The 57,671-nt window shown below is 64.7% G+C and carries 49 protein-coding genes (1 of these 49 running past the window's edge); 33 read left to right on the top strand and 16 right to left on the bottom strand.

From position 1 onward, the window contains the following. The 5 genes from UP09_RS18580 to UP09_RS18560 form a co-directional block, all read left to right on the top strand. Positions 1 to 828, top strand: the 3' portion of a protein-coding gene (locus UP09_RS18580; protein WP_044539710.1) for a Gfo/Idh/MocA family protein. 189 nt of this gene lie to the left of the window's left edge; 828 of the gene's 1,017 nt are visible here — the last part of the coding sequence; the start codon falls outside the window, past its left edge; it ends in the stop codon at positions 826 to 828. A 30-nt stretch (positions 829 to 858) separates the two neighbouring features. Further along, positions 859 to 2,007 carry a DegT/DnrJ/EryC1/StrS family aminotransferase gene (locus UP09_RS18575; protein WP_044539709.1) on the top strand — a complete coding sequence of 383 codons (1,149 nt, stop codon included), beginning with the start codon at positions 859 to 861 and terminating at the stop codon, positions 2,005 to 2,007. Positions 2,008 to 2,048: 41 nt separating this feature from the next. Next, the gene (gene murJ, locus UP09_RS18570) at positions 2,049 to 3,578 is read left to right on the top strand and encodes a murein biosynthesis integral membrane protein MurJ (protein WP_044539708.1); all 1,530 of its coding nucleotides are present in this window, start codon (positions 2,049 to 2,051) and stop codon (positions 3,576 to 3,578) included. Between the two features lie 128 nt (positions 3,579 to 3,706). After that, positions 3,707 to 6,016, top strand: coding sequence for a xanthine dehydrogenase family protein molybdopterin-binding subunit (locus UP09_RS18565; RefSeq protein ID WP_044539707.1), 2,310 nt, complete (start codon positions 3,707 to 3,709; stop codon positions 6,014 to 6,016). 102 nt (positions 6,017 to 6,118) lie between these two features. After that, on the top strand, positions 6,119 to 6,565 hold the full coding sequence (locus UP09_RS18560; protein ID WP_044539706.1) for a c-type cytochrome: 447 nt from the start codon (positions 6,119 to 6,121) through the stop codon (positions 6,563 to 6,565). Between the two features lie 87 nt (positions 6,566 to 6,652). Here the strand turns inward: UP09_RS18560 and UP09_RS18555 are convergent, their stop codons facing one another. After that, complete coding sequence (locus tag UP09_RS18555; protein WP_044539705.1) at positions 6,653 to 7,075, bottom strand: CHRD domain-containing protein; 423 nt, start codon at positions 7,073 to 7,075, stop codon at positions 6,653 to 6,655. A gap of 165 nt (positions 7,076 to 7,240) precedes the next feature. On the opposite strand from UP09_RS18555, the gene UP09_RS18550 reads away from it, so the two are divergent. Further along, positions 7,241 to 8,170 carry a c-type cytochrome gene (locus UP09_RS18550; protein WP_044539704.1) on the top strand — a complete coding sequence of 310 codons (930 nt, stop codon included), beginning with the start codon at positions 7,241 to 7,243 and terminating at the stop codon, positions 8,168 to 8,170. Between the two features lie 34 nt (positions 8,171 to 8,204). On the opposite strand, the gene UP09_RS18545 is transcribed toward UP09_RS18550, so the two are convergent. Both UP09_RS18545 and UP09_RS18540 read right to left on the bottom strand, forming a co-directional pair. Further along, positions 8,205 to 8,558, bottom strand: coding sequence for a DoxX family membrane protein (locus tag UP09_RS18545; protein ID WP_044539703.1), 354 nt, complete (start codon positions 8,556 to 8,558; stop codon positions 8,205 to 8,207). 19 nt (positions 8,559 to 8,577) lie between these two features. Then, positions 8,578 to 9,252 carry a hypothetical protein gene (locus tag UP09_RS18540; protein WP_156164664.1) on the bottom strand — a complete coding sequence of 225 codons (675 nt, stop codon included), beginning with the start codon at positions 9,250 to 9,252 and terminating at the stop codon, positions 8,578 to 8,580. Positions 9,253 to 9,377: 125 nt separating this feature from the next. On the opposite strand from UP09_RS18540, the gene UP09_RS18535 reads away from it, so the two are divergent. Next, complete coding sequence (locus tag UP09_RS18535) at positions 9,378 to 9,983, top strand: TetR/AcrR family transcriptional regulator (RefSeq protein ID WP_063840149.1); 606 nt, start codon at positions 9,378 to 9,380, stop codon at positions 9,981 to 9,983. A gap of 43 nt (positions 9,984 to 10,026) precedes the next feature. Here the strand turns inward: UP09_RS18535 and UP09_RS18530 are convergent, their stop codons facing one another. After that, positions 10,027 to 10,272 carry an Lrp/AsnC ligand binding domain-containing protein gene (locus tag UP09_RS18530; RefSeq protein WP_044539700.1) on the bottom strand — a complete coding sequence of 82 codons (246 nt, stop codon included), beginning with the start codon at positions 10,270 to 10,272 and terminating at the stop codon, positions 10,027 to 10,029. 130 nt (positions 10,273 to 10,402) lie between these two features. On the opposite strand from UP09_RS18530, the gene thiD reads away from it, so the two are divergent. From thiD to UP09_RS18510, 4 genes are all read left to right on the top strand, one after another. Continuing rightward, a complete protein-coding gene (gene thiD, locus UP09_RS18525; protein WP_044539699.1) occupies positions 10,403 to 11,200 on the top strand; it encodes a bifunctional hydroxymethylpyrimidine kinase/phosphomethylpyrimidine kinase in 798 nt (265 codons plus the stop codon). Positions 11,201 to 11,508: 308 nt separating this feature from the next. Further along, entirely contained in the window at positions 11,509 to 12,321 is an 813-nt protein-coding gene (locus UP09_RS18520) for a UDP-2,3-diacylglucosamine diphosphatase (RefSeq protein ID WP_044539698.1), read from the top strand. After that, positions 12,318 to 13,412, top strand: a complete 1,095-nt coding sequence (locus tag UP09_RS18515; RefSeq protein ID WP_044539697.1) for a glycosyltransferase family 4 protein — start codon at positions 12,318 to 12,320, stop codon at positions 13,410 to 13,412. The genes UP09_RS18520 and UP09_RS18515 overlap by 4 nt, the downstream gene beginning before the upstream one ends. Positions 13,413 to 13,454: 42 nt before the next feature. Next, a complete protein-coding gene (locus UP09_RS18510) occupies positions 13,455 to 14,444 on the top strand; it encodes a threonine/serine dehydratase family protein (protein ID WP_044539720.1) in 990 nt (329 codons plus the stop codon). A gap of 590 nt (positions 14,445 to 15,034) precedes the next feature. On the opposite strand, the gene UP09_RS18505 is transcribed toward UP09_RS18510, so the two are convergent. Beyond that, positions 15,035 to 15,388 (bottom strand): hypothetical protein, encoded by a 354-nt coding sequence (locus UP09_RS18505; RefSeq protein ID WP_044539696.1) that lies wholly within the window; start codon positions 15,386 to 15,388, stop codon positions 15,035 to 15,037. Positions 15,389 to 15,399: 11 nt separating this feature from the next. Then, positions 15,400 to 16,581 (bottom strand): hypothetical protein, encoded by a 1,182-nt coding sequence (locus tag UP09_RS18500; protein ID WP_044539695.1) that lies wholly within the window; start codon positions 16,579 to 16,581, stop codon positions 15,400 to 15,402. Between the two features lie 75 nt (positions 16,582 to 16,656). On the opposite strand from UP09_RS18500, the gene UP09_RS18495 reads away from it, so the two are divergent. Further along, complete coding sequence (locus UP09_RS18495) at positions 16,657 to 17,856, top strand: MFS transporter (protein WP_044539718.1); 1,200 nt, start codon at positions 16,657 to 16,659, stop codon at positions 17,854 to 17,856. On the opposite strand, the gene dgcA is transcribed toward UP09_RS18495, so the two are convergent. Further along, entirely contained in the window at positions 17,826 to 18,821 is a 996-nt protein-coding gene (gene dgcA / locus UP09_RS18490) for an N-acetyl-D-Glu racemase DgcA (protein WP_044539694.1), read from the bottom strand. The two genes, UP09_RS18495 and dgcA, sit on opposite strands and share 31 nt — an antisense overlap. A gap of 158 nt (positions 18,822 to 18,979) precedes the next feature. On the opposite strand from dgcA, the gene UP09_RS18485 reads away from it, so the two are divergent. From UP09_RS18485 to UP09_RS18470, 4 genes are all read left to right on the top strand, one after another. Next, positions 18,980 to 20,113, top strand: coding sequence for an MlaE family ABC transporter permease (locus UP09_RS18485; protein ID WP_044539693.1), 1,134 nt, complete (start codon positions 18,980 to 18,982; stop codon positions 20,111 to 20,113). 2 nt (positions 20,114 to 20,115) lie between these two features. Then, positions 20,116 to 20,886 (top strand): ABC transporter ATP-binding protein, encoded by a 771-nt coding sequence (locus UP09_RS18480; RefSeq protein WP_044539692.1) that lies wholly within the window; start codon positions 20,116 to 20,118, stop codon positions 20,884 to 20,886. A 128-nt stretch (positions 20,887 to 21,014) separates the two neighbouring features. Next, positions 21,015 to 21,893 carry an MlaD family protein gene (locus UP09_RS18475; RefSeq protein WP_044539691.1) on the top strand — a complete coding sequence of 293 codons (879 nt, stop codon included), beginning with the start codon at positions 21,015 to 21,017 and terminating at the stop codon, positions 21,891 to 21,893. A gap of 147 nt (positions 21,894 to 22,040) precedes the next feature. After that, positions 22,041 to 22,613, top strand: a complete 573-nt coding sequence (locus UP09_RS18470) for a hypothetical protein (RefSeq protein ID WP_044539690.1) — start codon at positions 22,041 to 22,043, stop codon at positions 22,611 to 22,613. Positions 22,614 to 22,911: 298 nt separating this feature from the next. On the opposite strand, the gene UP09_RS18465 is transcribed toward UP09_RS18470, so the two are convergent. Continuing rightward, on the bottom strand, positions 22,912 to 28,851 hold the full coding sequence (locus UP09_RS18465; protein WP_044539689.1) for an apolipoprotein A-IV repeat region-like domain-containing protein: 5,940 nt from the start codon (positions 28,849 to 28,851) through the stop codon (positions 22,912 to 22,914). Positions 28,852 to 29,228: 377 nt separating this feature from the next. Between UP09_RS18465 and UP09_RS18460 the strand changes: the two genes are divergently transcribed. After that, positions 29,229 to 29,618, top strand: coding sequence for an Hpt domain-containing protein (locus UP09_RS18460; protein ID WP_044539688.1), 390 nt, complete (start codon positions 29,229 to 29,231; stop codon positions 29,616 to 29,618). A gap of 163 nt (positions 29,619 to 29,781) precedes the next feature. Further along, positions 29,782 to 30,102, top strand: coding sequence for a 2Fe-2S iron-sulfur cluster-binding protein (locus UP09_RS18455; RefSeq protein WP_044539687.1), 321 nt, complete (start codon positions 29,782 to 29,784; stop codon positions 30,100 to 30,102). 11 nt (positions 30,103 to 30,113) lie between these two features. On the opposite strand, the gene UP09_RS18450 is transcribed toward UP09_RS18455, so the two are convergent. After that, positions 30,114 to 30,575: an acyl-CoA thioesterase gene (locus UP09_RS18450; RefSeq protein ID WP_044539717.1), complete on the bottom strand. Its 462-nt coding sequence runs from the start codon at positions 30,573 to 30,575 to the stop codon at positions 30,114 to 30,116. Positions 30,576 to 30,737: 162 nt separating this feature from the next. Between UP09_RS18450 and UP09_RS18445 the strand changes: the two genes are divergently transcribed. Together UP09_RS18445 and UP09_RS18440 are read left to right on the top strand one after the other, a co-directional pair. Then, a complete protein-coding gene (locus tag UP09_RS18445) occupies positions 30,738 to 31,766 on the top strand; it encodes an NAD(P)/FAD-dependent oxidoreductase (protein WP_044539686.1) in 1,029 nt (342 codons plus the stop codon). A 126-nt stretch (positions 31,767 to 31,892) separates the two neighbouring features. Beyond that, positions 31,893 to 32,468: a DUF2147 domain-containing protein gene (locus UP09_RS18440; protein WP_044539716.1), complete on the top strand. Its 576-nt coding sequence runs from the start codon at positions 31,893 to 31,895 to the stop codon at positions 32,466 to 32,468. A gap of 120 nt (positions 32,469 to 32,588) precedes the next feature. Here the strand turns inward: UP09_RS18440 and UP09_RS18435 are convergent, their stop codons facing one another. Further along, a complete protein-coding gene (locus UP09_RS18435; protein ID WP_502689063.1) occupies positions 32,589 to 34,535 on the bottom strand; it encodes an SGNH/GDSL hydrolase family protein in 1,947 nt (648 codons plus the stop codon). Positions 34,536 to 34,632: 97 nt separating this feature from the next. Continuing rightward, positions 34,633 to 35,709, bottom strand: coding sequence for a lysylphosphatidylglycerol synthase transmembrane domain-containing protein (locus UP09_RS18430; RefSeq protein ID WP_044539684.1), 1,077 nt, complete (start codon positions 35,707 to 35,709; stop codon positions 34,633 to 34,635). 395 nt (positions 35,710 to 36,104) lie between these two features. On the opposite strand from UP09_RS18430, the gene UP09_RS18425 reads away from it, so the two are divergent. The 4 genes from UP09_RS18425 to UP09_RS18410 all read left to right on the top strand — a co-directional run bounded on the left by UP09_RS18425 (position 36,105) and on the right by UP09_RS18410 (position 42,848). Next, positions 36,105 to 36,611, top strand: a complete 507-nt coding sequence (locus tag UP09_RS18425) for a YciE/YciF ferroxidase family protein (RefSeq protein WP_044539683.1) — start codon at positions 36,105 to 36,107, stop codon at positions 36,609 to 36,611. Between the two features lie 180 nt (positions 36,612 to 36,791). Then, positions 36,792 to 38,222, top strand: a complete 1,431-nt coding sequence (locus UP09_RS18420; protein ID WP_082070186.1) for an MFS transporter — start codon at positions 36,792 to 36,794, stop codon at positions 38,220 to 38,222. A 69-nt stretch (positions 38,223 to 38,291) separates the two neighbouring features. After that, positions 38,292 to 40,298, top strand: coding sequence for a S9 family peptidase (locus UP09_RS18415; RefSeq protein WP_052833131.1), 2,007 nt, complete (start codon positions 38,292 to 38,294; stop codon positions 40,296 to 40,298). A gap of 147 nt (positions 40,299 to 40,445) precedes the next feature. Then, entirely contained in the window at positions 40,446 to 42,848 is a 2,403-nt protein-coding gene (locus UP09_RS18410) for a bifunctional diguanylate cyclase/phosphodiesterase (RefSeq protein WP_044539682.1), read from the top strand. 115 nt (positions 42,849 to 42,963) lie between these two features. Here the strand turns inward: UP09_RS18410 and UP09_RS18405 are convergent, their stop codons facing one another. Beyond that, entirely contained in the window at positions 42,964 to 43,398 is a 435-nt protein-coding gene (locus UP09_RS18405) for a hypothetical protein (RefSeq protein WP_044539681.1), read from the bottom strand. Between the two features lie 67 nt (positions 43,399 to 43,465). Here UP09_RS18405 and UP09_RS18400 point away from each other — a divergent pair, with 67 nt between their 5' ends. Next, entirely contained in the window at positions 43,466 to 44,098 is a 633-nt protein-coding gene (locus tag UP09_RS18400) for a hypothetical protein (protein ID WP_245302049.1), read from the top strand. A gap of 63 nt (positions 44,099 to 44,161) precedes the next feature. Beyond that, positions 44,162 to 44,755, top strand: coding sequence for a YdcF family protein (locus UP09_RS18395; protein ID WP_044539679.1), 594 nt, complete (start codon positions 44,162 to 44,164; stop codon positions 44,753 to 44,755). A 6-nt stretch (positions 44,756 to 44,761) separates the two neighbouring features. Here the strand turns inward: UP09_RS18395 and UP09_RS18390 are convergent, their stop codons facing one another. After that, the gene (locus UP09_RS18390; RefSeq protein ID WP_044539678.1) at positions 44,762 to 46,105 is read right to left on the bottom strand and encodes an aminotransferase-like domain-containing protein; all 1,344 of its coding nucleotides are present in this window, start codon (positions 46,103 to 46,105) and stop codon (positions 44,762 to 44,764) included. Positions 46,106 to 46,351: 246 nt separating this feature from the next. On the opposite strand from UP09_RS18390, the gene UP09_RS18385 reads away from it, so the two are divergent. Further along, positions 46,352 to 46,525 carry a DUF1127 domain-containing protein gene (locus UP09_RS18385; RefSeq protein WP_245302047.1) on the top strand — a complete coding sequence of 58 codons (174 nt, stop codon included), beginning with the start codon at positions 46,352 to 46,354 and terminating at the stop codon, positions 46,523 to 46,525. 26 nt (positions 46,526 to 46,551) lie between these two features. Here the strand turns inward: UP09_RS18385 and UP09_RS18380 are convergent, their stop codons facing one another. Together UP09_RS18380 and UP09_RS18375 are read right to left on the bottom strand one after the other, a co-directional pair. Further along, the gene (locus UP09_RS18380; RefSeq protein ID WP_044539676.1) at positions 46,552 to 46,977 is read right to left on the bottom strand and encodes a universal stress protein; all 426 of its coding nucleotides are present in this window, start codon (positions 46,975 to 46,977) and stop codon (positions 46,552 to 46,554) included. Between the two features lie 142 nt (positions 46,978 to 47,119). Further along, positions 47,120 to 47,662: a SixA phosphatase family protein gene (locus UP09_RS18375; protein ID WP_044539675.1), complete on the bottom strand. Its 543-nt coding sequence runs from the start codon at positions 47,660 to 47,662 to the stop codon at positions 47,120 to 47,122. Between the two features lie 95 nt (positions 47,663 to 47,757). On the opposite strand from UP09_RS18375, the gene UP09_RS18370 reads away from it, so the two are divergent. The 5 genes from UP09_RS18370 (at position 47,758) to UP09_RS18350 (ending at position 55,621) form a co-directional block, all read left to right on the top strand. Continuing rightward, positions 47,758 to 49,245, top strand: a complete 1,488-nt coding sequence (locus tag UP09_RS18370) for an NAD(P)/FAD-dependent oxidoreductase (protein WP_044539674.1) — start codon at positions 47,758 to 47,760, stop codon at positions 49,243 to 49,245. 63 nt (positions 49,246 to 49,308) lie between these two features. Next, complete coding sequence (gene msrB / locus UP09_RS18365) at positions 49,309 to 49,809, top strand: peptide-methionine (R)-S-oxide reductase MsrB (RefSeq protein WP_044539673.1); 501 nt, start codon at positions 49,309 to 49,311, stop codon at positions 49,807 to 49,809. Between the two features lie 183 nt (positions 49,810 to 49,992). Next, entirely contained in the window at positions 49,993 to 51,801 is a 1,809-nt protein-coding gene (locus tag UP09_RS18360) for a flagellar hook-basal body complex protein (protein ID WP_044539672.1), read from the top strand. 48 nt (positions 51,802 to 51,849) lie between these two features. Next, positions 51,850 to 53,733: a flagellar hook-associated protein FlgK gene (flgK, locus tag UP09_RS18355; protein ID WP_044539671.1), complete on the top strand. Its 1,884-nt coding sequence runs from the start codon at positions 51,850 to 51,852 to the stop codon at positions 53,731 to 53,733. Between the two features lie 7 nt (positions 53,734 to 53,740). After that, entirely contained in the window at positions 53,741 to 55,621 is a 1,881-nt protein-coding gene (locus tag UP09_RS18350) for a flagellin family protein (protein WP_044539670.1), read from the top strand. Between the two features lie 75 nt (positions 55,622 to 55,696). Here UP09_RS18350 and flbT read toward each other — a convergent pair whose 3' ends face one another. Then, the gene (gene flbT / locus UP09_RS18345) at positions 55,697 to 56,128 is read right to left on the bottom strand and encodes a flagellar biosynthesis repressor FlbT (protein ID WP_044539669.1); all 432 of its coding nucleotides are present in this window, start codon (positions 56,126 to 56,128) and stop codon (positions 55,697 to 55,699) included. A gap of 365 nt (positions 56,129 to 56,493) precedes the next feature. Here flbT and UP09_RS18340 point away from each other — a divergent pair. Next, positions 56,494 to 57,671, top strand: a 1,178-nt coding sequence (locus tag UP09_RS18340; RefSeq protein WP_052833130.1) for a flagellin N-terminal helical domain-containing protein, incomplete at its 3' end; no start/stop codon positions are given.

Raw genomic sequence — 57,671 nt, 5'->3', positions numbered from 1 at the left:
TGCCGCGCGTTCGAGAGCCTCGATGAACTGCTCGCCGAGGGTGTCGATGCCGTGACGATCGCGGCACCGACCCATCTGCATCACGAGGTCGCGCTGGCCTGTGTCGCGCGCAACATCCACATCATGGTCGAGAAGCCGGTCGCATCCACCGTCAAGGAGGGGCGTGAGATCGTCGCCGCCGCGGAGCAGGCCGGCGTGACGTTGATGGTCGGCCATGTCGAGCGCTTCAACCCGGCGGTCGCCGCGATCAAGCAGGCGATCTCGGGTGAGGACATCCTGTCGATCGGCATCACCCGCGTCGGGCCGTTCCCGCCGCGGATGTCCAATGTCGGCGTCGTGATCGACCTCGCCGTGCACGATATCGACCTGATCCGCTGGTTCACAGAGTCAGATATCATCGAGGTGCAGCCGCAGCTCTCGAGCGCGATCGCCGAGCGCGAAGACATCGCGCTGCTGCAGTTCCGCACCGCCTCCGGCGTGCTTGCTCATATCAACACCAACTGGCTGACGCCGTTCAAGGCGCGCAACGTCACGGTGGCGACGCGCGGCAAATATGTGATGGGCGATTTGCTCACGCGCCAGGTCACCGAATGCTTCGGCTTCAAGCCCGATGGGAGCTATTCGATGCGTCATCTGCCGGTCGGCCACGACGAGCCGCTGCGCGCGGAGCTGATCGCTTTCCTCGATGCTGTCAGAACCGGCAACGTGCCGGCGGTGTCTGGCGACGAGGGCGTCGCCAGCCTCGAGATCGCGATCCGCTGCCTGGAATCGCCGATCACGCCTGCCGCCTCGACGGCGCGCAAGGGACCGCGCCGCGTTGTCGGCTGATATCATCTCCAAATCACGCGCGAAGAGCTCATGAACCAGCATATGCGTCCAGAACCCGTTCCCTTCATCGATATCGCTGCGCAGCGTCAACGGCTCGGCAAGTCGATCGATGACGCGGTCGCCCGCGTGCTCAACCATTGCCAGTTCATCAACGGCCCGGAAGTGACCGCGCTGGAGACTGCGCTGGCGCAGTATTCCGGCGCCAAGCACGTGGTGACCTGCGCCAGTGGCACCGACGCGCTGCTGATGGTGCTGATGGCGAAGAATGTCGGGCCTGGCGATGCGGTGCTGTGCCCGTCCTTCACCTTCTGCGCGACCGGCGAGGCGGTCGCGCTGGCTGGTGCGACGCCCGTCTTTGTCGACGTCGACGAAGCGACCTTCAACATCGACGCCGGCTCGCTCAAGCGCGGCATCGCTACCGCGCGGGCGCGTGGTTTGAAGCCGGTCGGAATCATTCCGGTCGATCTGTTCGGCCAGAGTGCCGATCATGACGCGGTGGCCGCGGTCGCCGAGGCCGAGGGCCTGTTCGTGCTCGACGACGCCGCGCAAGGCTTTGGCGCCAGCTACAAGGGCCGCAAGCTCGGCACCTTCGGGCTCGCGACCGCGACGAGCTTCTTCCCCGCAAAACCGCTCGGCTGCTTCGGCGACGGCGGTGCGATCTTCACCGATGACGATGAACTCGCGAACACGCTGCGCAGCATCCGCGTGCACGGCCAGGGCTCGGACAAATACGACAATGTCCGCCTCGGCCTCACCGGCCGCCTCGACACCATGCAGGCCGCGATCCTGATCGAAAAGCTGAAGATATTTGACGACGAGATCGCCGCGCGCAATGTGGTCGCCGACCGCTATGCCCGCGGGCTCGGCAATCTCGTGACCGTGCCGCACCTCGCCTCCGGCTGCACTTCGGTGTGGGCGCAGTACACCATCCGGCTGCCCAAGGGGACCGATCGCGACGCCTTCGCCGCGGCCTTGAAGGCGCAGGGCGTCCCGACCGCGATCTACTACACCAAGTCGATGCACCAGCAGACCGCGTATCGCAACTTCCCGGTCGCCGATGGCGGCCTGCCGGTCAGCGAGAGCCTGTCGGACGACGTCATCAGCCTGCCGATGCACGCCTATCTCGACGAGGCGACCCAGGAGCGCGTCATCCAGGCTGTGCGCGCCGCGCTGTCTTAGGACCAATTTGTTCGTATGGTGATCATGCGCTAGAAGCACGCATGCTTGGGCGCATCTTCACCGTCGGCGGCTACACCCTGCTTTCGCGGCTCACCGGCCTCGCGCGCGACATCATGCTCGCGGCGATCCTCGGTGCGGGACCGATCGCCGATGCCTTCCTGGTCGCCTGGCGGCTGCCCAATAATTTTCGCGCGATCTTCGCCGAGGGCGCATTCAACACCGCCTTCATCCCAGCCTATGCCCATGTCCACGGCAAAGGCGGCGGCTCGTCGGCGCGGCTGTTCGCCGACCGGATCTTTACGCTTCTGTTCCTGACCCAGCTCGTGCTGCTGGCGCTGGCCTGGGTGTTCATGCCGCAGGCGTTGCGCGTGCTTGCGCCAGGGTTCACCGACGAGCCCGAGCAGCGCAGGCTTGCGATCGAGCTGACTCGGATCACCTTTCCCTATCTGCTTCTCATCACGATCGTGACGCTCTACGGCGGCATCCTCAACGTGATGCAGCGTTTTGCGACGGCGGCGGCCGCATCGATCTTCCTCAATCTGTCGATGATGGCGACGCTGGCGCTGGCGGCGCTCTTCCCGACCGCCGGTCACGCGGCGGCATGGGGTGTGCTGATCTCGGGTTTTCTGCAATATTTCCTGCTCGCCGGCGATCTCGCGCGTCACGGCGGACTTCCCCGGTTTGCGATGCCGCGCCTCGATGAGGACGTCCGCGCCTTCTTCCGTGCGATCGGCCCGGCCACGCTGGGCTCGATGGGCACCCAGGTCGCGGTCTTCGCCGACACGATCATCGCGACGTTCCTGCCTGCGGGCGCGCTGGCGGCGCTGTATTATGCCGAGCGTCTCTATCAGTTGCCGATCGGCGTGATCGGCATCGCGGTTGGAACCGTGTTGTTGCCGGAAATGTCGCGGCGGCTCGCGGCCGACGACGTCGCAGGTGCTGCGGCCTCGCAGCGGCGCGCCTTCGAGCTGACGTTGCTTGCGACCATCCCTTTCGTCGCGGCCTTTATCGCCGTGCCTGACGTCATCGTCCGTGCGGTTTTCGTGCGGGGCGCCTACACGACGGCCGACGCGGCGGCAGCTGCCGCCACCCTTGCAGCCTATGCGGTCGGCCTGATTCCGTTCGTAATGATCCGCAGTGCAATCGCCACCTTCTACGCCCGCAAGGACACCGCAACGCCGGTAAAGGCCTCGCTGACCGGGCTCGCCGTCAATGTCCTGCTCAAGGTGCTGTTGATGGGCACGCTGGCGCAGGTCGGGCTCGCGCTGGCGACCGCCGTCGGCGCCTGGATCAATCTGCTGCTGGTGCTGTTCTTTGCCGTCCGCCGCGGCTATCTCGATCTCGACCGGGCGCTGCTGCGCTCGTTCGGCACCTTCGCACTCTCCGGCGTCGTGCTGGCCATCGCGCTCTGGGCGACCGCGCATTATGCGGCCGTCTTGTTCGCGCCGATGCAGCTGTTTCGCGATGAACTGAGCCTGCTGCTGCTGATCGCGGTCGGCGCCTTCGTCTACGCCTTCTGTATCCTCACGCTGTTTGGCCGCGGCTGGCTGTTCGCGCTCCGGCGGGGATAGTTTTACCCTGTCAAGTCAAATGCATAGGAGTGGGCTGAGGGTTGCGCCACGCCGCGCGGAAAGCGGTTTGCGCTTCTGGAACAACCACGCCAATATGCGACGAACAAACCAAGGCAATTGGAGATGAGATGGCTGCTCCCATCAAATTCGGCGTCGGTCAAAGTGTACGGCGCAAAGAGGATGACGCGCTGATTCGCGGCAAGGGCCGCTATACCGACGACGTCGCTCCGTCTCCCGCACTGCACGCACTGGTGCTGCGCTCGCCGCATGCACATGCGACATTCACGATCGATGCCGGCAAGGCCCGCGCCATGCCCGGAGTGTCGCTGGTCCTGACCGCTGAAGATGTCGCCGATCTCGGCGGGCTGCCGTGCCTGTTCAACCTCGAGACCGATCCTTTCACCGCGCCGCCTTATGCGATCCTCGCCGGCGGCGTGGTGCGCCATGTCGGCGACGCCGTCGCCTTCGTGGTCGCCGACACGCTCGATCATGCCCGCGACGCGATCGAGGCTGTTGACGTCAAGTGGACGCCGAAGCCCGCCGTGGTCGGCCTCGTCAACGCGGTGAAGAAGGGCGCGCCGCAGGTCTGGCCCGACAAATCAGGCAATGTGCTGTTCGATGTCTCGATCGGCGACAAGAAGGCCGCGGAAGCAGCCTTCGCCAAGGCGCATTCAGTCGCCGAGATCACCATCGTCAACCCGCGCGTCATCACCAATTTCATGGAGACACGCGCAGCGGTTGCCGAATACGACGCCAAGAAAGATCATCTGACGCTGACGATCGGCAGCCAGGGCAGTCACCGCCTGCGCGAGATCCTCTGCGACATGATCCTGAAGATGCCGAAGGAGAAGATGCGGGTGATCTGCCCCGACGTCGGCGGCGGCTTCGGCACAAAGCTGTTTCCCTACCGCGAATATGCGCTGATCGCGGTGGCCGCGCGCAAGCTGAAGAAGACGATCAAGTGGACCGCCGAGCGCTCCGACCATTTCATGGGCGACGCGCAGGGCCGCGACAACCTCACGACCGCGAAGATGGCGCTCGCCGAGGACGGCAAGTTCCTCGGCATGGATGTCGACCTGATGGGCGACATGGGCGCCTATCTCTCGACCTTCGCGCCCTATATCCCGCATGGCGGCGCCGGCATGCTGCCGGGCCTCTACGACATCCAGGCCTTCCACTGCCGCGTCCGCACCGTCTTCACCAACACCGTGCCGGTCGATGCCTATCGCGGCGCCGGCCGCCCGGAAGCCGCCTATGTGATCGAGCGCCTGGTCGACGCTGCCGCGCGAAAGCTCGGCATGACGCCCGATGCCGTCAGGCGGAAGAATTTCATTCCGCCGAAATCGCTGCCCTACACGACCGCGACCGGCAAGGTCTACGATTCCGGCGACTTCGTCGCGCATATGAAGCGCGCGATGGAGATCGGCAACTGGAAGGAGTTTGCCAAGCGCGCCAAGGCTGCCAAGAAGGACGGCCTGGTGCGTGGCATCGGCATTGCGAGCTATGTCGAGGTCTGCGGCACCATGGGCGAGGAGACCGCCAATGTGGCGCTCGATCCCAACGGCGACATCTCCATCCTGATCGGCACGCAGTCGAGCGGGCAGGGCCATCAGACCGCGTATGCGCAGCTCGTCGCCGAGCAGTTCGGCGTGTCGCCGGAGCGCGTCCATGTGCTGCAGGGCGACACCGACAAGATCGCGACCGGTCTCGGCACCGGCGGCTCGGCGTCGATTCCCTCCGGCGGTGTCAGTGTCCAGCGCGCCACGCACGAACTCGGCAACAAGCTGAAGGAGCTTGCGGCGCAGGCGCTGGAAGCCGGCGCCGGCGACCTCGAAATCGCAGACGGCCGCGTCCGCATCGCCGGCACCGACCGTTCCGTCAGCTTTGCCGATCTTGCCAAGCGCCCGGGCGGCGATTCCGCAAAGATGAATGCCAGCGCGACGTTCTCGAGCGCCGACGGCACCTATCCGAACGGCACCCATCTCGCCGAGGTCGAGATCGACCCCGCCACGGGCATCATCAAGATCGTCAGCTATGTGATCGTCGACGATTTCGGTGTCACGCTGAACCCGCTGATGCTGGCGGGCCAGGTGCATGGCGGCGCGATGCAGGGCATCGGCCAGGCGCTGATGGAGCAGGCGGTCTACAGCACGAGCGACGGCCAGCTCGTCACCGGCACGTTCATGGACTATGCGCTGCCGCGCGCTGCCGATGGGCCGTCCTTCGTGTTCGAGACCCACAACGTGCCCTGCACGACCAATCCGCTCGGCGTGAAGGGGGCGGGCGAGGCCGGCGCGATCGGCTCATGCCCGGCGGTGGTCAATGCCATCGTCGAGGGGCTGCATCGCGAATACGGGATCGACCACATCGACATGCCGGCCACCCCCGAGCGGGTCTGGATCGCGATCCGCGAGGCTCAACGCCGGCATAATCTCTGATAAAGTGTCGCAGGCGGAATGAAGTGTCCGCCTGCGGTGTTTGCAAACAGGCCGGCCGTGTACCTGCGGACCGGACAAACCGGAATTGAGGGGAATTTGCCGATGAAGCGGATCGTCGTTATCGCAGCGGTGCTTGTGTTCAGTGCAGGTGCCGTCGTTGCACAGCAGGATCAGGTCACGCAGACCCAAGTTGTGATGAAGGGCAACGGCAAGAACGCGGGCGCGCTGGCGGCGATGGTCAAGGGTGAGAAGCCCTACGATCAGTCGACCGTCGATGCCGCGCTCGCCCAGTTCGAAGACACCGTCAAGAAATTTCCGACGCTGTTCCCCGAGAGCACCAAGGGGCTCAAACCGGAGGGTGACTACTCCGCCTCGCCCAAGATCTGGGAAGACAAAGTCGGCTTCGAGGAACACATTGCGAGCTTCGCCAAGGCCGTCACCGACGCCAAGGGCAAGATCAAGGATCTCGACACACTGAAGGCAGAACTGCCCGTCATCGGCAAGCAATGCGGCGGTTGCCACGAGACATACCGCGTCAAGAAGGGCTGATCACGTCTTCACGAAAAGGGGCGTACGCTTCGCGGCGTCCGCCCCTCTCTGTGTCGGCTTCTTCTTGTTGGGATTACTTCGTGAGATTTACTTGGTCACCTGGCCGCGGATTTCGCCGCCCGGGCTCGCCGCGGTGTGGACGTTGACATAGTACTTGCCGGCCAAGAGATCGGCGGCCTGCGCGTCGGTCAGCGTCGCGCTGCCTTCGACCGGGCTCGACGTCGCATTCGGGATCGCGACCGCGACGCCGGCATTCTTGCCGGCCTCAGTGGGGCCGTGGAAATGGGCCGCGGTGGCGGGGCCGCTGAGGCCGGAATAGGTCAGCTTCCAGGTCAGCTTCTTGCTGGCGGCGTCGTAGTCGATGTCGGCGGTGCCGGTGCCTGCGCTGGTGTTCGCCGGCACTTCGGACTTGCCGTCCAGCGTTGCCTTCAGCTTCTCGGCGAAGGCCGGCCCGGCGAACGCGATCGCGGCACCCAGTATCAGCGTGGCAAGCATGGTCTTGTTCGGCATAGGTCTCTCCCTGTTGACGTCACACGATGGTGTCAGTCTCGAAACATCGGTTCTGCGGGTTTATTCCCGGAACGGCGGATGGTGCGCGAAATTTCATGGAAGCTTCCCCGCCCCGTTGCGGTCATACTGGCTGCACCCTTGGAAGCGCCAATGACGGATCAGTGAATGCTGCGACGAATTTTCCTCCTCGCCGTGGTGGCCGGCATCTTCGGCCTCAGTGTGTTCTGGTGGCTGACGATCCCCGCGACCGTTGCCGCGAGCGCGCTGCCCGCCTACCAGCCCAACCTTGCCAACGGGCTCATAACGTTCAATGCCGGGGGATGTTCCTCCTGCCATGCCGTGCCGAAGCAGGACGATCGTATGAAGCTTGGCGGCGGCCTTGCGATACCGTCGCCATTCGGCACCTTCTACGCGCCGAACATCTCGCCCGATCCGAACGACGGCATCGGCCGCTGGAGCGAGGCCGATTTCGTCACTGCTGTCATGAAGGGCACCTCGCCATCGGGCACGCATTACTTCCCGGCGTTTCCCTATACCTCCTATCAGCACGCTGGGATCAATGACGTCCGGGACCTCTTCGCCTATCTGAAGACGTTACCGCCGGTCGCCGGCAAAGTGCGCGACCATGATCTGCCGTTCCCCTTCAACATCCGTCGCAATGTCGGCATCTGGAAGTGGCTGTTTATGGACGGCAAGCCGTTCGTGGCCGACGCAGGCCGCTCGGCGCAGTGGAATCGCGGCGCCTATCTCGTCAACAGTTTTGGCCATTGCGCCGAGTGCCACAGCCCCAGAAATCTTCTTGGCGGCATCATCGGCGCGCAGCGCTTCGCCGGCGGCCCGAATCCGGAAGGCGAGAGCTGGGTGCCGAACATCACGCCGAAGGGACTGTCGGACTGGAGCGCGAAGGATATCGCCTATTTCCTCGAAAGCGGCCAGACGCCGGATGGCGACAGCGCTGGCGGATCGATGGTGCGCGTGATCCGCAACACCTCGCAGCTCTCGGGAGAGGACCGCGACGCGATTGCCGACTACATCAAGTCGCTACCGCCGGTCGAGGGTCCGCCGAAGCCGCCGAAGAAGGCGGACAAAGACTAATCTTTCCTGATTGCGCCTTGTGATCCTCGGCCTGCTATCCGCGCCACGCGCCGGCGGCAACGACCATCAAGCCACCGGCAATCGCGAGGTCCTTCACAAATAGCGTTCGTTCCGCCTTGTCGGCGAGGTCGAGGTGAAACCCGAACGCGGTGGCAAGGCAAAACAGCGCAAGCGCGCCGGCGGCGAATGACGGCTGCCAGCCGATCAGCAACGCCAGGCCCGCGCCAAGCTCCAGCGCGATGACCAGCGGTAGCAGCTGGCCCGGAATATGGTGTGCCGCCATGTGGTCGAGGAAGGGTTTCGGGCCGGCGATCTTGGCTGCGCCGGCAAGGATGAACAGCAACGCGAGCAGGCTTCGTCCGGCAATCGTGATCATCGTGATCGGCATGAGGGAGCCCTCCGTTATGTTATTTGCTGTTCTGGGCGTGGAGTCTGGCCTGTGACGGGAACAGGACGGCGGACAGGATGAAGGCAAAGACGAAGAAGATCGTCCGTCCCAGCACCAGCGGCTTGGCCTGCTCCACCGGCGTCACCGAAATCAGGATCCCGAACGGGATGTAGCACCACAGCACCACCGCGACGGTCCTGCCGAGCCTGCCGAACTGCAGGAAGCCGAACGAGAACAGCAGGACCGCGAGATAGCTGGCGTGAAACTTGACCTGGGAAGCGATCATCTGAAGCTCGCCGTCGGCCGGCGACAGCGGCAATCCGTTCTGGATCGCATACACCATGGTCATGATGTGGTGGTTCTCGACGCAATCGAGGACAACCGTGAGCATCATGGAGGCGAGCGCGGCGCCCAGCAGATAGGGGTCCAGCATCGTGCGCAGCCGTGCCGCCAGCACGATGAAGAATGCGCCGTAGAAGATCATGAAGAGATTATCGAGCCCGAGATTGAGCCGCAGACCGAGCGGTACGAGGGAGGTCTCCAGATACGCGCCATAGGCATCAGTGGAGCGGGCGGTCTGGAAGAAGTCCTGCGAACCCCTGGTGGTGATGATACCGATCACCATGGCGGCGACGGTCAACGCCGCCAGCGTCGCCAGAATCGCGAGCGTACGGTCCAATGGTCTGATCTGCATGATATAGCTACTCCCCGCGCGTCCGGCCGACTCGCCGATTTACAAATATCAACTGCTATCTGAAGATGGATATCAGATGATATCTGAAAATCAATCGCTATTTAAGGATTCAGGAGTCCAATCAATTGCCCAGGTTAAATCGCGAGGAAAGTCAGGCGCGTACCAGGAATCTCCTGATCGAGGCGGCGCGCGAGGAGATCATCAAGAAGGGGTTTGCGCAGGCCTCGGTGCGCGACATCGCCGATGCAGCCGGATTTTCGCAGGGCGCGTTCTATTCGAATTTTCCCGACAAGGAGGCGATCCTGCTCGAGCTGGTGCAACGGCACCAATCCGAGGAACGCGCAAAAATCGAAGGCGTGCTGGGACAGGCGTCGAGCGAGCCCGCGAAGGTGATGGCGGGCCTTGAAAAATGGGCCGCCACCGCCAATTCGGATCCCGGGTTCGCCGTGCTGGCGATCGAGTTGCAATTGCAGGCGCTGCGCAGCCCGACCTTCGCGCAAGGCTATAACGACCTCAACCGCAAGCACCGCCGTGCCCTGGGCGTGCTGGTGACGCGCCTGTTCGAATTGCTCGGCAAGCAGGTGCCCGCCGATGCCATGGAAATCGCCACCGGCTTCATCGCCCTGGGCCGCGGCATGGCACTGTTGTCGAGGGGCGGCGAAGTCAGCCGCAGCGGCCGGATCGTTGTTACTTTCCTGAAGGCGTTGATCGACTCGGCGCCGGACGCCTAGCAGTTAGCGTCTCCCGAATCGGGCAGGTATGCGGATCGAGGTCCTATTTCGCCCCAAAGGCCTTGAAGGTGATGATGGTGAGGGTGTCCTGGATGCCCGGGAGCACCTGGACCTTCTCGTTGATGAAATGGCCGATGTCGGTGTCGTGGTCGACGTAGAACTTGACCAGGAGATCGTAATTGCCCGCGGTGGAATAGATCTCCGACGCAATCTCGGCCTCCGCCAGCGCGTTGGCGACGGTGTAGGACTGGCCGAGCTTGCACTTGATCTGGACGAAGAAGGGAACCATCGCTGTGTCTCCGGGGATTTGGCGACAATAGGCCAAAAACCGGCGGCCAAGGCAAGCAAACTTGCTGCCAATAAGCGGGCGCGCTAGGACGGGCCATGATCCGTTTCCTATCAACCGCTTGCTGCCATCGATGACACCCGTCGCGCTCACCATTGCAGGCTCGGATTCCTCGGGCGGCGCGGGTATCCAGGCCGACCTGAAGAGCTTTGCCGCGCTCGGCGTCTACGGCGCCTCTGTGATCACGGCGCTGACGGCGCAGAACACCACGGGGGTCAGCGGTATCCATCCGGTGCCCGCAGCTTTCGTCACCGCGCAGATCGACGCGGTGTTCTCCGACCTTGCCGTCGGCGCGGTCAAGATCGGCATGGTGGCGCAGGTCGAGACGATCGCAGCGATTGCTGACGGGCTCAAGCGCTGGTCACCACGGCACATCGTGCTCGATCCGGTGATGGTCGCAACCTCGGGCGATCGCCTGCTTGCGGCTGAGGCGGTCGACGCGCTCAAGGCGAGGTTATTTCCGCTGGCATCGCTGATCACGCCGAACCTGCCCGAGGCCGCGGCATTGCTGAACGAGCCGGTCGCCGAGAGCGAGGCCGCCGTCGAGAGCCAGGCCCGCCGCTTGCTGGCTGCAGGATGCCGCGCGGTGCTGGTCAAGGGCGGCCACGGGCACGGCAGTAACAGCATCGACTATCTGATCGACGGCGACCGCACCATCGCGCTGACAGCGCCGCGCATCGCCACGCCAAACACGCACGGCACCGGCTGCTCATTGTCGTCGGCGATCGCCGCAGGGCTTGCCAAGGGTGAAGACCTCGAGACCGCCGTGCGCAACGCCAAGGCGTGGATCACGGAAGCGATCGCGGCGGCGGACCGTTTCGCCGTCGGGCACGGCCACGGACCCGTGCATCATTTCCACAAGTTTTATTGAGGCTCCCGTAGTCCCGTAGCCCGGATGGAGCGCAGCGAAATCCGGGACGGTTGATCCACAGACGCAAGACCCCGGATTGCGCTTCGCTCCATCCGGGCTACGCGCCATCGGATGTTGTTCGTCTCCGATACGGAGAGGCAACACCTCGGGTGTTCCATCCCTCCGCAACCTCCCATGTCGCCAGATTGTCGCATCGCGCTGTTATCCGCTCTGGAGGGGCGTGCAACTGATTCTCGTTAAGGTTTATGGGGCCTTCGGTCACGGGGATCGTCATCGCCTTGTCACAGGAATCTGTTAGGTGCACAGGCATGGGAAGTGACTCCTTGAGTGAAGAAAGCCCCGAACGGCGCTTTCGCACTTTGTTCATCTCCGACGTTCATCTCGGAGCCCGCGGTTCGCAAGCCGACCGTCTGCTGGACTTCCTCCGGACCCACGACGCCGACACGATCTATCTGGTGGGCGATATCGTCGATGGTTGGGCGCTGAAGTCGAACTGGTACTGGCCGCAGACCCACAACGACTTCGTGCAGAAGATGCTGCGCAAGGCGCGCAAGGGCGCCAAGGTGATCTACGTCCCGGGCAACCACGACGAGTTCCTGCGCAATTTCTACGGCACGCATTTCGGCGGCATCGACGTGATGGAAAACGCCGTCCACACCGGCGCCGACGGCAAGCGCTATCTGGTGATCCACGGCGACATCTTCGATCTCGTGGTGCAGAACGCGCGCTGGCTCGCCCATCTCGGCGACAAGGCCTATGACTTCGCGATCCAGATGAATCGCTTCGTCAACTTCTTCCGCCGCATGTTCGGCGTGCCCTATTGGTCGTTGTCGCAATGGGCCAAGCTGAAGGTCAAGAAGGCGGTGAACTATATCGGCGCGTTCGAGTCCACGCTGGCGGGCGAAGCGCGACGCCACGGCTGCGACGGCGTGATCTGCGGCCACATCCACTACGCGACGATTCATGACGAGCATGGCATCCGCTACATGAATTGCGGCGACTGGGTCGAGAGCTGCACGGCGCTTGCTGAAAACGAAGACGGCAGCTTCGAGATCATCACCTGGACCGACCCGGAGCGCCGCGTTGCGCCGCTTCCGCGAGTCACGGCACGCGCTGCATGACGCATATCCTGGTCGCGACTGATGCGTGGCATCCCCAGGTTAACGGGGTGGTCCGCACGCTGACCATGATGGCGCAGGCGGCGAAATCGCTCGGCGTCGAGGTGAGTTTCCTGACGCCGGACTCGTTCCGCACCTTCGCGATGCCGAGCTATCCTGATCTCCGGCTCGCGCTGCCGTATCAGGCGAAGATTGCCAGGCTGATCGAGGCCGCAAGGCCCGACAGCATTCACATCGCGACCGAAGGCCCGATCGGGCTTCTGGTGCGCCGTCATTGCCGCAAGCACGGCCTGCCGTTCACGACGAGCTTCCATACCCGCTTTCCCGAATACGTCTCCGCGCGGTCGCCGATCCCGGAATCCTGGATCTGGCGCGCGCTGCGCTGGTTCCACAAGCCGAGCCAGGCGGTGATGGCGGCGACGCCGGCGCTGGCCAGCGAATTGCGCCAGCGCGGCTTCCGCAACGTCGTGCTGTGGTCGCGCGGTGTCGATACCGGGCTGTTCCATCCGCGCGATGTCGATCTCTGCCTGCCGCAGCCGGTTTACCTCAGCGTCGGCCGTGTGGCGGTGGAGAAGAACCTCGAGGCGTTCCTCGATCTCGATTTGCCCGGCACCAAGCTCGTGGTCGGTGACGGTCCGGCACGTGTGTCGCTGGAGCGGAAATACCCCGAGGCCGTGTTCCTCGGCGCCCGCCATGGCGAGGAACTGGCCGAGCTCTATGCCGCTGCCGACGTGTTCGTGTTCCCGAGCCGGACCGACACGTTCGGCCTCGTTCTGCTCGAGGCGCTGGCGAGCGGGTTGCCGGTTGCCGCTTTTCCGGTCACCGGCCCCCGCGATGTGATCGGTGCCGCCCCGGTTGGCGTGCTCGACGAGGATTTGCACCATGCCTGCCTGGAAGCCTTGAGCATTCCGCGTCAGGCCTGCGTCGATTTTGCCGCGCTTCATACCTGGCAGGCCTCGGCACGGGTGTTCATCGACCGTGCCACGAATGTCCGGCCCGTCCTGCCGGACGATGAGGGGGGAATCGTGGTGGAATTCGGCGCCGAAGAGCATCATTTTGCTATTCTGCCGGCCACCCAGCCGACCTCACGCTGAAGCGTCTTGCTCGGCGGTCCGCTGCCGCGATACAGTCCGCGGATGACCGAAACCGCCTCGACTCCCCTCGTCGCCGCCGCGGACATCGACGCCGCCGCAAGGGTGGTCGCACCGTTCGCGGTGCGGACGCCGCTCCTGACCTTTCCGGTCCTCGACGAACGCATCGGCACCAAGGTCTTCCTGAAGCCAGAAATGCTGCAGCGGACCGGATCGTTCAAGTTCCGTGGCGCCTTCAACAAGCTGGCCTCGATCCCGCTAGCGCAGCGGAGCGGCGGCGTGGTCGCGTTCTCCTCGGGCAACCATGCCCAGGGCGTCGCGGCCGCAGCCAAGATCCTCAACATGCACGCGACCATCGTGATGCCTGCGGATTCCCCGCTGACCAAGCGCGACCGGACCAAATCCTATGGCGCCGAGGTCGTGCTCTACGACCGTGATCGCGACGACCGCGAGGCGATCTCCAACGACATCGCGCGCAGGCGCGGCGCGACGCTGGTGCGCCCCTATGACGATCCCTTCGTGATCGCAGGCCAGGGCACCGCCGGCCGCGAGATTGCCGAGGACATGGCCGCGCTCGGGCTGGTGCCCGACATCGTCGTCGCGCCGGCGTCCGGCGGCGGCTTGATCGCGGGCGTTGCCACCGCGGTGAAAGCGAAATTCCCGCAGTCTCAGATCGTCGTTGCAGAGCCGAAAGGTTACGACGATCACGCGCTGTCGCTCAAAGCCGGGCATCGCGAGGCGCATCCGGTTGCGGCCCGCACCATCTGCGATGCGCTGATGGCGATGATGCCGGGCGAACTCACCTTCGCCATCAATAGCAAGCTCCTGGCAAACGGCGTCAGCGTCTCCGACGAGGAGGTTGGGGCTGCCGTTGCTTTTGCTTATCGCGAGCTGAAGCTCGTGGTCGAGCCCGGCGGCGCGGTCGGGCTTGCCGCACTGCTGGCCGCGCGGATCGACGCCAAGGGCAAGAACGTCGTCATCGTGCTCTCCGGCGGCAACGTCGACGCCGAGCTGTTCGCCAAGCTGGTCGCCTGACGCGAGAGCCGTAGGATGGGTAGAGCGAAGCGAAACCCATCACTGGTTTGCGACGAAGTTGATGGGTTTCGCTTCGGTAGTGTCTCACTTTGAAATTTCTGGTCCACCGAGGGATATTTCGTGCGAACCGTTATCGCATTTCTCGTTGCTCCTTTGTTACCCGCGATATTGCCCGCTTGGTACTTGGCGCAATCTCCAGGTAAAAGCGGCCATCGGCATACATCTTTGTTTGCTGCCTGATTTATTTATTGGAGGCCTTAGTCAGCGTACCGGCTTTTCTACTTTTTAGACGGACTCACCACCGGCTCTGGCCCTATTTGTTACTGGGGCTCCTCACAACTATCGTTCCAGTCTCAGGGTCTCTCGTGTTCATGGGAGACGCGAAAAACAGTATCGTCGAAACAGTTTTCATAACTTTGTATTTTGGCGTCTTGGGCATTTTTACGGCCCTAATTTTTTGGCTTGTGGCCAGACCGGACCAAAAACCCATCGCCGCCAAGGCCCAAACTTCAAACTGAGACACTACCTTCGCGTCGCTCTACACATCCCACTTGCTGCAACTCGCTTCTGAGAGCGTTGATCAACCAGCCTCACGTGAAGCTGCGAACGACCTCGATCAATCCCACGATCGCGTCGTTGAACGCGGGCAGGTCCTCCGCCGGAATCCAGTATTCGAGGTGGGAGCGGCCGCCGGCTTCCTGGATGTCGTAGTGCTCGATGAAGCTGCGCTTCACCTGAAAACGCGTGACAAATCCGGCGCCGCTGGCGGGGACATTCCAATCGCGCGCGATCTTTGCGGCGTATTCCTCGGTCAGGACGGGATAGAAGATCGGCTGATCGGGAAACCGCGGCGGAAAAGTACGCATGCCGCTCTGCTCGATCAACTCAAGTTCCTTGGGCCCCACGGGGCGCCAGAGAGTGATCGTGTCAGTGTGGGGAGGCATCGGATGGTGCCTTAGGAGAAGAACGCGATCTTCTCGGCCTGGCTCATGCGGCGGATCGGGGCCAGCGGATCGTTGGCCGCGGCGCTCGGCTTCTTGACGAGGCCGCTCGCGATGATGGTCGAGCCAAGCGACATTTCCGCCGCCGGCTCTGGCGCAGGCGCGATACCGGCCTGCGGCGCTGGTTGGTATGGAGCCGGTTCGGCGGCAGGAGCTTCGACCATCGGCGCGGGGGGCGCGACAATGGGCTCGACTACGCCCGCCATTTCCTGAGCGGCTATTTCGGGCTCGACCGGCGGCGCCTCGGCGATGGGCGTCTCCGCGACCATCATCACTTCGTCATCGTCGATCGGATCGGGGGCGCCCATCTCCATCGCGATGAGGTCGAGCATGGCCTCGTCATGCGCGTCGGCTTCTGCGTCGTCAGCGATAGGGGCAGCGGCCTCGACTTCGGCCAATGCGGGCTCGGCTTCCGCGAATGCCGGCTGCGGTGTCGTGACCGCAGGCACCTCGGCGGTCGGTGCCGTGGCCGACGCCACCTCAGCGACCGCGACATCGTTGGCGACGTTCTTGGCCGCGGCAGGCGGCGAGGGCGGCGCCACGGGCGCTTCCGCGACCGGTGCTTCGGCGGCAGGCGCAACCGCCTCGTCTGCACCGAACACGGCGAGCCGGCGCGCCAGCGTCGCGAAGGCGGTATCCAGCACGACCTTGGCGTCGTCCATCGAGATCTGTGCGGCGCCGGCCTCGATGGCGCTGGCCTGCGAATCGATGATGTCGCAGATCCGGCCGTCATTGCCGATCTCGCGCAGCCGCCAGGAGATTTCCCGGATCACCCGCACGCCCTTGCGCACCGGCACGAGCAACTGCTCGAAGCCGAGGTCATCGAGCGCTGCAATCGCCACGGCCTGGGCGGCCTCGACCGCACCGCGCAGCGCGGTCAGCGCTTGTTCCAATTGCTCGTCCCTGAAGGCATCAGCGGCTGCTTGCCGCTGCGCGCTGAGGCTTTGCTCGATCCGCGCCACGGCGTCGAGCACCATCCGCGTATCGGCGTTGCGGTTGCGCTTGGCGTACTCGCCGAGGAACCAGCGCCCCCGCGCGGTCTCCATGAAGGCCTCGCTGATCGCAGCATAGTCCTCCTCGCCCGGCTGGGCCGCGCGGGCGGAGATCGGCGACAGGGCGAATGCTTGCTCAGCCATCATATTCTCTGCGCGCAAATCACTGCGCGTTACGCTAACGATCATCACGATATCGCGCGAATCGCAATTGAATTGATGTCTATCGAATCACAAATCCCCATTGCTGCCGGGCAGGCATCGAGGCGATTCGCAGGCCGCCTGGCGGCATTCTATGCCACGCTGTTCGGCACCACCGGCGTCCATCTGCCGTTTTTCACGGTGTGGCTGAAGGCGATCGGCATCGATCCAGCCTGGATCGGAATCATCACGGCGGTGCCGCCGGTGACCCGTTTCACCGTGCTGCCACTCATCATAGCGGCCGCTGAGCGGCGCCAGATGCTGCGCGGCGCCATCATCCTGACCGGCTTCGCCACCGCGTTCGGCTTCCTCGTTATCGGCACCCAGCGCCTGCCTTTGCTGGTGCTGCTGGCCTACGCGCTGACCTGCTGCGTCTGGACGCCGATGGTGCCGCTGACGGATGCCTATGCGCTGCGCGGCGTGCGGCGCTATGGCCTCAACTACGGGCCGCTGCGGCTGTGGGGTTCGGCCGCGTTCGTGGTCGGCGCGCTCGGCTGCGGGCTGCTGCTCGGCACCGTCCCGCCAACGCATCTGATCTGGATCATCGCTGCGGTCACTGTGCTCGGTGCGCTCGTGGGGCTGTCGTTGCGTCCGCTTGACCAGGCCGTGGCGACCTCGGCGCCGATGCATGGCGCGCGCAAGCTGCTGCGCGATCCCGGCTTCCTCGCCATCATTGTGTCCTCGGCGCTGATCCAGAGCAGCCACTCGGCCTATTACATCTTCGCGTCGATCGCCTGGCAGCAGGCAGGCCTCAGCGGGTTGACGATCGGAGGACTTTGGACGATCGGTGTCATCGCTGAGATCGTACTGTTCGCACTCTCACCGCGCTTCACGCTGCCATCGGCCGTGCTGGTGGTAATCGCCGCGGCGAGCGCAGTGGCGCGCTGGACCATCACCGCCCAGGATCCTCCGCTGCCGATCCTGGCCGTGGTCCAGCTCGCGCATGGCCTGACCTTCGGACTGACGCAGGTCGGCATCATGGGGCTGATGGTGCATCATGTGCCCGCTCACATGATTGCGCGCGGGCAGGGCTATCTTGCCGCCTGCGGCGGCATGTTCGCGAGCACGACGGCGATCCTGTGCGGCGCGGTCTATGCGCGCTACGGGCAGGGCGTCTACCACATGATGGCAGCGATGGCGGCCATCGGAGGGCTCGTGATGTGGCTGGCGCGGCACAGGTTCACACATCACCCCCAGAGCGCGGCATCCGGCGGATAGACCAGGCTGCCGTCGTAGCGCAGGCCGCTATCGCGGTCGCGCGCCAGCAACAGCGGGCCGTCGAGGTCGACGAAGCGCGCGGCTTGCGCGATCAGCATCGCCGGCGCCATCGACAGCGAGGTCGCGACCATGCAGCCGATCATGATCTCGAAGCCGAGAGCGCGCGCGGCATCGGCCATCGCCAGCGCCTCCGTCAGTCCGCCGGTCTTGTCGAGCTTGATGTTGACGGCGTCATAGCGGCCGCGCAGGCCCGCGAGCGAGGCGCGATCATGCACGCTCTCGTCGGCGCAGACCGTGACCGGCCGCTTGATCCGCGACAGCGCCTCGTCCTCGCCGGCCGGCAGCGGCTGCTCGATCAGCGTGACGCCGGCATCGGCGCAGGCTTTGAAATTGGCCGCGAGGTTGTCCTCGGTCCAGGCCTCGTTGGCGTCGACGATCAACTCGGATTGGGGCGCGGCCAAGCGAACCGCCTTGATGCGGTCGCCATCGCCGTCGCCGCCCAGCTTGATCTTGAGCAGGGCACGGTGGGCGGCCCTGGCGGTGGCCTCCGCCATCGCCGCGGGCGTTCCAAGCGAAATCGTGTAGGCGGTCGTGCAGGGCTTTGGCGCCGGCCGGCCGAGCAGGGTCCAAATTCGCTCGCCGGCAAGCTTGGCTTCGAGGTCCGATAGCGCGCAATCAAGCGCGTTGCGGGCGGCGCCGGCTTGCATCCTGGCCTGCAAGGCGCCGCGGTCCATGCCCATGGCCAGCGGCTCCTGCATCGTCAGGATCGCCTGTAGCGTCGCCTCCGGCGTCTCGTCATAGCGCGGATAGGGCACGCATTCGCCGCGGCCGGTCAGGCTGCCTTGACTGATCTCGGCGACCACGACCACCGCCTCGGTCTTGGCGCCGCGGCTGATCGTGAAGGAGCCTGCGATCGGCCAGCGCTCGATACCGGCAGAAAGCGTTCGGGAGGGGGTGGAAGTCATTTTAAAGTCTACTATTTTCTGAACCGTATGCTTGCGAGGCGTAACCAACTATGGCTGGTTAGTGACAGATTCGACAAGGCGATCCGGGATCGACAAGACGATCCGGGAGCGCCGGTGAGCGGCTTTTCGAACGGCCAACCAGCCGAGGGGTGGCAAGGGTGAGCGGTAACCCGACACTGGAGCGCGTAGCTCAGGGCGAGGGACTGGCGTTGTGTGCGGCGGGCAATTGGACAGCCCGCTTTGCTCCCATGCTTGAACGAATCGTCTCCGATGCCGAGAAGCTGCGCGGCAGCCGTCAGCACATCTTCATCGACGTCTCGCAGGTCGCCAAGCTCGATACGTTCGGCGCCTGGCTGATCGAGCGGCTGCGCCGCAGCCTCAGCGACGCCACCGCCGAAGCCAAGATCGCCGGGCTCTCGGCCAATTATTCCACTCTGGTCGACGAGGTTCGCCGCGTCAGCGCCGTGCCCAAGGTCGACAGCGATCCGCTGTCGGTCACCGGCATGTTCGAGCAGATCGGCCGCACCGTGGTCGGCATCGGCGGCACCATCCTCAGCCTGATCGACATGCTCGGTGCGGTGCTGGCCGCCGTCGGCAACGTGTTGATCCACCCGCGCAGTTTTCGCCTGACCTCGACGGTGCATCACCTCGAGCAGGTGTGCTGGCGCGCGGTGCCGATCGTGGTGCTGATCACCTTCCTGATCGGCTGCATCATCTCGCAGCAGGGCATTTTCCATTTCCGGCAGTTCGGGGCCGATATCTTCGTGGTCGACATGCTGGGCGTGCTGGTGCTGCGCGAAATCGGCGTGCTCTTGGTGGCGATCATGGTCGCGGGCCGTTCCGGCTCGGCCTACACCGCCGAACTCGGCTCGATGAAGATGCGCGAGGAGATCGACGCGCTGCGCACCATGGGCTTCGATCCGATCGAGGTCCTGATCCTGCCGCGGATGCTCGCGATCATGCTGGCGCTGCCGATCCTCGCCTTCCTCGGCGCGATGGCCGCGCTGTATGGCGGCGGCCTGGTCGCCTGGCTCTATGGCGGCGTCGATCCGGAAGCGTTCCTGCTGCGGCTGCGCGACGCGATCTCGATCAACCATTTCATCGTCGGCATGATCAAGGCGCCGGTGATGGCCGCGGTGATCGGCATCGTCGCCTGCGTCGAGGGGCTTGCGGTGCAGGGCTCGGCGGAGTCGCTCGGACAGCACACCACGTCGTCGGTGGTGAAGGGGATCTTCTTCGTGATCGTGATGGACGGCGTGTTCGCGATCTTCTTCGCCTCGATCGGGATGTGACGATGGCCGAACAGGAGTCCGACGCCATCATCCGGGTCCGCGACATCACCGTGCAGTTCGGCAAGACGCGCGTGCTCGACGGCCTCGACCTCGATGTGAAGCGCGGCGAGATTTTGGGCTTCGTCGGCCCGTCCGGCGCCGGCAAGTCGGTGCTGACGCGCACCATCATCGGGCTGGTGCCGAAAGTCTCCGGCCGCATCGAGGTGTTCGGTGTCGATCTCGATGCCGCAAATTTCGCCGAGCGGCGCGGTGTCGAGCGGCGCTGGGGCATCCTGTTCCAGCAGGGTGCGCTGTTCTCATCGCTCACTGTGCGGCAGAACATCCAGTTCCCGGTGCGCGAATATCTGCGCGTGTCGCAACGGCTGCTCGACGAGATCATGGTCGCCAAGCTCGGGATGGTCGGCCTGAAGCCCGAGGTCGCCGACCGTTATCCGTCGGAACTGTCCGGCGGCATGGTCAAGCGTGTCGCGCTGGCGCGTGCGCTCGCGCTCGATCCGGAGCTCGTGTTCCTCGACGAGCCGACATCGGGCCTCGATCCGATCGGCGCGGGCGATTTCGACGAGCTGGTGCGCACCCTGCAGCGCACTTTGGGGCTGACCGTTTTCATGGTAACCCACGATCTCGACAGTCTTTATACCGCTTGCGACCGTATCGCCGTTTTAGGGAACGGTAAGATCATTGCAGCAGGATCGATCGCCGACATGAAGGCGTCGCAGCATCCATGGCTGCAGCAATATTTCAATGGCAAGCGCGCCCGCGCCGTTGTGGGCTAGCGCATGATCCGAAAAATGGAGGCCGGTTTTCGGACGAGATCATGCGCCAACGAAGAATTCGACAGGCTCTGGTGCAGCGCAGCGGCGACAGAGCCCCAGGATTGATTGAGAGTAATTGAGAGCGATCGATGGAAACGCGGGCGAACTATGTGCTGATCGGAGTCTTCACGCTGGCGGTGATCGCAGCGGCGTTCGGCTTCGTGCTCTGGTTCCAGAGCCTGCACACCACCAAGGCGCGCAGCCCCTTCCGGGTGATCTTCGAGGGTCCGGCGTCGGGCCTGCGCAACGGCGGCAGCGTCAATTTTAACGGTATCCGGATAGGGGAAGTTGTTTCGGTCAAGCTCGACAATCCGCGGCGCGTGGTCGCGCTGGCGATGATCGAGAACAACGCCCCGATCCGCAAGGACACCCTCGTCGGCCTCGAATTCCAGGGTCTCACCGGCGTTGCCGCGATCTCGCTGAAGGGCGGCGCGGAGGCCGCGCCGCCGGTGCCGCTCGACGAAGACGGCGTCCCGGTGCTCACCGCCGATCCGAACGCGCTCCAGGACGTGACCGAGGCGATCCGCGCGACCTTGCAGAACGTCAACCGCATCGTCGCCGACAATCAGGAATCGGTGAAGAATTCGCTGCACAATCTCGAGACCTTCACCTCGGCTTTGGCGCGCAATTCCGAGAAGATCGACAACGTGATGCTCAAGGTCGACGGCGTAATGGGCAAGGCCGACAGCCTGATGCTCGGGCTGAACGCAATCGCGGGCGGCAACAATGGCGGCGAGCTCAGCTTGATGGTGAAGTCGATCCGCGACCTCGCCGAGGACCTCGACAAGCGCTCAGGCGCGCTGATGTCGGATGGCCGCAAGACGCTCGGCGACATCAGCCGCGCGGTGAACAATTTCGACCGCAACCCGAGCCGGGTGATCTTCGGCGGCAGCAACAACGCCGCGCCGGAGCCCGCGCCAGCGCCCGCACCGGCCGCAGCGCCGGCCGGGCCAAGGCGGCGGCAGTAGGTCGTCACGCTTGCGCACGATACAACTTCCGCGTGCCATGTTCCTGGTGTAAGGTGGGCCAGCACGATGAGGCTTTGCGCCCGCCAACAAGTGCGCGGCCGAGTCCTGAAATGACGTCCGGCGGCTGAACGTTGGGGGATGCGTCGTATGGATGCCTCGCACATCTCGATGCCATTTCTTGCACTGATCCTGGCAGCGGATATTGCGATCACCTGCCTGCACTCCCGGCAGGAGTTGAAGGGTGAGGGCGGACCGCTCTGGCGCAATTTTGGCGCCATCGTTGGTTTCGAAATTCCCGACCGGTGGGGCTTCCTGATCTTCACCGCGGCGTTGACCTTGACGTTGTCCGCGATCGGAATCGTCGGCATCTTCGGCGCGTTAGGGCCGGCCTGCAGCACGTTTGCGCTCGGCATGCTGATCGGCGCGCGATTGTCCGACACGCTGGTGTCTCACGTTCTGCTGCACCAATTGGGCTACCGCCCCAACCCCGGGCTGTGCTCGACGCCGCTCTACGTGCTCGAGGCTCTGTTCATCGCATGGGCCTTCCAGCACAGTCTCGCCGCCGACCCGGGTCTGGCGAAGGCAGGGCTGATCGCGGGCATCGCCCTATTTGTGGTCGTGCTGCCGGGTCTGTGGCTCTTGCGTCTGGTGTTTCCCAGGCAGGTGCGACCCGCCTGGACGCGTTGGCAACCGATGCCATCCTGGGCATCTAAGCAGTGAATGCAAAACGGCGGCCGTGAGGCCCCTCAGTTCGGCCCCCCAACAGTCGCGAGCCTCATCGAGGTTCTTGCGTGATTTCGGAATATTAGAATAATATCGTTGATTTGCCCGACCTGTCAAGTTGCCTGGTCGAACGCCGTCCGCTGCCGGTTACTTTGCATGGGGTTGTTTTCGATATTTTGGCAACGCGCCCTGCGACGGCGCTTACGCTCGAATTCAGGTGGCGTATCCACGCATCGGCTGAAAGCAAAACGGAGGCATCGCTGCCTCCGTTTCTTGTCTGCAATTGACCTCGCCGTTACCCCAGCCGACCCGCCGAATGCGCGAGCAGCGTGTACACCAGGCCGGTTTCCGAGGTCAGGTGGTTGCGCAGCTCCTGCGGGCCGCGGCCGTCGCGGGCGACTTCGTCGAGCAGGCGCTCGAACTCGGCGATGTAGCGGTCGACCGTCTGCTTGAAGCCGCGGTCGGAGCGATACTTGCGGGCCACTTCATCGAACGCCTTCTGGCCGGCCGGCGTATAGAGGCGCTTGGAGAACGCCTTGTTCTCGCCGCGCTGGTAGCGGTCCCACATCTCGGCGGCGAGGTTGCGGTCCATCAGCCGGCCGATGTCGAGCGACAGCGACTCCAGCGGATTGGCGGCAGCCTGCGGCGCGGCGGGACGGGGACGCGGGGCCTCGCGGCTCGGCGCGGGCGGCGGTGGTGCATCGCTGCGGTTGAGCAGGTCGGACAGCCAGCCGTCGCGGCCATTGTCGGAGCTCGCAGGGCTGACCGGCGGCGCTTCGGTGCGGCGCGAACTCGACATACCGAGATCGGGCGGCGGCAGGGTGGACGCGCTGCCGGTGCCGCCGGAGTCACGCATGCGTGCCTCGCTGCGACCGCCGCCGGCGGCCACCATCATCGGCTCCTCCTGGCGGACGCTGGCGCGATTGCCGCTGACGACGTCGAGTCCGCGGCCATGATGCGCGACGATGCGGTTAAGCTCAGCCAGCGCCTCGATCTGGTCGACGATCACCTTGCGCATCTGCGCGGTGTTCTCGGCGGCCTCCTGCGGCATTTCGAGCACGCCGCGGCGCAGCTCGTTGCGGGTGGCCTCGAGCTCGTTGTGCATCTCGGACGCCATCTGCTTCATCGCCAGGACCATCGCGGAGAACTTCTCCGTCGATTCCTTGAACATCGCATCGGTCTCGGCGTTGCTCTGCTGGTACAGGTCGTTCATCGACTCGATGGTCTGCTGGCGCTCGTTTTCGGCCGCCAGGCGCACCGCTTCGAACTGCCGGCTGATCGTCGCCGAACCGGCGCCCGCGGTCTCCGCGACCACGCGTGCGATGTCGCGGGCGCGTTCTTCGGCCGCGGCCAGCGATTCATCGAGCAGGCCGGTGAAGCGCGACAGCCGCTGGTCGAGATCGGTGGTGCGCAGGTCGATCGTCGTGACCAGCGATTCCAGCGCCGTCTTGCGTTCGGCGACGGAAGCCGTCGTCGAGCGATTGGCCTGCTCGACCACGGCAGCCGCCTCGATCAGCGCCTTGCCATGGGTCTCGAACTGGCCGGACAGGGCGCCGAGATCCTCCAGCGCCTTGCCGGTCTTGCTGTTGAACACCGTCAGCTGGTCTTCCAGCGTCTGGGTCGCCACGCCGTTGCGCGAGGTGACGTCGTTCATGGCGGACACGAAGTCGGCCACGCGGGTCACCAGCGCGCGCTCCAGCGAGTTGAGGTTGTCGTGGGCGCCGGTCAGCACCTCCTGCAGCAGGATGTTGCCTTCGCGCAGCCGCTCGAACAGCGCCACCGTGTCGGTGCGCAGGATCTTGCTGGTCTCCTGCATTTCGGTGACGGCCGAGATCGAGACCTGGCGGGACTGGTCGATCGCCGAGCGCGAGGCTTGCTCGAGCTCCTTGAGCGACTTCGACACCGCGCCGGTCGCCTGATCGCCGGCCGAGGTGATGTTGCGCGCGACATCGCTGCCATGCGCCGACATCGACTGCGAGAACGCCTGGCCGCGGGTTTCGATCGCCTTCAGCGCATCTGCGGTGGCACGATCCATGTCGGTTGCAAGCTGCGTGGTCTTGGCGGTCAACGCCTCGACCAGCGAGCCGCGGCGGCTGTCGACCATCTGCGACAAGCGCTCGGTCTGCTGCTGCACATAGGTGACGACTTCGTCGGTCTTGCCGGTCATGGTCGAGCCGAACGCGCTGGAGGCAGACAGCACCGAACGTTCGATGTCGGCCGAGGTCGTCTTGACCTTGGTCGAGACCTCGTTGGACATGTTGATCAGTGCCGCCTGCGCGTTCTGCGCCGAGGTCTGGATATTGTCGGTGGTCTTGGCCGTGACCGCGCCGAGCGAGCGCTCGATGTCGGTCGAGATCGCGCGGATCTGGCCGGCGGCATCGGCGGCGGTCGCTGCGAACGAACTCTGGGCGTCGCGGGCGCTACCGGCGATGATCTGCGCAGTTTCCGCACCCGACGCGGTCAGCGTACGCTCGATCTCGACGGAGATCGCGCGGATCTGGCTGGCGGCCTCGGCGGAGGTTGCCGCGAACGAGCTCTGGGCGTCGCGGGCGCTGCCGACGATGGTCTGTGCGGTCTCCGCTCCCGCCGTGATCAGCGAACGCTCGATCTCGGCGGAGATCGCGCGGATCTGGCTGGCGGCCTCGGTGGAGGTTGCCGCGAACGAGCTCTGGGCCTCGCGGGCGCTGCCGAGGATGGACTGGGCGGTGCTGGTGCCGACCGCGGTCAATGTGCGCTCGACATCGATCGCCAGCGACTTGACGTGGTTGGCGGCATCCGACGACGCGGCAACGAGGGTGGTCTGCGCCTCGCGGGCGCCGGCCGTAATCGTCTCTGCGGTGCCGGTACCGGCCATCGACAGTGCGCGCTGGACGTCGGCGGCAAGCGCCGTGACCTTGCTCGCGGCTTCGGCGGACGCGTTGACCAGCGTATTCTGGGCATCACGCGCACCTGACGTGATCGATTCCGCGGTCGCGGAGCCGGCCATCGACAGCGAGCGCTGCACATCGGCGGTCAGCGTGCGGACCAGATTGGCGGCTTCGGTGGACGCACCGGCCAGCGTGCTCTGGGCTTCGCGGGCACTTGCGACAACCGATTCCGCGGTGGCCGTGCCGGCGATCGAGAGCGAGTGCTGCATGTCCGCGGCGAGCGTACGCACCAGGTTTGCGGCCTCGGTGGAGGCACCGGCCAGCGTGCTCTGGGCTTCGCGGGCGCTGGCAACGACCGCTTCCGCGGTGGCGGTGCCGGCGATCGAGAGCGAGCGCTCGACGTCGCTTGCCAGCGACTTGACCTGGCTCGTGACGTCGGTCGAGGACGAGATCAGCAGGGTCTGGGCTTCGCGGGCGCCGGTCGTGATGGCTTCGGCGGTAGCGGAGCCGGCCATCGACAGCGAATGTTCGATGTCGGCAGCCAGCGATTTGACCTGGCTGGCGGCCTCGGCGGAGGCTGAGACCAGCGTGGTCTGCGCTTCGCGGGCACCTGAGACCACGGAGGCTGCGGTGGCGCCGCCTGCGGCCTGCAGCGTGCGCTCGACATCGGCCGACAGGGCCTTGATCTGCGTGGCGACGTCGCCGGAGGCTGAGACCAGCGAGGCCTGCGCGTCGCGGGCGCTGGTGAGGATCGAATTGGCGGTGCTGATGCCGACGGCGGTCAGCACGCCCTCGACCTCGGCTGAGGTGAACTTGAGCTGGGCGCCGACGTCGCTGGACACGCTGAGCAGCGCCTGCTGCGCGGTGCGCGCACCGGTCTGGATGGTCTCGCTGGTGTTGACCACGAGGTTGGTCAGCGAGCGCTCGGCGTCCTCGACATGGGACTTGATGCCGGACGACAGCAGTTCCGCGCGGGCCATGAGGTCTTCGCTTGCCTGGCGGCCGCTGCTCTCGATTCGGCCGGCGACAGCCTCGACGCGCGAACCCAGCAGGTCCTCGAACTGCGCGACGCGGGTGTCGATGTCGCCAGCGATGGCGCCGACGCGGCTCTCGATGCCTTGCTGGATGTCCATGAAGCGCGCCGAGATGGTGTCGGTCAGGTGCGCGCTGCGGCCGTTGATGGTCTCTGCGAGGCGCACGCTGTGGCCGTCGATGGTCTCGCTGACGCTGTTGATACGGTGGTCGACCGCCGCGATCGCCTGCACGGTGCCCTCGGTCAGCGTCGTGGTGAGCAGGCCGAGCCGCGAGTCGATCGACTGGATCGCCTGGGCGGCGCCTTCGGTGAGCTGCGTCGCGAGCGTGCCGAGATGGCCATCGATGGAATCGGTGACCGACTTCGCGCGGCTCTCGAAGGTGACCCCGAGTGTCTTCATGCGGCCGTCGATCACCTCATCCAGCGACTGGAGGCGGCCGTCGAGCGAGCCGATCTGGGTTGCGAGCGAGCCGTCGAGCGTCGAAAGATGGCCGCTGAGCGTGCTGTCGAGCGAGCCGATCTTGTTGCCAAGCGAAGAGTCGAAGGTCGAGAGCTTGTTGTCGAGCGAGCTGTCGAGGCTGCTGACGCGGCTGCCCAGCGTGGTCTCGAACTGCAGCAAGCGCTGGTCGAGCGTGGCGGTGATCTCGCCGCCGCTTGAGCTGACGCGATGATCGAAGGTGTCGACATAGGTCTTCAGGCTGTCGGCGATGTCCTGGGTCCGCTGACCCATGCGCTCGACGATGTCGCCGCCGAAGGTCTTGACGGTGCGGTCGAACTCCGAGATGTGGCGGGTGATCAGTGCGCCGAGCGTGCCGGAGTCGCGGGCGAATTTCTCGGCAAGCTCGCTGCCGTGGTTCTTCACCAGCTCGTCGAACGCGCTCATCTGCAGCGATAGCGAGTCGTGCGCGGTCTCGGTCTGGTTCAGCACCTTGGCGACCAGCGAATTGACGGTGACGTCGAGCGCCTCGCTCGCCTTGTCGCCGGAGGTCATGATCTGTCCGGCGAGGCGGTTGCCGGCGTCGTCGATCTTGCTGACCAGGTCGTTGCTGCGCAGCTCGAGCTCCAGCAGCAGCGAGTCCGAGGAATTCTTGAGCGAGTCGTGGACCTGCTCGGTGCGGTCGGAGATGCCGTCGACGATGGTCGACGAACGCTGCTCGAATTCGCCGGTGATACGGTCGACGCGCTCGTTCAGCATCTCGTGGACGCGATCGGCCAGATCGGCAAACTCGTCGTGGACATGGCCGGTCTTGAAGTTGAGGCTGGTGGTCAGCCGCTCGGAGGCGTCGAGCACGGCGCGGGTGGTCTCGGCGCTGGCTTCCTCGAGGCGGTCGAGCAGGTCGCCGCCGCGCTCGCCGAGCGCGAGGATCATGTTGTCGCCGGCATGGCTCAGCGCGGTCGTGATGTGCTGGCCGCGCTCTTCCAGCGCGCCGGTGATGCTTTTGGCAACCTCGTCGACGCGCGAGGCGATCGCATCCGAGATCAGCGCGATGTCGTGGCGTAGGTCGATCTGCACGCCGGAGATCGCGCTGCGCACCTGCTCGGCCTGGCCGACCAGATTGTCGCGCTGATGGGCGATGTCCTGCAGCAGCGCGCGGATGCGCACTTCGTTGTCGGAATAGGCGCGTTCCAACGCCGCGACCTCGTTGGCAACCAGGGATTCGAGCTCGCCGGCGCGCGCGATCGCGCGCTCGACGCCGTCGCCCATCGCCGCGACCTCGCGGCGGATCGCCTGGCCGACCGTGACCATGGAATCGGCGGCGGCGTTTTCAGGCTCGGAGAAGCGCATCGCGACCTGCGCCATCGATTGCGCGATCTTGTGCATGTCCTGGCTTTGGGTCGCCAGGGTCGAGACAAAAAAGAACAGCAGGACCGGCGCGACGAAAAGGGCGGCAAGGCCAGCGAGCACGAGGATACCGCTACCCTGCGCCATCGCGGACTGCAGCGACGACCAAAAGGCGAGGGTGAGGATGCCGCAGCCGACCAGCCAGACACCCGAGCAGATCGCGAACAGCGTAAAGGAGTTGCGGGCGGGGCCGGGGCGGCTCCTCTGCAGGTCTTGCAGTACCTGGCCGATGTTCGCGCGATCGTCATTAGCGGCGCGGCGCGAATTGCGCGGTTCCTCGATCGGTTCGAACACCGGGCGATCTGTGCTCGGGCGGGACTCGAACGAATTGGCGGAAAAATCAGACATGGCCGGTGGAAGGCTCGGCGGCGCCATCTCCTCGTTGATGGGGCTGCGGTTCTCCGCGCCCGGTTCGCTGATATTGAGGGCTTCCTGAATGGCAGAAAGCGCGACTTCGGTGGGATCTTTGACCTTCTTGGGAGTGTTCGCCATGTTCAGTCTAAGCCCTCTTACTTTTTACGCGTCGGCGACCTTGCGAACGTCCCCCCGCAAGCTCGAAGCCGGTGCCCACAGCGGTGCAAGCGGCCCATCGGCGGCTTGTCCGCTACATCCGCAAACATCCTATGGGCAGAGCGACGCGAATGAAATGGTTCGGATTAAGACTTTCTTAATCATCGTTAACAGCTTTGCGCCATAACGCCTTCTGGGTGCTCGAAATTCCTTCCGCATGCGGCTGATTGTGTCAGGATCTTGTCTGAAATCGGGCGGTTTTGCCGTTAATCACGACAACAATCTGTTAACCAGTTTCGTGATTGGCTGGCCCCAAATACTCAGCCGGAACGCGCCGGCGGATATGACCGGGGCCGTCAATGTCACTTCATCTCGAACGGGTTGAATGGATGCCATCGCCGCCGCTCGCCCCCGATGACGGTCCGATCGATCTCAGCCACCTCCAGCGCATGACGCTTGGCGACGCCGGCCTCGAGCAGGAGGTGCTGGCGATGTTCTCGGCCCAATCCGCCAAAATCCTTAGCGAGATCCTGGGCGAGCTCACCGCCATGCCGGCGGGCCGGGCTGCCCATGCCCACACCCTGAAGGGATCGGCGCGTGCGATCGGTGCATTTGCCGTGGCCGACGCTGCCGCGCGGCTGGAAACGGCGTTTTCCGCCGATTCCGATCCGTCCCAACCGCTCGCCGATCTCGCAGCCGCGATTGCCGAGGCGCAGGCGGCGATCGACCTGATCCTGCGCCGGTCCTAGCTTTAGCCCCTTCCAGCGGCCGGCCCGGGGCCCTCGCCCCGATCGGAACCGGCCGTCCGGTTTTCGGCGCCCGGGGCGCTAGCGCAGTGCGGATCGACTCGTTATAGGACTGCCGGGGACCTTTCCATCCGAGATCCGGCGTATTCCGGCAGCACGAGCGATCATGGCCAAAATCCACTTTATCGACCATTCCGGCGAGAAACGCAGCATTGAGATCGAGAACGGCGCGACCGTGATGGAAGGGGCGATTCGCAACGCCATTCCCGGTATTGAAGCCGAATGCGGCGGAGCCTGCGCCTGCGCAACCTGCCATGTCTATGTCGATGAAGCCTGGCGCGAGAAGGTGGGCGCACCCTCGCCGATGGAAGAGGACATGCTGGATTTCGGCTTCGACGTGCGGCCGAACTCGCGGCTGTCGTGCCAGATCAAGGTGACCGACGAACTCGACGGTCTCACCGTGTCGACGCCGGAGCGGCAGGCCTAAATATAGAGCCGTTACGCGCCGTCCGGATTGAAGCCGCGACGGACCCAGCGCCGGAAATTTTCTTTGACCTCGGCCGGCAGCGGTGACGGCCTGCGCGTGGCCTCGTCGATCATGACGGTGATTGCCTTCGCCGATGCCACGCATCGTCCTTCGGAAAACACCACCTGATCGAAGGTGGTCGACGTCCGCCCGAATTTGACCAGACCAAGCCCCAGCTCGATCGTGCCCGGCCAGTGCAGCTCGGCGCGGAAATGGATGTCGAGCCGCACCATGATCCAGCTGAGGCCCGTTGGCATCAGTCCCATGCCGGGGTCCTTGACCAGCGTGACGCGCCCGGTTTCGAAGTAGCTCGCATAGACCGCGTTGTTGACGTGCCCGTTCGGGTCGAGATCGGCAAAGCGCACATTATCCGACAGGCGATAGGGGAAGTCGTCGAGGCGCGGCTCTTGGTCAGCGCTGATCGGGGCGTTCACGAGGGGGATCTCCGTCGGTTTCCTGCCCATACAGCCGACTTGTCGAAGCTCGGCAAGGGGTTGCCGCGCCAGCCTCTGCCCCTATTATGCATGTCCCGATCCGGCCCCTCTGGCTGGACAGGCGAAAGCCGTCCAGCCGCATCCAACTGAAAAGAAGCGGATATGAGCGAAGCGATCAAAACCGATGTGCTGATTATTGGCGCGGGTCCGTGCGGACTGTTCGCCGTGTTCGAACTGGGCCTGCTGGATATGAAGACGCATCTGGTCGACATCCTCGACAAGATCGGCGGCCAGTGCGCCGAGCTCTATCCGGAGAAGCCGATCTACGACATTCCCGGCATCCCCTTCGTCACCGGCCAGGGCCTCACCGAGCAGCTGCTTGAGCAGATCAAGCCGTTCAACCCGACCTTCCATCTCAACGAGATGGTGGAGACGATCGAGAAAATCGGCGATCCGTTGTTTCGCGTCACGACCGACGCCGGCCAGGTCTTCGAGTGCAAGGTGGTCGTGATTTCCGCCGGCGGCGGCTCGTTCCAGCCGAAGCGGCCGCCGGTGCCGGGCATCGAGGCCTATGAGGGCAAGTCGGTGTTCTATGCGGTGCGCAAGATGGAGCAGTTCCGCGACAAGAGCATCCTGATCGTCGGCGGCGGCGATTCCGCGCTCGACTGGACGCTGAATCTTCACCCGATCGCCAAGCGTATCACGCTGCTGCACCGGCGCGACGATTTCCGCGCGGCTCCGCACAGCGTCGAGCAGATGCGCGCGCTGGTCGCTTCCGGCAAGATGGATCTGACGATCGGCCAGGTCACCGGGCTCGAAGGCGAGGGCGGCCAGGTCTCCGGTGCTCACGTCAAGGCCAACGACAATGCGATGTCGAAGGTCGATTGCGATACGATATTGCCGTTCTTCGGGCTGACCATGAAATTAGGTCCGGTCGCGAACTGGGGTGTGGCGTTGGAGAACAACCTGGTGCCGGTCGAGACCGCCTCATTCGAGACCAACGTGTCCGGCATCTTCGCGATCGGCGACATCAACACCTATCCGGGCAAGCTGAAGCTGATCCTCTCCGGCTTCCACGAGGGCGCGCTGATGGCGCAAAAGGCGCACCGCTACGTCTATCCGGACAAGCGGCTGGTGTTCCAGTACACGACCTCATCATCGAGCTTGCAGAAGAAATTGGGAGTCAACTGATTCCAACCGAATTATGACCGAGGGCTGCGTTGCAAGCCGTGTCCGGGCGTTACGCGGGTACTGGAACACTCCGCGAAATGGCCGTAGACTCCAGTATTCGGTTTGTCGATTGATCAGGTGATGACGATGCGGAACACGCTAGCCAAAATTCGGCTGATCTTTGCGGTCGCAGCAGTGCTTGTCGCTGCGGCCCCACTTGCTGCGTCGGCAGCTGATCTGTCGGCGGCAGGGCTCTGGCAGAAGATCGAGGACGGCAAGCCGAGCGGGTGGTTTCTGATCCTTGATCACACCGGCATTTTCGAAGGCGTGATTGCCAAGATGTTTCCCGACGCCGACGATCCGCCCAATCCCGTCTGCGCGAAATGCACCGATGATCGCAAGAACGTGCCCTGGCTTGGAATATCCTTCATCCGCGACATGAAGCGCGACGGCCTGAAATACGAGAACGGCAACGTGCTCGATCCGCGCGACGGCAAGGTCTACAAGGCCAAGATGACGCTCAGCGCCGATGGGCAGACGCTGACCATGCGCGGCTATCTCGGCATCTCGCTGTTCGGCAAGGACGAAATCTGGACGCGGCTGCCCGATACCGCGATGGCGCAGCTCGATCCCTCAATCATCGCCAAATACCTGCCGGCGCAGGCCGCCGCGGTGAAACCACCGCCGCCACCGCCGCCGCTACCCGCAACGAAGCGGCACTAGAGCGTTTTCGAGCGAAGTGGATACCGGTTCGCGTGAAGAAAACGCGTCAAAACAAGAATCTAGAGCTTCGGTTCTGATTCAATCAGAACCGAAAGTGCTCTAGGACCCCGGCGCTCGCGTTCAGCGCTGCGCTGGCGTGGCCGGCAGCGGTGCGACCGGTTGCGAAATCACCTCAGGCACGGCGGTGTCGAGCTGCAGCACGCTGGCGGCGGCCGGTACGGCGGCATCAGCCATTGCCGCGTGCCCTTCCGCGGTGGGATGCACCGCGCCGCCATAGACCGCCGACAGGATGCCCCAGGTCGCGTCGTGGATGTCCGTCGGCTGCATCGAGGATGGCAGGCCTTGCGGATAGGTCATTGCTGCGAAATAGCTGTCATTGGCATCGCGGATCCAGCGCGCACGCGGCAGGTAGGCGCGATATTCGCCGGCGCTGCGGGCGCATTTCAGGGGCTGACTGGCTGCCGAGACAATGTCCGGATTGAAACTGTCGCCATTGGCGGCGAAGCAGTCGCGGTCGAACTCCGGATCCGTCGATGCCCGCGCGCAGAAGCCGTGGCTTGCAAACGCGTCCTGGTGTGCATCGACGAAGGTCATGCGGTCGCTGCGCGGATTGCGGCAGATGGCGCCGGACTCGCACAGTGCGAGCGCCTTGATCTGCGGCAGGAACTCGTTCTGCACGAAGCTTGAGACGGCCGCCAGACGCTGTGGATCGGCGTTGAAGGAGGGGTGGATATCAAAGCCGGCGCGGCCGCCAGGGCAGGGCGTGCCGCCACTGGCCAATGTCGGGTTGGCGTAGGTCGTGTAGATGACGTGCGAGAGGTCGCCGCCGACCAGCGGCTTCAGCGCATCGCGCAATTTGGCGAAACCCGACGGCAGATCGCGCGCCAGCGCCGAGCGGGCGTCGTCGACTGACGCCATCGAGCCGCCGCGCTTGAACAGCGTGCGCTCGGTCGGCGTGTCGACAATGACGTCGGCGACGAGGCCCGAGAAATAGATGTCGTTGGCGCCGACCGACAGCAGCACGAGGTCGAGCGTGCGGTCCGGCTGACGTCGCTTTGCCGCCGCCAGCGCCGCGCCCAGTTCGGAAAGCTGGCCGTTGACGGTCCCCGCACAGGTATTGGCCGTCTTCGTCGGCAGGCATTCCCGCGCCTGCTGCGAACCGAACAGGCCGTCGGCGATGGTGGCGCCAGTGCAGGCCAGCGGCAGGTAGGTCACCGCGATGTGCGGATATTGCACGGCGAGCGCCAGCGCGGTGCGGGTCTGGTAGCTGTAGAGCGAACGGTGGCAGGCCGAATTGAGCCACAGCGCGCTCTGGCGCTGCCACACCGACAGGCTGTCGGGTGCTTCGCAGGCCCGTCCGCCCTTGTAGCCGGCTCGGCTCGGCCGGTAATATTGCGCGCCGCCGAGGTAGGAGCGGAAGCAGAAGCCGTCATCGGACAGCCCGACCGCACGGTCGGGATTGCCCTCGCCGGACGCGATGCTGTCGCCGATCCCGGCGATGAAGAAATCGCGCACCGCGATCTGGGTCGACACCCGCTGGTTGGCGTCCGAGCCGCTTGCGACGTCGACGGTTGCGACCGTGGTGCGGCCATAGCGGACCCGCAGATTGACCGGTTCGGCGCAATCGAAGGTCTGGGATTGCGGTCCGTCGCCGTCGTCGAACGACCATGCGCAGGTCGCGCCGACCGGGACCGGGCCGGTGAGGCGGATGGCGATCGCGTGGTCGATCGGCGTCAAATAGCTTTCCTTGACGTTGTCGCGGGTGCAGGGCTCGCTGACGCGGCCCTGAGTATCGATGCAGAGCCGGTTGACCATGCTGCGCGCCCAGCCGCGGCCGTCGCTCTGCACTTCCAGCGCCTGCTCCGAGGCCAGCACGCTGCGGCCGAGGCCGCTTTCGACATGGAGCCGGAAGTCGCGTTCCTCGCGGAACAGACGGAAGCGGTTGCGGACCTCCCATGAGATCTGCAGCGGCGCGTCCTGCGCCTGTGCGGCGGATGCGTATACCGCTGACAGCGCAGCGCCGAGCAGCGCGCCGCAAACGGTCAAACGAAGCGGAAATCGAGCCAAAAAACCAACCATGGCGCGTTTGACGTTAGCGGTAAGGCGAAAATAAGAGAATAGGGGCGGCAGCCGAAAAACGCAGCGAGGATCGATAATTTCGCTGTTACCGTTTCAGCCGCTTGATCCGCTGCTGCCGGCTTTCGATCGGCTGCCGCACGGTCGCCGAGGCCGTGCAGGCCTGGCTTAGTCTTTTCCGTTCCTGCCATGGCAGTACCACATTGAGCCACAGCTCGCGCGCGCCCATGATCGAGACCGAAATCCCGAACGGGATCAGGAAATAGAGGATGCGGAACACGACCAGCGTCGCCACCAACTGCTCTCTGCCGAATTCCGGCAGCGCCACCAGCATCGCTGCGTCGAACACGCCGATCGAGCCGGGCGCGTGGCTGGCAAAGCCGAGCAGCGTCGCCAGGATGAACACGACCGCCAGCGAGACGAAGTCGATATGCGGGTCGGTCGGCATCAAGAGATACATCGCAAGCGCGCAGAAGCCGAGATCGACCACGCCGATGATGATCTGCAGCAGCGTCAGCCTGGCCGAGGGCAGCACCACCTTCCAGCCGTTCTGGCCGAGCTCGCGGCGCTTCTCGCCGGTCAGGAGCCAGACGAAATAGGCCGCGATGCCTGCAAGGCAACCGATCGCGATCAGGCGGTTCATCGCCGGCGGCAGCAGGTCCATCGCCGACGCCGCAGCCGGCTGCCAGGCCATGCCGAAGCCGAGCACGAACAGATTGCCGAGCCAGAAGGTCAGTCCCGACAGGAAGCAGATCTTGGCGACGTCGATCGCGGTCAGGCCGTAATCGGAATAGATCCGGAAGCGGATCGCGCCGCCGGTGAAGACGGTGGCGCCGATATTGTGGCCGATCGTGTAGCTGGTGAAGCTCGAGAGGGCCGCTATGCGGTAGGGGATGTGGGTCTTGCCGATCGTGCGCAGCGCGAAGAAATCGTAGAAGGTCAGGGTGCAGAACGCCCCGACCACGCAGAGCGCGGCCAGCGCGATCCGGTGCGGCGCGATGTCGGTCAGCGCGGTCAGGATAATGCCGGTGTCGACGCCCTTCAGCGTGTGGACCAGGGTCGTGATCGCGAACGCAATGATAACCACGCTTGCAGCGATCCCGAGCCGTTTCCAGCCGATCTTTTCCTTGAAGCCACGCCCGAGCGTGGTCAGCAGCCGATTCATTCATCCTCCCGGCGGGGCGGCGATTTCAGTTAAGACCCGGTCACGGACGGCGACGGGCGACGGGCAAACGCACCGTGCGCGATGATCCATAAGGCAAAACCGATGCCTTGTGCAGCCCTTGACAAGTCAAGCTTAGGCCCCCGTCCGTCGTCATTGTCACACGGGCTACATATGGGGTGCCCTTGGGGATAGTGAGTCGCAGCCCAGCCATTCCCAAATCGCGGATTTGCCTCACGTCCGCTGTTCCCAATCTGTTTTCCCGGATTTCACGGGTTTCACAGGAACGTCCGCCGTGCGCGCCGGTTAGCGCTCATATCGGCAATCGGACATGGCAGCGGTGCAAGGGTGAGGAAGCCCGCGCCTGCCGTGTCCCCCGGAAACGGAAAGGACCCTTGATGGGACTGTTTAGCAAAGACATCAAAACCATGAACGACCTGTTCGTGCATCAGCTGCAGGATATCTACTATGCCGAGAAGCAGCTCGTGAAAGCGCTGCCGAAAATGGCCGACAAGGCCACCGACAAGCAGCTCAAGCAGGGCTTCTTGACGCATCTCGACGAAACCAGGGTTCACGTGCAGCGCCTCGAGCAGGTTTTCCAGATGCATAATGCCGAAATCAGGGCGGTCAATTGTCCCGCGATCGACGGCATTATCGAGGAGGCCGACGAGGTCACCGGCGAAGTCGCCGACAAGCACGTGCTGGACGCCGCGTTGATCAACGCGGCTCAGGCCGCCGAGCACTACGAGATCACCCGTTACGGCAGCCTGATCGCGTGGGCGCGCCAGCTCGGCCGTAACGACTGTGCCGCCGTGTTGCAGAAGACGCTCGACGAGGAGCGCATGACCGACCAGAAGCTGACCTCGCTGGCGGAAGGCCAGGTCAATATACGAGCCGCCGGCTAATCAATAAGTCTAGTCAGTAGGTCTATTGAGGCAAAACGCCGCGCGGGGGACGGGCCGCGGGCGGCGTTTTCGCGTCGACGGGTGCAGACAGCGCTCGACATCACAGTTCGATCCATAGCGAAGTGTCGTATCGAAACGATTGCCTATCTCTCGCATTGGTTTCGCATACGGAGTGAACTCATGCGACAAACATTTCCGACCGCGCTGCCTGTGCCGGGTCAACCCGCGGCGTCCGGTCCGCACTCGACCGGGCTTGCGGCAAACCTCACGCTTGCCGCGATGAGTCTCGGCTACGGCGTCGTTCAGCTCGACGTCACCATCGTCAACACCGCACTCAACGCGATCGGCACCTCGCTCGGCGGCGGCGTTGCCGAACTGCAATGGGTGGTCAGCGCCTACACCATCGCCTTTGCCGCGTTCATCCTGACGGCGGGCGCGCTTGGTGACCGCGTCGGCGCCAAGCGCGTTTTCATGGCCGGGTTCGCGATCTTCACCGCGGCCTCGGTTGGCTGCGCGCTTGCGCCTGACGCCGTCACGCTGATCGCGGCGCGCTGCGTGCAGGGATTGGCGGCGGCCATCCTGGTGCCAAATTCGCTGGCGCTGCTTCGCCATGCCTATGCGGACGAGAAGGCGCGGGGACGCGCCGTCGGCATCTGGGCTGCAGGCGCGAGCCTTGCGCTGACCGCGGGTCCGTTCGTCGGCGGCGTCCTGATCACCCTGGTCGGCTGGCGCGCGATCTTCCTGGTCAATTTGCCGATCGGGCTGGCCGGTCTTTGGCTGGCCTGGCGCTTTGCCAGCGAGACCACGCGCAGTCCCCGGCACGAGATCGACCTGCCCGGCCAGGTCGCGGCGGTCGCCGCGCTTGGCACGCTCGCGGGTGCGCTGATCGAGGGCGGCGCGCTCGGCTGGAACAATCCGTTCGTGATCGCAGGCTTCGTCGCATCTGCCGTCTTCGCGGCGCTGTTCGTCTGGCGCGAAGCGCGCGCGCCGCAGCCGATGCTGCCGCTGTCGCTATTCCGGCAACGAACCTTCGCGCTGGCCTCGCTGGTCGGCCTCCTCGTCAATGTCGCGTTCTACGGCCTGATCTTCGTGCTCAGCCTCTACTTCCAACGGATCAACGGCCTGTCGGCGTTCGAGACCGGCCTTGCCTTCGTGCCGATGCTGGGCGCGGTGCTGCCCGCCAATCTGATCGCGGCGCGCATCGCAGAGCGGATCGGTGCGCCTGCGACCATTGCACTCGGGACGACGCTGTCGGCTGCGGGATGCCTGGCGATGCTCGGCATCGATCACGCCACCAGCTATTGGGCGATCTGCCTGCAACTGATCGCGATGAGCGCCGGGCTCGGCCTCCTGGTGCCGCCGCTGACCTCGACCCTGCTCCGCAGCGTCGAGCCACGGCGCTCGGGCATTGCCGCCGGCGTGCTGAACGCGACGCGGCAGACCGGCAGCGTGCTCGGCGTCGCCCTGTTCGGCTCGCTGGTCGGCCAGTCCTCGGCCTTCATCACCGGTCTGCACGTATCGCTCGCCGTCTCGGCCGGTGTGCTGCTTGCGGCGGGTGCACTGATCTGGATGGCGCATAATCACATGCCCGGAAATGATCGCAGCCACTGATTGCGGAGCGTTGGGGCTGCATTTAAACTTGCTCCCGTCGGCGACCGTCGCCGACGGGAGGCAGATCAAATGCGCGCGCCAATCGACCGTCGCTTGCTCCTGAGCCGCGCCGCCGCGCTTGGCGCATCGCTGCCGTTCATGAGCCTGCGCGGTGCCGCCCACGCGCAGACGCCCGATCTGGTCGCTCGCAGGGTGTTCTTCGACAATCCGGATTACATCAACGTCCGCCTCAGCCCGGACGGGACGCATCTGTCCTATATCGCGCCGGTCGACGGCGTGAACAATCTGTGGGTCGCGCCGCTTGCGGATCTGAAAGCCGCACGGCCGGTCACCCGCGCCACCGACCGCAACATCGCCACCTATCACAGCTGGGGTTACACCAACCGCCATTTGGTGTTCTTCCGCGATCGCGACGGCGACGAGAATCTGCGCGCCGCCAGCGTCGACATCGTCAGCGGCGCGATCGTGCCGTTGACGCCGGAGGCAGGCGTCAAGTCGTTCAAGCAGGAGGCCGACCGCAAGTTTCCCGAGCAGATGCTGCTGCGGCACAATGAGCGCGACAAGCGCTATTTCGATCTGTTCCGGGTCAACATCGTGACGGGCACGAGCGAACTCGTCTACGAGAATAGCCAGTATTTGGGACTGATCACCGACAGCGCATTTCAGTTGCGGCTGGGGTCGCGCATCAACGCAGAGGGGGCCGCCGAAATCTTCGAGCGTCGTCCGGACGGCGACTGGGTGCCGTTCATGACGGTGCCGATTGCCGACGTCGACACGACCGACCTGCTGGACTTCAGCGCCGACGGCAAGACGCTTTACCTGATCGATTCACGCGGCCGCGACAAGGCGGGGTTCTTCGCCCTCGACATGGCGACGCGCCAGACGACGCTGCTCGCCGCCGACGATGATGCCGATATCGCGCTGGCCATCTTCGACGAAAACCGGCGGCCGCTTGCGGCGATGGCCAATACCGATCGCATGCGCTGGCATGCCGTCGATCAGGCTGTGGCACAGGATCTCGCCGATCTGACCCGTCACGGTACCGGCGACATCACCTTCGTCACCAACAGCGACGATCTTCGGCTGGGCAGCGTCTACTACGAGCGCGACACCGAAAGCGGCGAATACGCGCTGCTTGATCGCGGGACGCGCGAGGTCCGCAAGCTGTTCACCCAGCGCAAGTCGCTGGCGGACGTGGCGCTGCGCAAGCTGCAGCCGGTGGTCATCCCGGCGCGCGACGGCCTGCGCCTGAACGGCTATTTGACGCTGCCCCGAGAGGCCGAAGCGGGTCGCGTGCCGCTGGTGCTGGTGATCCATGGCGGTCCCTACATGCGCGATACCTGGGGTTTCAGCTCGATCCATCAATGGCTCGCCAGCCGCGGCTATGCGGTGCTCAGCGTCAACTATCGCGGCTCGACCGGCTTCGGCAAAGCCTTCGTGACCGCCGCCGACCACGAATGGGGCGGCAAGATGCATGACGATCTGATCGACGCGGTCGATTGGGCGATCGCGCAAGGCATCACCGATCCCGGACGCGTCGGCTTCTTCGGCGGCAGCTACGGCGGTTATTCGGCGCTGATGGCGGCGACGAAGACGCCCGAGGTCTTCGCCTGCATCGTCGATCTGTTCGGCATTTCCAACCTCGTCACCTTCATGGCGACAATCCCACCCTATTGGGGGCCGTGGATGAGCGTCTGGAAGAACCGGCTCGGTGATCCCGACACCGAAGCCGGCCGCGCATTCCTGGTCGAACGTTCGCCGCTGACGCATATCGATCGTGTGAAGCGGCCGATCCTGATCGCGCAGGGCATGCGCGACGTCAGGGTGGTTGCCGCCGAGTCCGAGCAAATGGTTGCGGCGCTGAAGCAGCGCGGTGTGCCTGTGACCTACATCACCTTTGCCGACGAGGGCCACGGATTTGTCCGGCCGGAGAACCGGCTTGCCTGCTATGGCGTGACCGAAGCATTTCTCGCCAAGCATCTCGGCGGCCGTTGCCAGCCGATCGGGAATGATTTTGCCGGCTCGTCGCTGAAGATCGAGACCGGGGGTGAACTGGTGCCGGGACTCCGCGGATGAGATGAAGTGTGTGACATCCAGCACACTGCCGTTGGAATGGTTTCCCGCGCGTTCAAAACTTCTTCACCATGCGTGAACCAAGTCCCACGGCGGTTACCGTTCGTACACCTATGGGGTCGCTTTTATAGGTCCATAACGGGGGGCTATATGTATCGCGTTCTGACCTGTCTCACCCTGGAGCATGATTGGCGGCTGGTCGTCCTTGGCGGGGCGATTTGCACGCTGGCCAGCGCGGTCACGATAAGCCTGTTTCACCGCGCCCGTGCCGCGAAGGGGCGCTCCCGGGAGATCTGGATCGCCCTTGACGCCGTGGTCGGGGGATGCGGCATCTGGGCCACCCACTTCATCGCCATGCTGGCCTATGAGCCCGGCATAAGCGCCGGCTACAGCATCCCCATCACCGTGCTCTCGCTGGTCGTTGCGGTGACGATCCTGGCCGTTGGCCTTGCCGTTGCCTGCCTCGACCAGCGCTCGTCGACCATTGCAGTCGGCGGTGCAATCGTCGGCATCGGCGTCGCGGCGATGCATTACACCGGCATGTCTGGACTTCAATTGCCCGCGCGGATCGTTTGGTCGCCCGGCATTGTCGCGACCTCGATCGTGCTTGGCAGCCTGTTTGGCGCAATCGCGCTTCTGGTTGCCGTCAGCGGCGACAGCGTGGGCCGCACGGTGGCGGCCGCCGGCCTGCTGACACTTGCGATCGTCTCCCATCATTTCACCGGGATGGGCGCGATCACGCTGGTGCCCGATCCGACGATCGTCTCCGACGCATTGACGATCTCGCCGCTGGTGCTGTCGTTCATGACGGCCGTTGCGGCGTTCGCCATTCTCGGCATTGCGCTGATCGCGACGATCCTGGACCGCCGCGCCAAGAGCGAGATTCACAAGCAGAAGGTGGTGCTGGACACCGCGCTCGAGAACATGTCGCAGGGGCTGTGCATGTTCGATGCCGACGGCCGCATCATGCTGTTCAACGAGCGCTACGGCGAGATGATGGGCCGCAGCCGCCTGCCGCTACACGGACGCCTGCTGATCGATGTCCTGCAGGACCTCCGCTCGATCGGTGAGTGGGACGGCGATCCCGATGAGTTCTGCGCCGGCCTGATTGCCGAGGCCAGGGCGGGCAACACCGCGACGAGGATCGTCGACCGCCAGGGACGCTCGATCCGTGTCGTCGACCAGCCGATGAAAGGCGGAGGATGGGTCGCGACCTTCGAGGACATCACCGAATGGCAGCAGGCCCAGCAGCAGATCTCGCACATGGCGCGCCACGATGCGCTGACCAATTTGCCGAACCGCACGCTGTTCCGTGAGCAACTCGAGAAGTCGCTGAGGCGCGCCAAGCGCGCCGACCAGCTCGCGGTGCTCTGCCTCGATCTCGACCATTTCAAGGAAATCAACGATACGCTGGGACATCCGATCGGTGACGCGCTGCTTCGGGAAGTCGCACGCCGGCTCGGCGAATGCTTGACCGAGCACGACACCGTGGCGCGGCTCGGCGGCGACGAATTCGCCATCGTGCAGTTCTGCAGCAATTCCGAACCTTCGGTCGTGTCCATGCTTGCGGGCCGCGTCGTCGAGAAGATCGCCGCTCCCTACGACGTCGGCGGCCATCAGCTCGTGATCGGCGTCAGCATCGGAATCTCGCTTGCGCCCGAGGATGGTACGGATCCCGACGAATTGTTGCAAAAAGCCGATCTCGCGCTGTACCGCGCCAAGGCCGACGGCCGCGGCACCTACCGGTTCTTCGAGACCGGCATGGACGCGCGCGCGCAGGCACGCCGCATGCTCGAGCGCGACTTGCGCCTTGCGCTGCCGCGCGACGAGATCGAGGTCTATTACCAACCGATCCGCGACATCGCCGGCGACCGGGTGGTCGCATTCGAGGCGCTGGCGCGCTGGAATCATTCGCTGCGTGGCTTGATCGCCCCGAACAATTTCATCCCTGTCGCGGAGGAAACCGGGCTCATCGTTCCGCTCGGCGACATCGTGCTGCGCAAGGCCTGCGCGGATGCAGCAGGCTGGCCGGGGGATATCGCGGTCGCCGTCAATCTGTCCCCGGTGCAGTTCAAGAATCCGAACCTGGTGGCGTCGGTGAAGGCGGCACTGCAGGCGTCCGGCCTGTCGGCGGATCGCCTCGAGCTCGAGATCACCGAATCGGTGCTGCTGCAGAACAGCGAGGCGACGCTGGCCGTGCTGCACGAGCTGCGCGGCTTCGGCGTCCGGATCTCGCTCGACGACTTCGGCACAGGCTATTCTTCGCTGAGCTATCTGCGCAGCTTCCCGTTCGACAAGATCAAGATCGACCGTTCCTTCGTCACCGATCTGGCGACGCGCGAGGAGTCGATGGCGATCGTGCGCGCGGTCACCGGTCTCGGCAAGAGCCTGGGAATCGTGACCACGGCGGAGGGCGTCGAGACCGACGCCCAGTTCGATCTGCTGCGCCGGGAGGGTTGCATCCAGGCGCAGGGCTTCCTGTTCAGCCGGCCACGCCCGGCCGCCGACGTCGCCAAGATGCTGCAAAGGGCTCCCGAACGGTCGGTGGCCTGAGAAAGGCCGCTGGAGCTATTTCCGTTCCGATGGAATCGGAACGGAGCTCTAGATTCTTGTTTTGACGCGTTTTCTTCACGCGAACCGGTATCCACTTCGCTCGAAAGCGCTCTGGCTAAGCCTTGCGCAGGGCGAAATATGCGCCGCAAAACGCCATCGCTGCGCCGAGGCACAGTGCGGCAAGGCCGGCGAGCACCGCGGATACGGTCGAGATCGCGCTGGGCGCCGCCGCGGCCTGACCGGCACCGGCCAGGATCAGCACGCCGAGGACGACCAGGAAATATCGCATCCGCTGCGGAATCTGGCCGGACACCGCGCTGTGCATCAGATTGGCGGTGAAGTACCCGCCCGAAAACCCGACGGTCGCGATCAGCCACCACGCAATCGCAGCACCCGCGGGCATGAATTCGCGCGTATCGGATCGCCACAGGCCGCCGAGATCGAGCCCGTAGCGCGCGCCAAGCATGTGCACGGCAAGTGCCAGCAGCACGCCTGAAATCATCGCGCCGCCGAGGATGAGGTAGCGTGGAAAATGGGTCGTCTCGGGCATGTGTCGCTTGTAGGATAGGCGCGACCTGCCGCGCAAGCGCGCGCATTTTTATCGGTGGAACGCGACATTGCCAACACCATTGCCGCATCAGCCGGACGCAGGCGACGGCCCGCCCGTCCGCTATGCCTACAAGGCCTCCTTGATCGGTTCGGCGCATCAGTTCGAGCTGACCGATGCCGGGTTGTCGTGGCGGATCGCCGGCCGGTCGGGCGTCTGGGACTACGCCGGCATCTCCACGGTGAAACTGTCCTATCGCCCGGTGTCGATGCAGCAGCAGCGATTTCGTGCCGACATCGACAACGCCAGGGGCGGTCGCATCGCCGTCCTTTCGACCACCTGGCAGACCGCGACCTTGATGGCGCCGCAGGGGCAACTCTATCGCGACTTCATCGTCGCGCTGCATCGCCGGATGCAGGCGGCTGATAGCACGGCCGTGCTGACCGGGGGCCTCGGGCCGAAGACCTATACCGCGGCGCTGGCGCTGCTGGCGGCCCTCGCTGTCTCAATGACGGGGCTGTTGCTGCGTGCGCTCCTGACGTCCGAATGGACGGGCGCGCTGTTCCTGGTCGGCTTTGCGTTGCTGTTTACCTGGCAGGTCGGCCGCTTCGTCACGCGCAATCGGCCGCGACGCTACAGCTTCGATCATCTGCCCGATGCGCTGCTGCCACCGGCGGCCGCAATCAAGCGCAATGAAACGTGACTTCGTGCGCGCGCCCGCACGCGGCATCGTCGGCACGCGATGCCGTGACCGGGGAGCAGGGGCGTGGAGGATCGAAGTCTGCGGATGCCGTCTGATGACGAGATTGCCGCGATCAACGCGCGGCACCTGATCCAGACCCCATTGCGGCCTGCCGATCTGCTATTCGTGTTCGGGACCCGCGGGGATGTCGCAGAACGGGTCGACGCCGCGGTTCGGCTCTGGCGCGATGGTCTTGCGCATTGGGCGATCGTGAGCGGCGGCGTGACGCCAGGCGATGTCAGCTCCGAATGCGAGATCATCAAGACAGCGATGGTCGCGCGCGGCATTCCGGCCGAACGGATCCTCGAAGAGGATCGCGCGCAAAATACCGGCGAGAACGTGATCTTCTCGCTGCCGGTGATCGACGCTGCACTTGGTCGCAACGCGATCGGGAGCGTGATCTGCCTTGGCAATAGCTGGACTGCGCGGCGCTATCCGATGACGCTGCAACGGCACTGGCCGGAGGTCGAGAAGATGCTGGTGACGGTCGACAGTTTTACAACGCCGCGCGCGCTCTGGCACACCGATCCCGAATTCCGCCGCCGCGTGCTGATCGAATGGGACAAGATCGAGCCGTACAAGGCGAAGGGCTTTATTGCGGAATGGCCGGTCGGCTGAGGAGGGCTACTCGGTCGAATCGAAATCTTCCTCGGTCGCGCTCAACATTCCCGCCAGCGTCCGCAAGCCGAGTTCAAGTTGCTCCATCGGGGGCGCGGCGAGCGCGAGCCGCACGGCATTGGGCGCGTGCCCGGGCGTGACCGCGAAGGTCGTCGACGGCGTCAGCGCGATGTCGCGGCGTGCCGCGGCTGCGACCAGGGTCTGAGAGCGCCAGTGCGGCGGCAAGGTCAGCCACAGATGGTAGGATTTGGCATTGGTCTGAATCTCGAAACCAGTCAGATGCTTCGCCGCAATCTGCTGGCGGCGACCGGCATCGATCCGCTTCAGCCGTGATAATTCGGCCGCCGTGCCATCGGACATCAACCTCTGACCCGCGGCGAAAGCGTAGCCCGACGCCGTCCAGCCGCCCGATCGTACCGCCGCCATGATGTTCTCGCGCAGCCGCGGCGGCGAGACGATGAAGCCGAGCGCGAGTCCAGGCGCGACCTTCTTCGACAGGCTGTCGAGCACGATGCAGCTGTCGGGGGCGAGCGCGGCCAGTGGCACCTCGTCGTCGAGGAAGCCGTAGACGCCGTCCTCGATGATGACGAGGCCGAGCTTCTCCACCGTACGCAAGAGCTCGGCGCGGCGCTCGGCCGGCATGGTGATGCTGAGCGGGTTCTGGATCGTGGGCTGGATGTAGAGCGCGGACAGATGCGCCTCACGGTGTGCCTTCTGCACCGCGTCGGGGCGCACGCCGTGCTCATCCATCGCGAGCGGCACCAGTGCGATGCCGAGCCGTGCGGCAATGCCCTTCACGAAGGGATAGGTCAGCGCCTCCACGCCGCAGCGTCCGCCGGGCGGCACGACAGCGGCGAGTGCGGTGGCGATGCATTGCCGCCCGTTGGCGGTGAAGACGATCTGGTCGGGATTCGGCGCCCAGCTCCTGCGCGCGAGAAACTCCGCGGAAATCGTTCGCGCCGCCCGCGTGCCGTGGCTGGTGGCCGGTCGCAGCGCGACCTCGAGCACCTCGGGCCGTTCGAGCCCCTCGAGGCTCTTGGCGATCATGGTCGCCTGGTGCGGCAGCAGCGGATAGTTGAATTCGAGGTCGATGCGGGCGCCGCGCGGCTCGGGCGGGGCTGCGACGCCGCGCCGCGCCTCGCCGGATACGAAGGTGCCGCGGCCGACCTCGCCAACCACGAGTCCGCGCCGCAGGAGCTCGGTATAGACCCGGCTCGCGGTCGAGACCGCGATCTTCCGCTCATAGGCGAAATGGCGCTGCGGCGGCAGGCGGTCCCCGGCCTTCAGCGCGCCGCTGGCGATCTCGGCGGCCACCACATCCGCCAGCTTCAGATACTCGAACCTCGACATTATTGCACCGAGAGCAATGTTTTACTTGCTCCGAGCAATGTACCGGACCATTTAAGAGAGAACAAGCCCGCGATTGCACCGAGGAGTGCGCAAGCAATCCGAGGTCAGTGACGGCACAGGCGCGAGAAGCGCTTGCGTCAACGGCACAGCTTTGCCGCGTGGGCACTGAAGGAGATGACTATGACGACGATATATTCAGACGCCGTGCCGCCCGCGCGGTCCAGTATGTTGGGCGGATTGATCCGATTGCTCCGAGATTCGGGCGATGCACTGGCGACCTATTGGGTGCGCCGCGAGGCGATCAAGACCCTGCGCCAGCTCGATGACCGTGCGCTGCACGATATCGGGATCTCGCGCTGCCATATCGAGAGCGCCGTCGCCGGCACCGTCGATCAGCTCGAGCTCGTGCGGCTTCGCTGAGCCAAAAGGGTGTGGCGCTGGAAACCCTAGTGCCGCACCACAAGCACCGAGCATTTGGCGTAGCGCACGACGTGGCCGGCATTCGAGCCGAGGAAATAGGTGCGCATCGCCGGGCGGTGCGAGGTCATCACGATCAGGTCGGCCTTCATCGCGGCCGCCTCTTCGAGGATCTCGTGATAGATGCCGCCCTGGCGGACCACGCCCGAGATGCGCGCCGCCTCGATGCCGGATTCGCGCGCCACGATCGTCAGCGCCTCTTCCGACGTTTCGCGCTGCTGGCTGTCGAAATCCGCCGGTACGTATTCGGCGAGCATCACCGGCGTCATCGGCAGCACATTGAGCAGGCGGACCGAGCCGTGCCAGGTCTGCGACAGCGTCGCAGCGGTTGCGATCGCAGGCTTCGCCAGATCGGTATCGGCGAGGTCGATCGGCACGAGAATGGATTTGTACATCTGCGCCTCCTGTCCGCGTTTGGTCCGGAGCCGTGTCGCCCGGATTGCGCCGGACGTGTGCCCTCTTTTTTGTGATGACGCGAACGGGTCCCCTGTCGCGCAGAGGCAATATAGCACGGCGGAGCGGCGCTGTCCGCCGGCGTCAGTCGCTTGAGGATTGCTTCAACAACTTAGGGCTGACGAACAGGACCAGTTTGCCGCGGCGAAACGACACCTCATTCCAGTCGTCGGTCGCGAAATCAAAGATTGCGAGCCCCGAGGTCGGCAGATTGTCGCTGAGTGCCCGCTTCGCGGTCTCGTCGCCGCTGCCGGTCAGCGTCAGTGCAAGTTCGTGCAGGCCCGGATTATGGCCGACCAGCATCAGCCGCTTCGGATCGGTGGCCGAGGCCATCCGGATCGTGGTCAGCAGTTGCGTCGGATCGGCGCCGTAGAGTTCCGGCAGGAATTCGACGTTCGGCTGCGGCGCGCCGTCTTTCATCGCCTCGTGCGCGATCTCCCAGGTCTGTGCCGCGCGGACGGCCGGCGACACCAGGACCAGGTCGGGAAGGGGCGAATGGCGGCGGATCCAGCCGCCGATCTCGGCGGCGTCGTGCCGGCCGCGGTCGTCGAGGCGGCGGTCCTGATCCTGCCCCGAAGGCGCGTCGGTCTCGGTCTTGGCATGACGCAGCAGCAGCAAACGGCGCATAGACTTCCATCTCGATTCGTTCAGGTCGAATTAATTCTACAGGCTCATGTCCTGGACAAGGTGACAAGCGCCGCAGCGGTTCGTAAGAAAACGCCATGACCGAGACTTCCACAAGTGCGGCGGACGGCCCTGGTGACGCGGCCTCGCCGTTCCGCAACCGGCTGGCGTTCGACCTCGACGTCGACATCTGCGTGGTCGGCGCGGGGGTGGCCGGGCTGACGGTGGCGCGTGAGGCGGCGCGGCTTGGCGCGAGCGTTGCCGTGCTCGAGGGCCGCCATGTCGGCTGGAACGCCTCCGGCCATAATCTCGGCACGGTGATGCCGGGCTTCGGCGTGCCGGTTTCGGACCTGATCGAGCGCGTCGGCCTCGACGATGCCCGCGAGCTCTGGGCGCTGGCCAAGGAGGGCGTCGACTATGTCCGCGCCACCGCGACCGAGGACCTGATCCCGGGCATCGCCACGAGCGAAGGCGCGCTGGAAGTATCCAATGTCGATGCCGGCGAGACATTGATCAGGCGGCTGCAGACGCTGGCCGAGGATTTCGCGACCGAAGTCGAAGGCTGGCAGGTCGACCGGGTGCGCAGCGTGCTCGGCACCGGCCGCTATTTCCACGGCATTCATTATCCGAAGGCGTTCCAGCTCGATGGCCGTAAATATGTCCATGGCCTTGCAGCGCTGGCGACGCGGATGGGCGCTCGGATCTTCGAGGACACCCCGGTCGTCAGCATCGACTTTTCGGGCATCCGCAAACGCATCGTGACGCCGTCGGCGCGGCTGCGTGCCTCGCACATCGTGCTCGCGGGCAATGTCCATCTGGGGGCGCCGCTGAAGCGGTTGTCGGAGACGTTGCTGCCGGTATGGCGCTACGCGGCACTGACCGAGCCGCTCGGGCAACAGCTGGCCGACGTGATCTCCTTTCATGGCTCGGTGACCGACAGCGACGGCATCGACCACTTCCGCATTGTCGACGGCGATCGCCTGTTATGGTCGAGCCCGGAGACCACCTGGGAAGCGCGACCGAGGCGCTTTGGCGCTGCGGTGCGGCGCCGGATCGCAACGGTGTTTCCGCAACTCGGCAAGGTGCCGATCGCGGACGTGTTCGGCGGTGCGGTCGGCGTGACCGTGCATGGCATGCCGCAGATTGGCCAGCTGCGCAGGGGCCTGTGGGTGGCGAGTGGCTTCGGCCGGCAGGGGCTCAACACCTCGGCGATGGCGGGGCAGTTGATCGCGCGCAGCATCCTCTGGGGCGACGACCGCTGGCGGCTGTTTTCGCCGTTTGAACTGGTCTGGGCAGGCGGCACCACCGGCCGCGTCGCCGGCCATGTCATCGGCCTGTGGGCGAGGGGGGCCTCGTCCGCCGCAGGCATGCTGGCCCGCCACCGCGAGGGCGCGCGTGCGAAGGAGCGGGTCCGTGAGGCGCGGCTGGCCGAGGCCAATTTCAAGGCGGGAACCCGGGGCCCAGCGCCCCGTCGCCCGCCGCCAGGTGCCGTGCGCCCTGCGCCGCCGCCTGCGGTGCAGGAGGGGGCCGAGCCGGATCCTGTGGCCTCGCAAGAAAGTGAGGGAATCCCCGGCGGGCCGATGTAACTTCTCCCCAGGGGCGGCCGTATTTGATGGCGAACCATGGGTCGTCCGCATCGGAGAAGATTGATGATCGATCGCCGTATCCTGCTCGCTTCCGTCGCCAGCCTGCTCGGCCTGGCCGCCTTCCGCTGGCTGCGCGCCTCACCGGCGCAGGCTGCCGAGAAATTCGAGGTCGAAAAGACCGACGCCGAATGGCGCGCGCAGCTGACGCCGCAGCAATATGAGATCCTGCGCAAGGAGGGCACCGAACGGCCGGGGTCGAGCCCGCTGCTCAAGGAACATCGCAAGGGCACCTTCGCCTGCGCCGGCTGCGACCTGCCGCTGTTCTCGTCCGAGACCAAATATGAGAGCGGCACCGGCTGGCCGAGCTTCTATCAGCCGCTGGAGAACGCGGTCGGCAAGACCGAAGACCGCACCTTCGGCATGGCGCGCACCGAAATCCATTGCCGCCGCTGCGGCGGTCATCTCGGTCACGTCTTCGACGATGGTCCGAAACCGACCGGATTGCGTTACTGCATGGACGGCTTCGCGCTGGTGTTTCGTCCGGCCGCAGCATCGGCCACCTGACGTCGTTTTCCCGGCAATTGTTGCCGGCTCGGCAATTGTGCCCTGGCCTCGCGGCCGGGGCTTTTTTTTCAAGCGCATGATGTTGTTACATTTTGTTTCCTGGCACGGCAATTGCGACATGCTCCGCCGGTGCGGCCAATTCTCTGATCGAGAGCGGCCGGGAATCGAAGTGGAGAACATGTCATGGGTATCTTCGGCGCTCTTACGACCTCTGTCGGCGGCTTGCGCGCAGAGTCGTATGCACTCGAAAACATCTCAGGCAACATCGCCAATTCGCAGACCACGGCGTTCAAGCGCATCGACACCTCCTTCCTCGACCTCGTTCCGCAGACCGCGCAGACGGCGCAGGTCGCCGGCGGCGTCACCGCGCAGTCCCGTTCCACCAACTCGGTGCAGGGAGACGTGCAGTCCGCCTCGGTCGCGACGTTCATGGCGATCAACGGCAACGGCTTCTTCGCAGTGCAGAAGCCCGGCAGCTTCACCGACGGCTCGCCGGTGTTCGACGGCGTCGACCGCTACACCCGCCGCGGCGACTTCCAGCTCAACAAGGACGGCTATCTCGTCAACGGAGCCGGCTATTATCTGGAAGGCGTGCCGATCGACCCGACCACCGGCAACCCGGCGGGCTCTTCGCCGCAGGTGCTGAAATTTCAGAACGACTTCCTGCCGGCGCAGAAGACCACCAAGGTGGATTATCGTGCCAACCTCGCGTCCTACCCGCTGACGACCAAGCACGACACGTCGGTTCCGGGGTCCGAATTGATCCAGCCGGGTTCGTTCAGCTCCGGACACAATCCGCTGGTGCTGGGTACGCCGGCTGCGCCCTACACGGATTCCTCGACATCCGGCACCACCCAGAGCAACAAGGCGACCCCGTCGGTTGCAAACACCGGAACCACGGCGCTGTCAGGCACTGCGGGCACCAACTCGATCAGCGCCAACTTCATCGCGGGCGACACGATCACGGTCGACGGCACGGTCCTCACCTTCGTGGCCTCGGGTGCGACCGGCAACCAACTCAACGTCACTGACAATATTTCGACCTTGCTGAGCAAGATTGATTCGATCACCGGCACGTCGATCCCGTCGACGATCGCGGGCGGCTCGATCACGCTGCACACGGGCACGACAGCCGACCTCTCGGTCACCAGCTCGAACTCGACCGCATTCGCAGCACTCGGCTTCACCGGGGGCACCGCGACTGCTGCCCGCGGCGGTGGCGGCACGGTCGGTACCGGCCAGGTGGTCGGTAACGACAACTCGACCTTCCTCGACGAAAGCCTCTCAGGCGGCGCGGTTACGGCCTATGACGTGTCGGGCGCGCCCGTGAACCTGCAGATGCGCTGGGCCAAGACTGACAGCACCTCGCTCGGCGCCGGACATACCGATACCTGGAACCTGTTCTACCAGGTCAATCCCAATGCCACCGGCACCCAGGTCGCCTGGCAGAACGCCAACGTGAACTTCACCTTCTCGGCGAGCGGCCAGATGTCGCCGACGATCGCCTCGGTGACGCTCAACAACGCCACCGTCAACGGCGTGTCGCTCGGCAGCCCGGCGATCAATTTCGGTACTGGCGGCGTAACTCAGTTCGCCGACGCAAACGGCAACGTCCAGGTCAACCAGATCCAGCAGGACGGCTTCCCCGCCGGTCAGCTCCAGTCGGTCAGCGTTTCGACTAACGGCCGCATCGTCGGCACCTACACCAACGGCCGCAATATCGATCTCGCCGAGATCTCGGTCGCGACCTTCAACGGCACCAACTTCCTGAAACGTATCGACGGCGGCGCCTTCGAGGCAACCGACGAGTCCGGCGGGGCGCTGTTCGGCAACGCCGGCACCATCGTCGGCTCCTCGCTCGAATCGTCCAACACCGACATCGCCGACGAGTTCACCAAGCTGATCGTCACGCAGCAGGCCTATTCGGCGAACACCAAGGTCATCACCACCACCAACTCGATGGTTCAGGATCTCCTGAACGTCATGCGCTGATCCGGACCGTCACGCATGCGGCACGAAAGTAGAGGCGAGTAGCAAGTCATGGGTTTGAGCCAAGCCCTTTCCACGGCGATGTCGGGCCTGCGCGCCACGCAGGCCTCGCTTTCGCTCGTGTCGTCGAACGTCGCCAACTCGGAGACGCCCGGCTACGTCAAGAAGACGCTGAACCAGGTCGCAGGCACGACCGGCGACTACGGGTCGAGCGTTCTCCTCAACGGCGTCAACCGCCAGCTTGACCAGTATCTGCAGTCCCAGCTTCGCACCGAGACGTCGGGTGCATCCTATGCCGACGTCCGCTCGACCTATCTGGCCAATTTGCAGGGTGTGTATGGCAATCCCGATTCCACCGGCACGATCGAGGATGCCTACAACAAGTTCCTGACCGCGGTCCAGGGCCTGTCGACCAGCCCCGACTCGCAGTCGGCGCGCATCGGCGTCGTCAACGCCGCGCAGTCCATGGCGCAGCAGCTCAACGCGACCTCGCAGGGCATCCAGAGCCTGCGTGCCAACGCCGAGGCCGGCATCAGCGATTCGGTCAGCAGCGCCAACAACGCGTTGACGCAGATCGCCACCATCAACAAGCAGCTGCAGTCCAGCGGCCAGACCGATGCGTCGACCGCGGCCTTGCTGGATCAGCGCGACCAGTACGTCACGCAGCTCTCGCAATTGATGGACATCCGCACCGTCACCAATGACCAGAACCAGGTGACCGTGTTCACCAATTCCGGCGTGCAACTGGTCGGCACCGAGGCGGCGCAGCTCAGCTTCAACGCGCAAGGCACGGTGACGCCGAACACGCTGTACAATTCCGACCCGACCAAGAGCAACGTCGGCACCATCACCATCAATTTCCCGCATGGCGGCAGCTACGACCTAGTGTCGACCAACTCGATCCGCTCCGGCAAGATCGCAGCCTATCTCGAGCTGCGCGACAATACCCTGGTCAAGGCGCAGACCCAGGTCGACCAGCTCGCCGCATCGATGGCGAGCGCGCTGTCGGACAAGACCACCGCAGGGACCGCAGCGCCGGCGTCGTTGGCGCCGCAATCCGGCTTCGATCTCGATCTCTCCGGGCTGCAGAGCGGCAACGTCGTCCATGTCAGCTACAAGGACAACACGACCGGCGTGACGCACAATCTGTCGCTCGTTCGTGTCGACGATCCGAGCGTGCTGCCGCTGAGCAACACCGCGACCGTCGATCCGAACGACGAAGTGCTCGGAATCGACTTCTCCGGCGGCATGAGCTCGGTGCTGTCGCAGCTCAACGGTGCGCTCGGCACGACCGCGGGGCTGCAATTCTCCAACCCGTCGGGATCGACGCTGCGTGTGCTCGACGACGGCGCCGCCAACCGGTCTGACGTGACGGCGGCATCCGTCACCACGACAGTGTCCTCGCTCACATCGGGCGATCCGCAACTCCCGCTGTTCACCGACAATGGCGGGCTCTACACCGGAGCGATCACCGCAAACGGCTCGCAGATGACCGGACTCGCCGCCCGCATCAGCGTCAACACCGCGCTGCTCGGGGATCCCTCGCGCACCGTCGTGTTCTCGACCAATCCGCAGACCCCAGCCGGCGATACCACGCGCGCCAACCTCATGCTGTCGCAGCTGTCGACCGGGACCTACAGCTATTCGCCGCAGACCGGCCTCGGCACCACCAGTGCGCCGTTCACCGGCACGCTCCTGAATTTCGCAAAGCAGGTCATCAGCCAGCAGGGCGAGGCGGCAACGGCCGCCAAGCAGCTGGCCGACGGACAGGACGTCGTGCTCAACACGTTGCAAAGCAAGGTGAGCGCGACCTCCGGCGTCAATATCGACGATGAGATGGCGCATCTCCTTGCGCTGCAGAATGCCTATTCTGCCAACGCGCGCGTCATGTCGTCGATCAAGCAGATGTACGACACGTTGCTGCAGGTCATGTGAGGGTTGAATGGCGATCAGCGGCGTTAGCGACAGGACCTCCTATATCGGCTCCACGATCCTGAACCTGCGGAGCCAGCTCAACGACCTGACGACGCAGCTTGCGTCCGGCAAGGTGTCGACGACCTATGCCGGGCAGGGGCTGGACCGCGGTTTCGCGCTCAGCCTGCGTGCCCAGCTCAGCAGCATCAACGCCTTTTCCGACACCGCAACCAACGTCAACACGCGGCTGAGCGTCGCCAATCTGGCGCTGCAGGGATTGTCCGATAGCGGCGCCCAGGTGAAGAACGCATCGACGACGGCCACGCTGACGCTCAACAACAACGGCCAGACGTCGGGCCAGATCACGGCCCAGGCCGCGTTCGCCAACGCGGTTGCGATGCTGAACAGTCAGTCGGGTGACCGTTACCTGTTCTCCGGCCGCGCCACAGACACGCCCGCCACGGTTTCCGCCGACACCATGCTCAATGGCACCGCGACGCAGGCCGGTCTCACTCAGCTGATCAATGAGCGCAAGCAGGCCGACCAGGGTGTCAACGATATGGGCCATCTGGCCGTCTCGTCGCCGCCGGCAACGACGACGGTGACCAGTGTTGCCGAGGATGGCTCGGCGTTCGGCCTGAAGCTGCTGTCGGTCCAGTCGTCGTTGACCGGCGCCACCGTGACGCAGCCGACCGGCGCGCCGAAGGCGGCCTCAATCGATCTCGGCGCCGTCAATCCTGATAATGGCGACAAGGTCAAGTTCAACTTCACGCTGCCCGACGGCACGACGGAAGCGATCGAACTGACCGCGACCACGACCAATCCGCCGCCATCGGGTTCGTTTCTGATCGGCGCCAACACCGCTGCCACGACGACGAACCTTCAGGCGACGCTGAAATCGTCGATCCAGACGTTGAGCGACACCTCGCTGGTAGCCGCATCCGCGATTGCGGCATCCAACAATTTCTTCAACCCGGTGGCGACGATTTCCGGCTCCGCGGTCAACAACCAGAACACGCCGGCGGCGCCGATCTCCGGCGCGACGCAGCTGTCGGGCGCGGCGGGCACCAACTCACTGACGACGAGCTTCGCAGCCGGCGACACCATTACGGTGAACGGCACGCCGATCACCTTCGTGGCTTCGGGCGCGACGGGCAATCAGCTCAACATCACCGACAGCGTTCAGACGCTGATGGCGAAGATCGACCAGATCACCGGAACCAGCAATGCGTCGACCATCAGCAACGGCGCGATCACGCTGCACGGCGCCGATGGCGACAACCTGTCGATCTCGAGTTCCAATCAGGCGTCGCTCGCGTCGCTCGGCATAGCGAACAACACAACGGCGACACCGGCGCCGCTGCGCGTCGGCGGTCCGCCGTTCAACACCGCGACGAGCCTGGTGGCCGGGACGCCTGATAACACCGTGTCCTGGTACACCGGCGAGAACGGCGCGGATCCGGCGCGCGGCACCGCGGTTGCACAGGTCGACCAGTCGATCTCGGTGCAGTACGGCGCGCGCGCCAACGAGCAGGCGTTCCGCCAGCTGCTGCAGAACGTCGCGGTGTATGCGGCGGTCACGACCAACGCCAGCAATCCGAATGCAAGCGCGCAGGTGACGGCGCTGGCGCAGCGGGTTTCGGCGAATCTCGCGCCGCAGAACGGCCAGCAACAGATCCAGGACGTGCAGGCCGAGGTCGCGGGAGCTCAAACGTCGATCAAGTCGGCGACGGACCGTCAGACCCAGCTCAAGGGGATGGCGCAGACGATGCTGGACTCGATCGAGGGCGTCAACCAGGACGAGGTTGCGACCAAAATCCTGGCGTTGCAGACCAGCCTGCAAGCGTCGTACCAGACCACGTCGATGCTGTACCAGACGACGCTGCTGAAATATCTGCCGATCAGTTGATCGCGCGAGCTCGAACATCCGAACAGCAAAAAGGCCTCCCTGCGGAGGCCTTTTTGTCGTTCGTGCAGGAAATGCCTACGCGCTCCTGCGGGGTTCGTCCTGATCGGCAGCCTGCAGGCTCCGCGCGCTTTCGAGCAGCTTCTCTTCGTGACCGATCAGCTTCTTCGATTCCTTCAGGGCGTGATAGAGATCGCCGTTGAGGATGCAGTTGTTGATGCCTTCGATGAACGGCCAGGCGCTGGGCGTTGCGGTGAGAATGTCGCGCACCAGGCTGAAATAAGTCGGGTGGTGCGCCATCGGGTCCGGCGACAGATACATCAGCTGGACGGCGAGATAGACGAGCTTCGCCGGCGTGTCGGCGGTCTCGGGCGTCAGGATGTCCTTTTCGCGCAGAATCGGGATGCGATCACCGTCGATCAGGAGGCGGGCGCGCTGATCGGTGTTGGTGATCACGCAATTACCGACGATGATGCGCTCGTTGGGCTTGAGCTCGACCTTCAAGGCCATGACCGTTCTCCGTTGCTGCCGGCTGCGCAGGACGTCGTTGCAGCAAATCGAATTTGACGTCGGGTCTCCTTAGCAGCCGCCATTGCGGCTGCGGGCCGATGTGGCAGGGATCCTTTCCCATGATGGTTAATGATTGGTAAATAAAGACTTCGATCGGATATTGAGACGAGGCAGGAATTGGCAGTTGTCTCAGTGGCTTTCGGGGTGGACTTCGCCCGATCGCGCCAATTTTAATCTTCGGCATTTGTCTTAAATGCCGCTGTAGAGATTCCTTTTTCTTTCGCGGCTTGTCCCGAGGATCGGCTTACCCGCCCGATCAGAAAGGATTGGAGCGGTTTGTTCTCTCAGTTTCACACCAGAAAGGTATGAAAATGTCCGATCTCGTTCTCTCCGCGTCCGTTCGTCAGAACCTCCTCTCCCTCCAGTCCACTGCCGATCTGCTCTCGACCACGCAGAATCGCCTTGCCACCGGCAAGAAGGTCAATACCGCTCTCGATAATCCGACCAACTACTTCACCGCGCAATCGCTCGACAACCGCGCCAGCGACATCAACAATTTGCTGGACGGTATAGGCAACGGCGTGCAGATCCTGCAGGCCGCCAACACCGGCATCACCTCGCTGCAGAAGCTGGTCGATACCGCGAAGTCGATCGCCAGCCAGGTGCTGCAGAGCCCGGTCGGCTACTCGACCAAGGCCAATGTCGACGTTACCGGCACCGGTGCCGGCACCGGCACCACGGTGGCCACCGACCTCAACGCCGGCAAGCTCGGCGGTTCGGTCATCACCTTCAAGACGGCTACCGGCTCGCTCGCGGTCACAATCGGTTCGAGCTTCGCGACCGGTGCGGGCACCGCGACCGTCAAGACGCTCGATCAGCTCAACAGCGTGCTGTCTTCGAACGGCGTTGCCGTCTCGGCGTCGGTCTCCGCGACCGCCGACACGGTGACCTTCACCTCCACCAACGATGCCGCCAGCCAGACGATCACCAAGACGGGCGCTGCCCCGACCGGTGAAGGCGTCGACATCTCGGGCACGACGGCTGCAACGGTCGGCACGGTCAACGCTGCCGTTGCCGATCCGACCTCGCAGTCGACTCGCGGCAACCTCGTCAGCCAGTACAACGTCATCATCCAGCAGATTACGACGACCGCCCAGGATTCGTCCTTCAACGGCGTCAACCTGCTGAACGGCGACAATCTGAAGCTGACGTTCAATGAAACCGGCAAGTCCACCCTCAACATCTCGGGCGTGACCTTCAACGCAGGCGGCCTCGGTCTCGGTTCGCTGACTGCTGGCACCGACTTCCTGGACAGCACCTCGGCAAACGCCATCGTTGCCAAGCTCGGCTCGGCCTCCGACACGCTCCGCTCGGAAGCGTCGTCGCTCGGTTCGAACCTCTCGGTCGTGCAGATCCGTCAGGACTTCAACAAGAACCTGATCAACGTGTTGCAGACCGGCTCGTCCAACCTGACGCTGGCCGACACCAACGAGGAAGCGGCCAACAGCCAGGCGCTGTCGACCCGCCAGTCGATCGCGGTGTC

This window comes from Bradyrhizobium sp. LTSP885, from assembly GCF_000938305.1.
Taxonomy (GTDB): Bacteria; Pseudomonadota; Alphaproteobacteria; order Rhizobiales; family Xanthobacteraceae; genus Bradyrhizobium.
Note: the sequence above shows the minus strand (reverse complement) of the source record. Positions and strands in the feature narration are given on the sequence as shown.

Bases quoted from the DNA above. Each gene is read 5' to 3' on its own strand.
- UP09_RS18440 (WP_044539716.1), top strand. From the start codon at position 31,893: ATGCGGAACACGCTAGCCAAAATTCGGCTGATCTTTGCGGTCGCAGCA.
- UP09_RS18390 (WP_044539678.1), bottom strand. From the start codon at position 46,105: ATGTCGAGGTTCGAGTATCTGAAGCTGGCGGATGTGGTGGCCGCCGAG.
- UP09_RS18415 (WP_052833131.1), top strand. From the start codon at position 38,292: ATGCGCGCGCCAATCGACCGTCGCTTGCTCCTGAGCCGCGCCGCCGCG.
- UP09_RS18575 (WP_044539709.1), top strand. From the start codon at position 859: ATGAACCAGCATATGCGTCCAGAACCCGTTCCCTTCATCGATATCGCT.
- UP09_RS18555 (WP_044539705.1), bottom strand. From the start codon at position 7,075: ATGCCGAACAAGACCATGCTTGCCACGCTGATACTGGGTGCCGCGATC.
- UP09_RS18515 (WP_044539697.1), top strand. From the start codon at position 12,318: ATGACGCATATCCTGGTCGCGACTGATGCGTGGCATCCCCAGGTTAAC.
- UP09_RS18520 (WP_044539698.1), top strand. From the start codon at position 11,509: ATGGGAAGTGACTCCTTGAGTGAAGAAAGCCCCGAACGGCGCTTTCGC.
- thiD (WP_044539699.1), top strand. From the start codon at position 10,403: ATGACACCCGTCGCGCTCACCATTGCAGGCTCGGATTCCTCGGGCGGC.
- UP09_RS18370 (WP_044539674.1), top strand. From the start codon at position 47,758: ATGACCGAGACTTCCACAAGTGCGGCGGACGGCCCTGGTGACGCGGCC.
- UP09_RS18375 (WP_044539675.1), bottom strand. From the start codon at position 47,662: ATGCGCCGTTTGCTGCTGCTGCGTCATGCCAAGACCGAGACCGACGCG.
- UP09_RS18380 (WP_044539676.1), bottom strand. From the start codon at position 46,977: ATGTACAAATCCATTCTCGTGCCGATCGACCTCGCCGATACCGATCTG.
- UP09_RS18360 (WP_044539672.1), top strand. From the start codon at position 49,993: ATGGGTATCTTCGGCGCTCTTACGACCTCTGTCGGCGGCTTGCGCGCA.
- UP09_RS18495 (WP_044539718.1), top strand. From the start codon at position 16,657: ATGTCTATCGAATCACAAATCCCCATTGCTGCCGGGCAGGCATCGAGG.
- UP09_RS18410 (WP_044539682.1), top strand. From the start codon at position 40,446: ATGTATCGCGTTCTGACCTGTCTCACCCTGGAGCATGATTGGCGGCTG.
- UP09_RS18475 (WP_044539691.1), top strand. From the start codon at position 21,015: ATGGAAACGCGGGCGAACTATGTGCTGATCGGAGTCTTCACGCTGGCG.
- UP09_RS18455 (WP_044539687.1), top strand. From the start codon at position 29,782: ATGGCCAAAATCCACTTTATCGACCATTCCGGCGAGAAACGCAGCATT.
- UP09_RS18480 (WP_044539692.1), top strand. From the start codon at position 20,116: ATGGCCGAACAGGAGTCCGACGCCATCATCCGGGTCCGCGACATCACC.
- UP09_RS18430 (WP_044539684.1), bottom strand. From the start codon at position 35,709: ATGAATCGGCTGCTGACCACGCTCGGGCGTGGCTTCAAGGAAAAGATC.
- murJ (WP_044539708.1), top strand. From the start codon at position 2,049: ATGCTTGGGCGCATCTTCACCGTCGGCGGCTACACCCTGCTTTCGCGG.
- UP09_RS18510 (WP_044539720.1), top strand. From the start codon at position 13,455: ATGACCGAAACCGCCTCGACTCCCCTCGTCGCCGCCGCGGACATCGAC.
- UP09_RS18565 (WP_044539707.1), top strand. From the start codon at position 3,707: ATGGCTGCTCCCATCAAATTCGGCGTCGGTCAAAGTGTACGGCGCAAA.
- UP09_RS18540 (WP_156164664.1), bottom strand. From the start codon at position 9,252: ATGCAGATCAGACCATTGGACCGTACGCTCGCGATTCTGGCGACGCTG.
- UP09_RS18460 (WP_044539688.1), top strand. From the start codon at position 29,229: ATGTCACTTCATCTCGAACGGGTTGAATGGATGCCATCGCCGCCGCTC.
- flbT (WP_044539669.1), bottom strand. From the start codon at position 56,128: ATGGCCTTGAAGGTCGAGCTCAAGCCCAACGAGCGCATCATCGTCGGT.
- UP09_RS18420 (WP_082070186.1), top strand. From the start codon at position 36,792: ATGCGACAAACATTTCCGACCGCGCTGCCTGTGCCGGGTCAACCCGCG.
- UP09_RS18470 (WP_044539690.1), top strand. From the start codon at position 22,041: ATGGATGCCTCGCACATCTCGATGCCATTTCTTGCACTGATCCTGGCA.
- UP09_RS18350 (WP_044539670.1), top strand. From the start codon at position 53,741: ATGGCGATCAGCGGCGTTAGCGACAGGACCTCCTATATCGGCTCCACG.
- UP09_RS18560 (WP_044539706.1), top strand. From the start codon at position 6,119: ATGAAGCGGATCGTCGTTATCGCAGCGGTGCTTGTGTTCAGTGCAGGT.
- UP09_RS18405 (WP_044539681.1), bottom strand. From the start codon at position 43,398: ATGCCCGAGACGACCCATTTTCCACGCTACCTCATCCTCGGCGGCGCG.
- UP09_RS18530 (WP_044539700.1), bottom strand. From the start codon at position 10,272: ATGGTTCCCTTCTTCGTCCAGATCAAGTGCAAGCTCGGCCAGTCCTAC.
- UP09_RS18445 (WP_044539686.1), top strand. From the start codon at position 30,738: ATGAGCGAAGCGATCAAAACCGATGTGCTGATTATTGGCGCGGGTCCG.
- msrB (WP_044539673.1), top strand. From the start codon at position 49,309: ATGATCGATCGCCGTATCCTGCTCGCTTCCGTCGCCAGCCTGCTCGGC.
- UP09_RS18550 (WP_044539704.1), top strand. From the start codon at position 7,241: ATGCTGCGACGAATTTTCCTCCTCGCCGTGGTGGCCGGCATCTTCGGC.
- UP09_RS18505 (WP_044539696.1), bottom strand. From the start codon at position 15,388: ATGCCTCCCCACACTGACACGATCACTCTCTGGCGCCCCGTGGGGCCC.
- dgcA (WP_044539694.1), bottom strand. From the start codon at position 18,821: ATGACTTCCACCCCCTCCCGAACGCTTTCTGCCGGTATCGAGCGCTGG.
- UP09_RS18500 (WP_044539695.1), bottom strand. From the start codon at position 16,581: ATGGCTGAGCAAGCATTCGCCCTGTCGCCGATCTCCGCCCGCGCGGCC.
- UP09_RS18465 (WP_044539689.1), bottom strand. From the start codon at position 28,851: ATGGCGAACACTCCCAAGAAGGTCAAAGATCCCACCGAAGTCGCGCTT.
- UP09_RS18545 (WP_044539703.1), bottom strand. From the start codon at position 8,558: ATGCCGATCACGATGATCACGATTGCCGGACGAAGCCTGCTCGCGTTG.
- UP09_RS18425 (WP_044539683.1), top strand. From the start codon at position 36,105: ATGGGACTGTTTAGCAAAGACATCAAAACCATGAACGACCTGTTCGTG.
- flgK (WP_044539671.1), top strand. From the start codon at position 51,850: ATGGGTTTGAGCCAAGCCCTTTCCACGGCGATGTCGGGCCTGCGCGCC.